This window comes from Veillonellales bacterium (assembly GCA_039680175.1).
Classification (GTDB): Bacteria; Bacillota; Negativicutes; order JAAYSF01; family JAAYSF01; genus JBDKTO01.
Window position 1 is genome coordinate 1 of record JBDKTO010000074.1, and the last position, 57,671, is coordinate 57,671.

The 57,671-nt window shown below is 46.2% G+C and carries 65 protein-coding genes, 2 tRNA genes, 1 rRNA gene and 1 riboswitch (1 of these 69 running past the window's edge); of the genes, 63 read left to right on the plus strand and 5 right to left on the minus strand.

What is annotated here, in order from left to right:
• Nucleotides 1-60: 60 nt before the first annotated feature.
• Nucleotides 61-177, plus strand: a 5S ribosomal RNA gene (rrf, locus tag ABFC84_11990).
• A 3-nt stretch (nt 178-180) separates the two neighbouring features.
• Nucleotides 181-256: transfer RNA gene (locus tag ABFC84_11995), tRNA-Asn, on the plus strand.
• Nucleotides 257-314: 58 nt separating this feature from the next.
• Here the strand turns inward: ABFC84_11995 and ABFC84_12000 are convergent.
• Nucleotides 315-539 (minus strand): hypothetical protein, encoded by a 225-nt coding sequence (locus ABFC84_12000; GenBank protein ID MEN6413456.1) that lies wholly within the window; start codon nt 537-539, stop codon nt 315-317.
• A gap of 162 nt (nt 540-701) precedes the next feature.
• Here ABFC84_12000 and ABFC84_12005 point away from each other — a divergent pair, with 162 nt between their 5' ends.
• The 10 genes from ABFC84_12005 (at nt 702) to ABFC84_12050 (ending at nt 10,350) form a co-directional block, all read left to right on the plus strand.
• Nucleotides 702-1,955, plus strand: a complete 1,254-nt coding sequence (locus tag ABFC84_12005) for an aminotransferase class III-fold pyridoxal phosphate-dependent enzyme (protein MEN6413457.1) — start codon at nt 702-704, stop codon at nt 1,953-1,955.
• Nucleotides 1,956-1,966: 11 nt separating this feature from the next.
• A complete protein-coding gene (locus ABFC84_12010; protein MEN6413458.1) occupies nt 1,967-2,416 on the plus strand; it encodes an SRPBCC family protein in 450 nt (149 codons plus the stop codon).
• Nucleotides 2,417-2,461: 45 nt separating this feature from the next.
• A complete protein-coding gene (gene htpX, locus ABFC84_12015) occupies nt 2,462-3,319 on the plus strand; it encodes a zinc metalloprotease HtpX (protein MEN6413459.1) in 858 nt (285 codons plus the stop codon).
• 121 nt (nt 3,320-3,440) lie between these two features.
• Complete coding sequence (locus ABFC84_12020; protein MEN6413460.1) at nt 3,441-3,968, plus strand: gamma carbonic anhydrase family protein; 528 nt, start codon at nt 3,441-3,443, stop codon at nt 3,966-3,968.
• 56 nt (nt 3,969-4,024) lie between these two features.
• Nucleotides 4,025-4,525 (plus strand): cob(I)yrinic acid a,c-diamide adenosyltransferase, encoded by a 501-nt coding sequence (locus ABFC84_12025; protein ID MEN6413461.1) that lies wholly within the window; start codon nt 4,025-4,027, stop codon nt 4,523-4,525.
• A gap of 314 nt (nt 4,526-4,839) precedes the next feature.
• Entirely contained in the window at nt 4,840-6,924 is a 2,085-nt protein-coding gene (gene fusA / locus ABFC84_12030) for an elongation factor G (GenBank protein MEN6413462.1), read from the plus strand.
• A gap of 180 nt (nt 6,925-7,104) precedes the next feature.
• The gene (locus ABFC84_12035) at nt 7,105-8,367 is read left to right on the plus strand and encodes a PLP-dependent transferase (GenBank protein MEN6413463.1); all 1,263 of its coding nucleotides are present in this window, start codon (nt 7,105-7,107) and stop codon (nt 8,365-8,367) included.
• A 394-nt stretch (nt 8,368-8,761) separates the two neighbouring features.
• Nucleotides 8,762-8,989 (plus strand): hypothetical protein, encoded by a 228-nt coding sequence (locus tag ABFC84_12040; protein MEN6413464.1) that lies wholly within the window; start codon nt 8,762-8,764, stop codon nt 8,987-8,989.
• 99 nt (nt 8,990-9,088) lie between these two features.
• Complete coding sequence (locus ABFC84_12045) at nt 9,089-9,661, plus strand: GDSL-type esterase/lipase family protein (protein MEN6413465.1); 573 nt, start codon at nt 9,089-9,091, stop codon at nt 9,659-9,661.
• 26 nt (nt 9,662-9,687) lie between these two features.
• Nucleotides 9,688-10,350 (plus strand): phospholipase D family protein, encoded by a 663-nt coding sequence (locus tag ABFC84_12050; protein MEN6413466.1) that lies wholly within the window; start codon nt 9,688-9,690, stop codon nt 10,348-10,350.
• Nucleotides 10,351-10,593: 243 nt separating this feature from the next.
• Here ABFC84_12050 and ABFC84_12055 read toward each other — a convergent pair.
• Nucleotides 10,594-10,670, minus strand: a tRNA-Pro gene (locus ABFC84_12055).
• Between the two features lie 164 nt (nt 10,671-10,834).
• Between ABFC84_12055 and ABFC84_12060 the strand changes: the two genes are divergently transcribed.
• Nucleotides 10,835-11,539: an NlpC/P60 family protein gene (locus ABFC84_12060; GenBank protein ID MEN6413467.1), complete on the plus strand. Its 705-nt coding sequence runs from the start codon at nt 10,835-10,837 to the stop codon at nt 11,537-11,539.
• Here the strand turns inward: ABFC84_12060 and ABFC84_12065 are convergent.
• Nucleotides 11,536-13,221: a DUF4127 family protein gene (locus tag ABFC84_12065; protein MEN6413468.1), complete on the minus strand. Its 1,686-nt coding sequence runs from the start codon at nt 13,219-13,221 to the stop codon at nt 11,536-11,538. The two genes, ABFC84_12060 and ABFC84_12065, sit on opposite strands and share 4 nt — an antisense overlap.
• Nucleotides 13,222-13,435: 214 nt before the next feature.
• Here ABFC84_12065 and rsmD point away from each other — a divergent pair, with 214 nt between their 5' ends.
• Genes rsmD through ABFC84_12080 form a run of 3 tightly spaced genes read left to right on the plus strand, consistent with a single transcriptional unit; the run spans nt 13,436 to nt 14,972 of the window.
• A complete protein-coding gene (gene rsmD / locus ABFC84_12070) occupies nt 13,436-13,990 on the plus strand; it encodes a 16S rRNA (guanine(966)-N(2))-methyltransferase RsmD (protein MEN6413469.1) in 555 nt (184 codons plus the stop codon).
• Nucleotides 13,991-14,007: 17 nt separating this feature from the next.
• Entirely contained in the window at nt 14,008-14,484 is a 477-nt protein-coding gene (gene coaD, locus ABFC84_12075; protein ID MEN6413470.1) for a pantetheine-phosphate adenylyltransferase, read from the plus strand.
• A 35-nt stretch (nt 14,485-14,519) separates the two neighbouring features.
• Nucleotides 14,520-14,972, plus strand: a complete 453-nt coding sequence (locus tag ABFC84_12080; GenBank protein ID MEN6413471.1) for an ATPase — start codon at nt 14,520-14,522, stop codon at nt 14,970-14,972.
• A gap of 13 nt (nt 14,973-14,985) precedes the next feature.
• On the opposite strand, the gene ylbJ is transcribed toward ABFC84_12080, so the two are convergent.
• On the minus strand, nt 14,986-16,236 hold the full coding sequence (gene ylbJ, locus ABFC84_12085) for a sporulation integral membrane protein YlbJ (GenBank protein MEN6413472.1): 1,251 nt from the start codon (nt 16,234-16,236) through the stop codon (nt 14,986-14,988).
• Nucleotides 16,237-16,432: 196 nt separating this feature from the next.
• On the opposite strand from ylbJ, the gene ABFC84_12090 reads away from it, so the two are divergent.
• The gene (locus ABFC84_12090; GenBank protein ID MEN6413473.1) at nt 16,433-17,263 is read left to right on the plus strand and encodes a patatin-like phospholipase family protein; all 831 of its coding nucleotides are present in this window, start codon (nt 16,433-16,435) and stop codon (nt 17,261-17,263) included.
• Here the strand turns inward: ABFC84_12090 and ABFC84_12095 are convergent.
• Nucleotides 17,178-18,455, minus strand: a complete 1,278-nt coding sequence (locus ABFC84_12095; protein ID MEN6413474.1) for a nucleotidyltransferase — start codon at nt 18,453-18,455, stop codon at nt 17,178-17,180. The two genes, ABFC84_12090 and ABFC84_12095, sit on opposite strands and share 86 nt — an antisense overlap.
• 221 nt (nt 18,456-18,676) lie before the next feature.
• Here ABFC84_12095 and ABFC84_12100 point away from each other — a divergent pair, with 221 nt between their 5' ends.
• The 46 genes from ABFC84_12100 to ABFC84_12325 form a co-directional block, all read left to right on the plus strand.
• Nucleotides 18,677-19,873, plus strand: a complete 1,197-nt coding sequence (locus ABFC84_12100) for an acetate kinase (protein ID MEN6413475.1) — start codon at nt 18,677-18,679, stop codon at nt 19,871-19,873.
• 103 nt (nt 19,874-19,976) lie between these two features.
• Nucleotides 19,977-20,480 carry a DUF177 domain-containing protein gene (locus ABFC84_12105; protein MEN6413476.1) on the plus strand — a complete coding sequence of 168 codons (504 nt, stop codon included), beginning with the start codon at nt 19,977-19,979 and terminating at the stop codon, nt 20,478-20,480.
• A 43-nt stretch (nt 20,481-20,523) separates the two neighbouring features.
• Nucleotides 20,524-20,700 (plus strand): 50S ribosomal protein L32, encoded by a 177-nt coding sequence (gene rpmF / locus ABFC84_12110; protein ID MEN6413477.1) that lies wholly within the window; start codon nt 20,524-20,526, stop codon nt 20,698-20,700.
• Between the two features lie 140 nt (nt 20,701-20,840).
• Entirely contained in the window at nt 20,841-21,398 is a 558-nt protein-coding gene (gene fapR / locus ABFC84_12115; GenBank protein ID MEN6413478.1) for a transcription factor FapR, read from the plus strand.
• Nucleotides 21,399-21,411: 13 nt separating this feature from the next.
• Nucleotides 21,412-22,428 (plus strand): phosphate acyltransferase PlsX, encoded by a 1,017-nt coding sequence (gene plsX / locus ABFC84_12120; protein MEN6413479.1) that lies wholly within the window; start codon nt 21,412-21,414, stop codon nt 22,426-22,428.
• Nucleotides 22,418-23,434, plus strand: coding sequence for a beta-ketoacyl-ACP synthase III (locus ABFC84_12125; protein MEN6413480.1), 1,017 nt, complete (start codon nt 22,418-22,420; stop codon nt 23,432-23,434). The genes plsX and ABFC84_12125 overlap by 11 nt, the downstream gene beginning before the upstream one ends.
• Nucleotides 23,427-24,374: an enoyl-[acyl-carrier-protein] reductase FabK gene (gene fabK / locus ABFC84_12130; GenBank protein ID MEN6413481.1), complete on the plus strand. Its 948-nt coding sequence runs from the start codon at nt 23,427-23,429 to the stop codon at nt 24,372-24,374. Before ABFC84_12125 ends, fabK begins: the two co-directional genes overlap by 8 nt.
• A gap of 17 nt (nt 24,375-24,391) precedes the next feature.
• Nucleotides 24,392-25,336 carry an ACP S-malonyltransferase gene (gene fabD / locus ABFC84_12135; protein MEN6413482.1) on the plus strand — a complete coding sequence of 315 codons (945 nt, stop codon included), beginning with the start codon at nt 24,392-24,394 and terminating at the stop codon, nt 25,334-25,336.
• A gap of 1 nt (nt 25,337) precedes the next feature.
• Nucleotides 25,338-26,081 carry a 3-oxoacyl-[acyl-carrier-protein] reductase gene (fabG, locus tag ABFC84_12140; protein MEN6413483.1) on the plus strand — a complete coding sequence of 248 codons (744 nt, stop codon included), beginning with the start codon at nt 25,338-25,340 and terminating at the stop codon, nt 26,079-26,081.
• A 38-nt stretch (nt 26,082-26,119) separates the two neighbouring features.
• Nucleotides 26,120-26,356 carry an acyl carrier protein gene (locus ABFC84_12145; GenBank protein MEN6413484.1) on the plus strand — a complete coding sequence of 79 codons (237 nt, stop codon included), beginning with the start codon at nt 26,120-26,122 and terminating at the stop codon, nt 26,354-26,356.
• Nucleotides 26,357-26,449: 93 nt separating this feature from the next.
• Nucleotides 26,450-27,394 (plus strand): nitronate monooxygenase, encoded by a 945-nt coding sequence (locus tag ABFC84_12150; GenBank protein ID MEN6413485.1) that lies wholly within the window; start codon nt 26,450-26,452, stop codon nt 27,392-27,394.
• A 76-nt stretch (nt 27,395-27,470) separates the two neighbouring features.
• Complete coding sequence (fabF, locus tag ABFC84_12155; GenBank protein MEN6413486.1) at nt 27,471-28,712, plus strand: beta-ketoacyl-ACP synthase II; 1,242 nt, start codon at nt 27,471-27,473, stop codon at nt 28,710-28,712.
• Between the two features lie 7 nt (nt 28,713-28,719).
• Nucleotides 28,720-29,448, plus strand: a complete 729-nt coding sequence (gene rnc, locus ABFC84_12160) for a ribonuclease III (GenBank protein ID MEN6413487.1) — start codon at nt 28,720-28,722, stop codon at nt 29,446-29,448.
• A 48-nt stretch (nt 29,449-29,496) separates the two neighbouring features.
• Entirely contained in the window at nt 29,497-30,549 is a 1,053-nt protein-coding gene (locus ABFC84_12165) for a radical SAM protein (GenBank protein ID MEN6413488.1), read from the plus strand.
• 103 nt (nt 30,550-30,652) lie between these two features.
• Nucleotides 30,653-30,913 (plus strand): stage V sporulation protein S, encoded by a 261-nt coding sequence (locus ABFC84_12170; protein ID MEN6413489.1) that lies wholly within the window; start codon nt 30,653-30,655, stop codon nt 30,911-30,913.
• An 89-nt stretch (nt 30,914-31,002) separates the two neighbouring features.
• Nucleotides 31,003-34,587 carry a chromosome segregation protein SMC gene (gene smc / locus ABFC84_12175; GenBank protein ID MEN6413490.1) on the plus strand — a complete coding sequence of 1,195 codons (3,585 nt, stop codon included), beginning with the start codon at nt 31,003-31,005 and terminating at the stop codon, nt 34,585-34,587.
• A gap of 30 nt (nt 34,588-34,617) precedes the next feature.
• Nucleotides 34,618-35,535 (plus strand): signal recognition particle-docking protein FtsY, encoded by a 918-nt coding sequence (ftsY, locus tag ABFC84_12180; GenBank protein ID MEN6413491.1) that lies wholly within the window; start codon nt 34,618-34,620, stop codon nt 35,533-35,535.
• Nucleotides 35,536-35,616: 81 nt separating this feature from the next.
• Nucleotides 35,617-35,976 carry a YlxM family DNA-binding protein gene (gene ylxM, locus ABFC84_12185; protein ID MEN6413492.1) on the plus strand — a complete coding sequence of 120 codons (360 nt, stop codon included), beginning with the start codon at nt 35,617-35,619 and terminating at the stop codon, nt 35,974-35,976.
• A gap of 1 nt (nt 35,977) precedes the next feature.
• Complete coding sequence (ffh, locus tag ABFC84_12190; protein MEN6413493.1) at nt 35,978-37,324, plus strand: signal recognition particle protein; 1,347 nt, start codon at nt 35,978-35,980, stop codon at nt 37,322-37,324.
• A 67-nt stretch (nt 37,325-37,391) separates the two neighbouring features.
• On the plus strand, nt 37,392-37,673 hold the full coding sequence (gene rpsP / locus ABFC84_12195) for a 30S ribosomal protein S16 (GenBank protein ID MEN6413494.1): 282 nt from the start codon (nt 37,392-37,394) through the stop codon (nt 37,671-37,673).
• Between the two features lie 5 nt (nt 37,674-37,678).
• Nucleotides 37,679-37,906 carry a KH domain-containing protein gene (locus tag ABFC84_12200; protein MEN6413495.1) on the plus strand — a complete coding sequence of 76 codons (228 nt, stop codon included), beginning with the start codon at nt 37,679-37,681 and terminating at the stop codon, nt 37,904-37,906.
• Between the two features lie 15 nt (nt 37,907-37,921).
• Nucleotides 37,922-38,329: a YlqD family protein gene (locus ABFC84_12205; protein ID MEN6413496.1), complete on the plus strand. Its 408-nt coding sequence runs from the start codon at nt 37,922-37,924 to the stop codon at nt 38,327-38,329.
• Nucleotides 38,330-38,337: 8 nt separating this feature from the next.
• The gene (rimM, locus tag ABFC84_12210) at nt 38,338-38,838 is read left to right on the plus strand and encodes a ribosome maturation factor RimM (protein ID MEN6413497.1); all 501 of its coding nucleotides are present in this window, start codon (nt 38,338-38,340) and stop codon (nt 38,836-38,838) included.
• Nucleotides 38,839-38,841: 3 nt separating this feature from the next.
• Nucleotides 38,842-39,588 (plus strand): tRNA (guanosine(37)-N1)-methyltransferase TrmD, encoded by a 747-nt coding sequence (gene trmD, locus ABFC84_12215; protein MEN6413498.1) that lies wholly within the window; start codon nt 38,842-38,844, stop codon nt 39,586-39,588.
• A 1-nt stretch (nt 39,589) separates the two neighbouring features.
• Entirely contained in the window at nt 39,590-40,177 is a 588-nt protein-coding gene (locus ABFC84_12220) for an RNA methyltransferase (GenBank protein MEN6413499.1), read from the plus strand.
• Nucleotides 40,178-40,286: 109 nt separating this feature from the next.
• The gene (gene rplS / locus ABFC84_12225) at nt 40,287-40,628 is read left to right on the plus strand and encodes a 50S ribosomal protein L19 (protein ID MEN6413500.1); all 342 of its coding nucleotides are present in this window, start codon (nt 40,287-40,289) and stop codon (nt 40,626-40,628) included.
• Nucleotides 40,629-40,689: 61 nt separating this feature from the next.
• Nucleotides 40,690-41,217, plus strand: coding sequence for a signal peptidase I (gene lepB, locus ABFC84_12230; protein MEN6413501.1), 528 nt, complete (start codon nt 40,690-40,692; stop codon nt 41,215-41,217).
• Nucleotides 41,218-41,270: 53 nt separating this feature from the next.
• Entirely contained in the window at nt 41,271-42,149 is an 879-nt protein-coding gene (ylqF, locus tag ABFC84_12235; GenBank protein MEN6413502.1) for a ribosome biogenesis GTPase YlqF, read from the plus strand.
• A 147-nt stretch (nt 42,150-42,296) separates the two neighbouring features.
• Nucleotides 42,297-43,079: a ribonuclease HII gene (locus ABFC84_12240; GenBank protein MEN6413503.1), complete on the plus strand. Its 783-nt coding sequence runs from the start codon at nt 42,297-42,299 to the stop codon at nt 43,077-43,079.
• Nucleotides 43,076-44,248, plus strand: coding sequence for a hypothetical protein (locus ABFC84_12245; GenBank protein MEN6413504.1), 1,173 nt, complete (start codon nt 43,076-43,078; stop codon nt 44,246-44,248). The genes ABFC84_12240 and ABFC84_12245 overlap by 4 nt, the downstream gene beginning before the upstream one ends.
• A complete protein-coding gene (locus ABFC84_12250; GenBank protein ID MEN6413505.1) occupies nt 44,245-44,532 on the plus strand; it encodes an EscU/YscU/HrcU family type III secretion system export apparatus switch protein in 288 nt (95 codons plus the stop codon). The genes ABFC84_12245 and ABFC84_12250 overlap by 4 nt, the downstream gene beginning before the upstream one ends.
• Before the next feature lie 9 nt (nt 44,533-44,541).
• Nucleotides 44,542-45,606: an HD-GYP domain-containing protein gene (locus ABFC84_12255; GenBank protein MEN6413506.1), complete on the plus strand. Its 1,065-nt coding sequence runs from the start codon at nt 44,542-44,544 to the stop codon at nt 45,604-45,606.
• Nucleotides 45,607-45,677: 71 nt separating this feature from the next.
• Complete coding sequence (locus ABFC84_12260) at nt 45,678-46,040, plus strand: YraN family protein (GenBank protein MEN6413507.1); 363 nt, start codon at nt 45,678-45,680, stop codon at nt 46,038-46,040.
• Nucleotides 46,041-46,055: 15 nt separating this feature from the next.
• On the plus strand, nt 46,056-46,622 hold the full coding sequence (locus ABFC84_12265; protein ID MEN6413508.1) for a UbiX family flavin prenyltransferase: 567 nt from the start codon (nt 46,056-46,058) through the stop codon (nt 46,620-46,622).
• A 17-nt stretch (nt 46,623-46,639) separates the two neighbouring features.
• On the plus strand, nt 46,640-48,160 hold the full coding sequence (locus ABFC84_12270; protein MEN6413509.1) for a YifB family Mg chelatase-like AAA ATPase: 1,521 nt from the start codon (nt 46,640-46,642) through the stop codon (nt 48,158-48,160).
• Nucleotides 48,161-48,192: 32 nt separating this feature from the next.
• Nucleotides 48,193-48,720: a YqeG family HAD IIIA-type phosphatase gene (locus ABFC84_12275; protein MEN6413510.1), complete on the plus strand. Its 528-nt coding sequence runs from the start codon at nt 48,193-48,195 to the stop codon at nt 48,718-48,720.
• Nucleotides 48,721-48,749: 29 nt separating this feature from the next.
• Nucleotides 48,750-49,589, plus strand: coding sequence for a shikimate dehydrogenase (locus tag ABFC84_12280; protein MEN6413511.1), 840 nt, complete (start codon nt 48,750-48,752; stop codon nt 49,587-49,589).
• Nucleotides 49,590-49,722: 133 nt separating this feature from the next.
• Nucleotides 49,723-49,806: riboswitch (cyclic di-GMP riboswitch) on the plus strand.
• A gap of 52 nt (nt 49,807-49,858) precedes the next feature.
• Nucleotides 49,859-51,544, plus strand: coding sequence for an ATPase, T2SS/T4P/T4SS family (locus ABFC84_12285; protein MEN6413512.1), 1,686 nt, complete (start codon nt 49,859-49,861; stop codon nt 51,542-51,544).
• Between the two features lie 60 nt (nt 51,545-51,604).
• Nucleotides 51,605-52,663: a type IV pilus twitching motility protein PilT gene (locus ABFC84_12290; protein ID MEN6413513.1), complete on the plus strand. Its 1,059-nt coding sequence runs from the start codon at nt 51,605-51,607 to the stop codon at nt 52,661-52,663.
• A gap of 26 nt (nt 52,664-52,689) precedes the next feature.
• Complete coding sequence (locus ABFC84_12295; protein ID MEN6413514.1) at nt 52,690-53,907, plus strand: type II secretion system F family protein; 1,218 nt, start codon at nt 52,690-52,692, stop codon at nt 53,905-53,907.
• An 84-nt stretch (nt 53,908-53,991) separates the two neighbouring features.
• The gene (locus ABFC84_12300; protein MEN6413515.1) at nt 53,992-54,435 is read left to right on the plus strand and encodes a prepilin-type N-terminal cleavage/methylation domain-containing protein; all 444 of its coding nucleotides are present in this window, start codon (nt 53,992-53,994) and stop codon (nt 54,433-54,435) included.
• Between the two features lie 168 nt (nt 54,436-54,603).
• Complete coding sequence (locus tag ABFC84_12305; GenBank protein ID MEN6413516.1) at nt 54,604-55,401, plus strand: prepilin peptidase; 798 nt, start codon at nt 54,604-54,606, stop codon at nt 55,399-55,401.
• A gap of 4 nt (nt 55,402-55,405) precedes the next feature.
• Complete coding sequence (locus tag ABFC84_12310) at nt 55,406-55,870, plus strand: prepilin-type N-terminal cleavage/methylation domain-containing protein (protein ID MEN6413517.1); 465 nt, start codon at nt 55,406-55,408, stop codon at nt 55,868-55,870.
• Nucleotides 55,871-55,897: 27 nt separating this feature from the next.
• Nucleotides 55,898-56,311 (plus strand): prepilin-type N-terminal cleavage/methylation domain-containing protein, encoded by a 414-nt coding sequence (locus ABFC84_12315; GenBank protein ID MEN6413518.1) that lies wholly within the window; start codon nt 55,898-55,900, stop codon nt 56,309-56,311.
• A 38-nt stretch (nt 56,312-56,349) separates the two neighbouring features.
• The gene (locus tag ABFC84_12320) at nt 56,350-56,886 is read left to right on the plus strand and encodes a prepilin-type N-terminal cleavage/methylation domain-containing protein (GenBank protein MEN6413519.1); all 537 of its coding nucleotides are present in this window, start codon (nt 56,350-56,352) and stop codon (nt 56,884-56,886) included.
• A gap of 19 nt (nt 56,887-56,905) precedes the next feature.
• A protein-coding gene (locus tag ABFC84_12325; protein ID MEN6413520.1) for a hypothetical protein crosses the window boundary here: on the plus strand, nt 56,906-57,671 show its 5' portion. Its footprint extends 422 nt past the window's final position; the window shows 766 of its 1,188 coding nt (coding positions 1-766); the start codon lies at nt 56,906-56,908; the stop codon falls past the right edge of the window.

Below are 57,671 nucleotides of genomic sequence, written 5' to 3' on the forward strand. Positions count from 1 at the left end.
CACTTTCTTCTGTGAAGTTTTCAGGGAATATACCTTCGGGATGTTCACCTGAACAAAATATCCAGTGGCGATAGCTATGGGGTTCCACCTGTTCCCATACCGAACACAGTAGTTAAGCCCATAAACGTCGAAAGTACTTGGCTGGAAACGGCCTGGGAGGATAGATAGCTGCTGGTTTATTCCTTGATAGCTCAGTTGGTAGAGCAATCGGCTGTTAACCGATCGGTCGTAGGTTCGAGTCCTACTCAAGGAGCCACTTTAAAACAGCTATTCATTTAATGATGAATAGCTGTTTGTTTTACGTACAGCATGACTTATCGGAACCCAAGCTGTGGATGATGTATTGGCCGCAGATTAAGGCGTGATATGCATCGTACTGCTTGTTCAAGCGTAATGTCCTGGGAGCCGGTTGGCGTTTTTAAAATACACAGGGGAACGGTTGCACCGATTTCACCGGCAGGAAGATAAACATATTCTTCTGACGCCGGATCGCCAAAAACAATTCCAGCGGTTAAGTGTTCCACAATAATGGTACTCATAACTATCTCCAATCCCTGCTGTTTTTAACCTATTATAGCACTTATTCTTACAGGAATGATAGTTAGATGTTTTTATTTTACCATAGTGCATAAAAGAGGAATTTCATAGTTATAAATAGAAGAGAATACTTGATAAAGAAAAAGCTACTGGGGGGTGCTTTTGTGGAAACGAAACAGATCATTGGTGAAACAATTGATAAATATGAGCAATATGTGAATCCGTCGGTTGCAAAATTATTCCGGCTTATGGGCTTGTCTACGATAGAATGGGAAGCCGACGGCAATATAATTCGTGACATTGAGGGTAGGGAATATATTGACTGTTTAGGCGGATATGGTGTTTTTGCTTTAGGCCATCGTCATCCTAAAGTTATAGAAGCAGTTAAAAAGCAATTGGATTTTATGCCGTTATCCAGTAAAGTGCTGTTTGATAAACCAATGGCTGATTTATCTGCGTTATTGGCTGAAATTACACCAGGCGATCTGCAATACAGTTTTATTGTGAATAGTGGAACGGAGGCTGTTGAGGGGGCTCTCAAGCTGGCACGGCTGCATACCGGAAAAACCAAAATTATTTCAACCGTAAATTCTTTTCATGGTAAAACCCTGGGCTCCCTCAGCGCTACCGGCCGTGATTTATTTCGTGACCCGTTCAAGCCACTGATTCCCGGCTTTAGCCATGTACCGTTTAACAATGCTGCGGCTATCGAAGCGGCCATAGATGAAGATACGGCAGCCGTAATCGTTGAACCGATACAGGGGGAAGGCGGAATTATTGTGCCGGACGATAACTATTTGCCGGCAGTGAGACAAATTTGCGATGAGCATGGTGTATTGCTGATTTGTGATGAGGTTCAAACTGGTTTGGGACGAACCGGGAAAATGTTTGCTGTGGATCATTACGGGATAACTCCGGATATTTTGACAACCGCTAAAGCTTTGGGCGGCGGTGTTATGCCGATTGGCGCGTTTATTGCCCGGCCTCATATTTGGGATAAGTATATTACCAGTCCGTTTTTGCATACATCAACTTTTGGGGGGAATCCCCTCGCTTGCGCCGCCGGTATTGCGGCGATCGGCGTCTTGCAGCAAGAAAGCTTGATTGAGAATGCGGCAACATTGGGAACGTATTTTCTTGGCGAGCTGCGAAAGTTACAGCAGTCCTTCCCGCTGGTGATCAAGGAAGTACGGGGAAAAGGGCTGATGATTGGTATTGAGCTGACAAAAGAGGGGATCGGCGGATTATTAATGTCGGAATTAATTGCAGACGGGGTTTTAGCAGCCTATACGCTAAACAACCCGAAAGTAATTCGAATGGAACCGCCGCTGATAATTGATAGAAAGTTAATTGATAAAGTGCTTACCTGTTTGGGCAAGGCGATTCGTAAAGCCAATGAAATGATTGAAGATTTATAGGAGGGATTATTTTGCCTTATGTAGAAGTGACTATGCCGGTTTTATGTGAAGGGGATAAGATTTATCCGATTTTAAAGAATATGGAGAAATATCCGGAATTTATGACCGATTTAGTTAGTGTGCAAGTTGTGGAGCGTAAAGCAAATACAACTGTTAGTAAATGGGTATCGAATGTAGACGGTCGAATTATTAAATGGACGGAGTTAGATACTTTTGATGATAGCAATCTGCATATAGCTTATGAGCAGATTGAAGGTGATTTAAAAAAGTTTTCCGGAGAATGGATACTAACGCCTATAGAGGGAGGAACACAAATCAAGTTAACGGTTGATTTTGAATTTGGTGTTCCCATGATTGCCGGTCTGCTGAATCCAATCTTAAAGAAAAAAGTGAAAGATAATAGCATGAATATGTTAAAAGCAGTAAAAAAGCGGATGGAAGAGAACGGTACGGTAGTATAGCGATTACTTTCTACGCTTATGCTGCGAAGGAGGACGTTAGATAAGATGAATACCTTAAAGACAACTGCTTTATTGGCTGCCTTAACAGGCTTGCTTTTGGCGGTAGGAAATTTTTTCGGCGGTACCAAGGGTATGACTGTTATGTTTGTTATATCTATCGTGATGAACTTTGTCAGTTACTGGTATAGCGATAAAATTGTTTTGAATATGTATGGGGCGCGGGAAGTGAATCCCCAGGATGCTCCTGACTTGATTCGTATGATATCCGGGTTGGCACAAAAGGCGAAATTGCCAATGCCGAAAGTATATATTCTTGCGACGGATCTGCCCAATGCTTTTGCCACCGGGCGTGATCCCGAACATGCTGCTGTGGCGGTAACAACCGGCATTATGCGAACATTGAGTTATGAAGAATTAGAAGGCGTAGTTTCCCATGAACTGGCTCATGTAAGAAACCGCGATACCCTGATTAGTACAGTAGTTGCCACTCTTGCCGGGGTAATCACTATGATTGCGAATATTGCTCAATGGGCTGCCATTTTTGGCCGCGGCGATGATGAAGGGGATGGAATCGGCGGAATTGTCGGGTTTGTCTTTTTAGTCGTTCTTGCTCCCTTGGCGGCAACGCTTATTCAATTAGGTATTTCCCGTTCCCGGGAATTTCAAGCTGATGAAACCGGTGGAAGGGTTTCCGGTAATCCGTTGGCTTTGGCCAATGCATTGGAAAAAATTGAATATTTTGCTAAGCATCAATCCATGCCGGAAGCGACCCCAGCTACTTCCCATATGTTTATTGTGAATCCCTTAAGCGGTGCAGGAAGCTGGCTGACGAGTTTATTCAGTACTCATCCGCCGACTGAGCAGCGGGCTGCACGGCTGCGTGAATTGGCCAAACGGATGTAGACAGACAATGTCGCTTTTTGGAAAGAATATCTTCCAGGGAGCGACATTTTTACAGCAGAGGGAACTATAAGGAGTCCGGCTATCTTTAGCGATGCCTAATACAAGGAGGATATTACAGCTAGTGGCGATAAAAGATAATAGTATAGCCTATAAAAACTTAATCCCTAAGATACATGATAGTGTATATATTTCTGAAGGCGCATTTGTAATTGGCGATGTGTTGATTGCGTCTCAGGCCAGTATCTGGTTTAATACGGTAATCCGGGGGGATGTTCACCCGGTTAGCATAGGGGAGTGCACAAATATTCAGGACAACTGCACCGTTCATGTTATGCACGATCATCCGACGATTATCGGGTCGCATGTTACCGTTGGTCATGGAGCTATTATTCACGGATGTGAGGTGGGTGATAACTGTTTAATCGGCATGGGCGCTATCCTGTTAAGCTACTCAAAAATCGGGAAAAACTGTATCATCGCTGCCGGTTCACTCATTCCGGAACGGAAAGAAATTCCACCGAACTCTTTGGTAATGGGATCACCGGGGAAAATTGTGCGACAGTTAACCGACGAGGATATTCATAATATCCGTGCGTTGGCACTGCACTACGTTGAATTTGCTCAGACATATAAGCAGCAGTCGGTTTAAAAGTTGATTCAGACAGCAGGAACTTTAAAAAATTATTTACATAACGAGGTGAATTTATGAAGGTATATACAAAAACCGGAGATAAGGGAACGACCGGATTATTAACCGGTGAAAGGATTGCTAAAGACAGTGTGCGGGTAGATGCTTATGGTACGGTGGATGAAATCAATTCAGCACTAGGCTTAGCTCGGGCATGGTGCAAAAAAGAGGCTGTCGGGGAGACGATTTTTAAACTGCAAAAATTGCTTATGCTGCTAATGGCTGATTTAGCCAGTATTAATAGTGAACCAGCATACATAACCGCCGAACATATTGTTGTTTTGGAGCAGACGATTGATCACTATGCTGCCGGATTGCCAGAGCTACGGGGGTTTGTTACACCGGGTGAGAATGCGGGTTCGGCAGCATTGGATTTAGCCCGTACCGTGACTCGCAGGGCAGAGCGCCGTGTATTGGAGCTGGCCCGTACGGAAAGAATAAATGAAAATTTATTGATTGTGTTAAACCGGTTATCTGATTTGTGCTTTGTACTGGCACGCGCCGAAGACCAATTGTAGCACAAATTTTCCCTGCCTTACATACATTATACCAAGTCTTGTATTGTAACAACGAGGGGGCAGACACGGTGAAATTATTAAGAATTTATTTGATGTCGGTACCAAAGCCATTGCGTAAAATGATACGTGTCTTTAGTAAAAAATGTTAAACTTGGTAATAATAATAACCGCCTGCAGGCGGTTATTATTATTTAAAGAATAAACTGAAAAGAAGGAAAATTTCTATTTAACAGAGAATGAACAATTTATAACAATGCACATTATGTGGTGCGAAGCAACTGTGTGGCAGTAACAATACCAAGGGGGGATATAATTTGAAAGAGTACAAAAGTGACAAGCTAAGAAATGTTGGCATTGTAGCTCATGGGGGAGCTGGAAAAACATCACTCGCTGAAGCGCTATTGTATACTACCGGTGCAGTAAGTCGGTTAGGTCGCGTTGATGATGGTTCAGCGACTACAGATTTTGAACCCGAGGAAATTAAACGAAAGGTTACGATTAGCGCGGCCCTGGCGCCCTGCGAATGGCAGGAACATAAAATTAATTTTGTGGATACGCCCGGCTACGCTGATTTTGTCTCTGAAGTAAAAGGTACCCTGCGCGCTGTAGACAGCGCATTAGTTGTATTATGTGCTGCTTCCGGTGTGGAAGTCGAAACAGAGAAAGTATGGAATTATGCCAATGATTTAGGATTGCCCCGTATTGCATTTATCAATAAAATGGATCGTGAAAATGCGGATTTTTATAATGTGGTTGCCAATATGAAAGAGAGGCTGGCGTCCAATGTTATTCCGCTTCAACTTCCCATTGGTGCCGAAAGCTCATTTGCCGGAATCATTGATCTTATAAAAATGAAGGCTATAGTACCGTCAAAGACTCAAGGTATCCAGTATAATGAAATTGAAATTCCTGCCGATCTTGCTGATAAAGCAGAAGAAGCCAGGCTTGCTTTAATCGAAGCGGTGGCAGAAACAGAGGATGATCTTCTTAATAAGTATCTTGAAGGGGAAGAACTGAGTAATGAGGAAATTATGACGGGGCTCAAAAAAGGGATAGGTTCCGGCCGGATATTTCCAATACTATGCGGCTCTGCCTATAAAAATATTGGAACGAGTCAGATTATGGATGCGATACTCACCTATTTACCCTCGCCGGAACAGAATGATGTCATCGGCCAGCGGCCTGCAACCCAAGAACCGGTTGAAAGAAAAGTATCGGATCCTTTTTCCGCTTTGGTATTTAAAACAACCGCTGATCCCTTTGTCGGGCGTCTTAGCTATCTGCGTATTTTTTCCGGTTCAATGAAACCGGACAGTGTCTTATATAACGCCTCCAAGGGAAAGTCGGAGCGTATTGGCAGTATATTTACTATGCGCGGTAAAAAGCAGGAAGTTCTTAATAATGTTTATGCGGGTGATATTGCTGTTGTTGCCAAATTGCAGGAGACGTCGACGGGAGATTCCCTGTGCGACAAAGATAATCCTGTCGTGTTTGAACCGATTGATTATCCGAAGCCGATGTTTACCATGTGTATTGAAGCCAAAAACAAGGGGGACGAAGATAAAATCGGCAATGCCTTAGCCCGGTTAATGGATGAAGATTCTACATTTAAAGTGAGAAAAGATGTAGAAACAGGACAATTACTGATTAGTGGTATGGGTGAACTGCATACGGATATTATGGCCGAGCGAATGAAACGCAAGTTCGGCGTTGATGTTGTGCTGCATAATCCGAAAGTCCCTTATCGGGAAACCATTCGGACTGCAGTTAAAGTGGAGGGAAAGCACAAGAAGCAAAGTGGCGGGCATGGACAATATGGTCATGTTTGGCTGCAACTTGATCCGTTGTCTCCTGGCGGTAAGTTTGAATTTGTCGATTCCATATTTGGCGGTGCAGTTCCCCGTCAGTATATTCCGGCAGTAGAAAAAGGTGTCCGCGAAGCCTTAAACGCTGGCGTATTAGCCGGATATCCCATGGTGGATATAAAAGTAACACTATATGACGGTTCCTATCATACGGTTGATTCTTCCGAAATGGCTTTTAAAATTGCCAGTATTATGGCTCTCAGGAAAGGCGCTTTGCAAGCCAAACCGGTACTGCTTGAACCCATTTATGATGTTGAAGTCATTGTACCGGAATCTTTCATGGGAGACGTTATCGGCGATATGAACGGCAAGCGGGGGCGCATTCAGGGCATGGAGCCTCTTGGCAAGGGAATGGGCATAGTCAGAGCTCAGGCTCCCGTGTCAGAGTTGTTCCGCTACAGCATTGATTTACGTTCCATTACTCAGGGACGAGGCAGGTTTGATATGAAGTTTTCCCACTATGATGAAGTTCCTCAGCGGATTGCGGAAACGATTATTGCTAATTCCAAGAAAGATAAAACCGACGAGACATAAAGAAGTAAATAGAAAAGTAAGGGTTGTTGCATTAGCGGCACCCCTTACTTTTTGGCAATTTGTCGGATTTACAGCTTGCAAAAACATTGCTTATTCTATATCATGAAATGTAAATGATGAGTAGTAGCTTGGAATAAAAATATTTTGACTGCGAGTTTATGACGATGGGAGATTTGTCTGATGAGAGATGAAACAAAATGTCTGCATTCCGGCTATCAGCCGAAGAATGGGGAACCGAGTGTTATTCCAATTGTCCAGAGTACTACATATCGGTTCGATTCTACGGAACATATCGGAAAGCTCTTTGATATGCCGATGGAGTGCATGTATTCCCGTTTTGCCAATCCGACCGTGAATGCAGTTGAGAAGAAGATTGCGGACCTCGAAGGCGGCGTAGGCGCGATGTGTACGTCGGCAGGACAGGCTGCATCCTTGATTTCCGTACTGAATCTCTGCAGCGCAGGTGACAGCCTTATTTGTTCCGCCGGGGTCTATGGCGGTACGCTGAATCTGTTCGCTGTTACGCTGAAAAAATTTGGCATTGAATGCATTTTTGTCGACAATGATGCAAGTGAAGAAGAAATTGCTGCCAAATTCAAATCGAATACGAAGGCTGTTTTTTCCGAAACACTGGCGAATCCGGCGCTTTGCGTCTGCGATATTGAAAAATTCGCCAAGGCTGCGCATAAAAATGGGGTGCCGCTTATCATTGATAATACATTTGCGACGCCGATTCTTTGCAAGCCGTTTGAATTTGGCGCGGATATCGTCGTTCATTCCACATCGAAGTACATGGATGGTCATGCACTTCAGGTTGGCGGCGTTATTGTCGACAGCGGAAATTTTGATTGGACAAGCGGGAAATTTCCTGATTTCACGGAACCGGATGAATCCTATCATGGTGTCGTTTATACGAAAGATTTCGCCAGGATGGCATATATCATTAAGGCACGTATGCAGCTTATGCGTGATTTTGGCGCATATCCGGCGGCAAATTCAGCATTCTTGTTGAATCTTGGGCTGGAAACATTGGCTGTGCGCATGGAACGCTACTGTCAGAATGCACAGAAAGTCGCCGAGTATTTTGCCGCTTCCGCTAAAATTGAATCAGTTACATATCCTGGGCTTAAGACGGATAAATACTATGAAATGGCAAAAAAATACCTCAAAGGCGCAAGCGGTGTAGTTACGATTGTTATCAAGGGCGGTAAGGCGAATGCGGTGAAATTCATGGACGGGCTTAAACTCGCTTCAAATGAAGTGCATGTAGCGGATATTCGCACCTGCGTGCTGCATCCGGCAAGTGAAACACATCGCCAGCTCACAGATAAACAGCTTTTGGCCGCGGGTATCAATCCAGGCATGATTCGTTTCTCCGTTGGATTGGAAAATGTGGCTGATATCCTCGAAGATATCGAACAAAGTTTGGCGGCTATTGACTGAATTGGGATTTTTTACAAGGTATTTCAATATCGTTTTTAGAGATAATAATTAGCGTAAGGGATTCGTAATGGTTGAGCCAAGATTATTGTTGGGTCTCGCAAGGGGCTTGATAGTAGTCGGTCAAAGATTATTGTCGGCTCTGAAAAGGGTCGGCAGTAGTCGGCGAGAAGATTGTTATATGTCTTGAAAGGCTGTGCGGTAGCCCAACTGTTATCGTATGGTCCCAAGGGATGTATGGCAGTCGAGCTAAGACTATCATGGGTTGTGAATTATATGGGTCGTTTGTAGTCGGGAGATTGCAGGCGGTTTAGTAACTATCTGTGGTAGTCGAGCAAAGGTCAGTGTCAGTTGTGTAATGCTTGTGCGTAGGCGAAAGTTTGCGTATAGGTATGTAATGATTGGTATTGGCTGCAGCGTAAATCATTACGGGTTCCTTTTTAAAGCCAGCGGTTATTCGCTGGCTTTTAACTTTTACCTGATTTTTCACATCCCGGCAGCAGAGGGCATAGGATTTTTTTATGCTGGTCCTTGGTTATACATTCAAGCTGGGTACGCATTGTTTGCACTGGCTGCCAACAGGGAATATTCAATGTATGTAGAAGTAGTAGAACAAGAGAAATAAAGAAACTCCGGTACGTCTTTACGCAGATACTTATGTAATCAGTTTTCTAGCGGATTTATTAGTATATCAGATCAAGCTTCCGGAGATAAGGTGAACAACGTGAAGAACATAAAAATAGCCGCTATTGGCGACTCAATAACCTTCGGTTATCCATATACGCCGGGGCAATCCTGGTTTAATCGTGCTGCCGGGAGGTTAAACATTTCCCATGTGAACAGTGGCGTTAACGGTGATACCACTGAGGGAATGGCTAGCCGTTTTGGCCGCGATGTTTTGCGGCATCAGCCGACGCACGTTATCATCATGGGAGGCACTAATGATGCATATTTGGGGAGTGACGTTGCCAGTGTAATGGATAACATTCGCTATATGTCAGAGCGGGCTTTAGAGGACAGCATCGTGCCGATTATTGGCCTTCCTATTCCCTGCAATGATTTAGCAGAAGAACTGCTGCTTGGGAAATATCGCAAGGAGATACGAAGCTATGCTGCCGGAGGAGGGCTTGATGTCATTGATTTTCATGCTGCAATGACAGACTCAAATGGCACAAAAATTAAAGCAGGGCTTCATTGTGATGGCATACATCCCAACGAAGATGGGTACAGCGTTATGACCGATGCCGCTGTTAAATTTCTCGTTGAGAAATTAATGATGCGCGAGTCGAATATTTAGTGCGTTAGCTTGGAGGAGGGCTTATAATGCGAAAAAAAATGACCAAGTATGCTGCTACAACTTTTGTAATCTTGATTGCTTTGCTGGTCGGCTTCGTTGCCGGATGTACGACTAAAAATCCGCTAATCTCTGCTGAAAATAAGAATACGCCACGGGCTGCGGTTGTTATGCCGGACAACATAAAGGGAGTTCACAACATTCAATTTGCGGGCACAATCGACGTAGCCTTCAGCCCCGGGGGGGGAATCACCGGTATGGTAACCAATGAAATTGCAAATGCGAAAAAAAGCATTCAAGTGCAAGCATATAGTTTTACCTCGACTGAAATAATTCAGGCTCTCATAAGTGCAAAGAAGCGCGGCGTTGATGTCCGGATCATCATTGACAAAAGCAACGTAACCGGTGATGATAAAGACAATCCCAAGGAGCAAAAAGAAAAGAAACTCCTAGCTTCTATTGTTGATAGCGGAATATTAATGAAAGTTGATTCTGACTTTCAAATCGCACATAGCAAAGTTATGATAATTGATGGGCTTGATGTTATAACCGGTTCCTTTAATTTTACCTATTCGGCAGAACATAATAATGCTGAAAACTGTTTGATACTCCATGGGAATAAGCAACTTGCCGATGAATACGTAAAAAATTGGCAGTGGAGATGGGACGCTACGAAACCATATACAAAATAGTACCAGTCAGGCTAACATGCCAAAGCTCAGACTGCCTGAAGGTTATACGAATTATAGGCGGTCCTGCCTGATTATGCGTAGTAATAATAGTATAAAAGAGCTAATCTTCTCTACTAGAAGATTAGCTCTTTTGTGTACGCTATATCATTAGTGGCTGGGGCAACCAGACTCGATCCAACGCCTGCAGGCGTCAAAGGCTTGTAATTTACCGGCTTGGCAATACCCTAAGCAAAATCTCTGTGATGGTCGGGGCGGCGGGATTCGAACCCACGGCCTCTTAGTCCCGAACCAAGCGCGCTACCAAACTGCGCTACGCCCCGAATGTTTTCACAGTTATTAAGTATATACATTCAACCGCTGGTTGTCAATATAAATTATTATAATATGTTTTAATTGCATTATGTGTCTGATTTAAAAGGATTTGCCATTATTTTGGCGAACTATTCCTAAAAATTATTAGAAATTCCTAAAATGGGGGATAAATATGCAGCGCCGATGTTTAGTGATTTGCCTATTCATAAGCTTGCTCTGCTTTTCTACTGCATACGCTGCGTCAATTACGGAAAATACAGTATTACGACAGGGAATGCATGGTGATGAAGTTTATATGGTACAAAATAAGCTGCATGAACTTGGTTATTTTAAAGGAAATCCCGACGGCACCTTCGGAGTGACTACCCGTACTGCTGTGGTTAAGTTTCAGCGGGCTTCCGGCCTTGAGCCTGACGGTATCGCGGGATACCATACGCTGCAAGCGCTTCATGTGATTCAGAGCAATACGGCATTGAGTCGAAACTTCAGCGGTAAACGTTCGTCGGGAGAATTTGTCGTGAGTACCGCAAAACAATATTTAGGAGTGCCTTATGTATGGGGAGGGAACAGCCCGAAGGGATTCGATTGTTCCGGATTTGTAATGTATGTATTTAATCAGGCAGGATTTAATCTTCCCCGTATGGCGGATGCTCAGTTTAAAGTCGGCCTGCCAATCCAGCAAAAAGCTTTGCGGGGCGGCGATCTGGTTTTCTTTAGTACCTATGAACCTGGCCCGTCCCATGTCGGCATCTATACCGGCAACGGAGAGTTTATTCACGCCAGTTCCGGAGCCGGGCATGTTATCATCACATCATTGTATCAGCCTTACTTTATAAAAAGATATCTGGGGGCCCGCCGTTTGACTGGAGAAATTTAATCCGCCGCCTGATCCGCATAGCCTAAGTCAATGGAAGGTTCTACCAAAATTTCAAATGTTCTTTCCCAGGGAAGCAATGTTTTTACTTTTAGGCTGGTAATCACAATGGAATAGCTTCCTTGGCTGGAATTCAGCTGTAAAGGATGATTCGCCAGATGATTTTTTAATAATTGGTCTCCCCGGTTGCTCATCAATTTTTTTATTATAGTATCAACGTATTGATAGTGAGGGCCCAGGTTGTATGGATCAATGCGCAGCCATTTCAACCGTTTGTTAACATAAGGCTGAACGTCTTTTTCAAAGAACCAGTCATCAAGCAGGCGACCGGTTAAAAAGACTAGATTGCTGTGGTAGGTTTGCAGCAATTCCTGGATATCCTGCTCGTTACGGACTGACGCAGTGAATAAGGCTGCCTGGGTAACGGCAGTGCCAACTGAGTTGCTGGTAGTATTCCAACCGGCATAGGCGCTGAGCTTCGTTATATCCGCATTTGCCTGCATTAATTCGGGCAGCAATGTTTCCGAAGCGTAGAAATTTTCCGCCAGATCAACTAAAGCTACGTTATAGCCTTGCTGAATAAAAGATTGTACTTGCTGTACTTCGAAAGGTTTATTTTTTGAATTTTTCTGGGTGCCAATATGTACGTACAATATAAAATCCGCTTCATCCGGCTGTGATACTATTGTGCCGCCAAGTATTTGGATTTTTTCCTGTACTGTGGTACCGACAGAATGCGGCATAAAGGGCATAACGATTCGCGGGGCGTCTTCATCCGAATAGGCGACAAATATGCGGGGCGAGGAAGAAGCATGTTTCATCGCAATCTGTCCTAACAAGGTCAGAGCGACTTCATCAGTGCCCCGCGTAATCTGTACCTTATCGGCGATTGACGGTTTATTTGCCAGATAACGCTGAAGCTTTTGTTTGTTTACATTTGGCAAGCCAAAAGGCTGACCGTCATCCTGCCCAATGACGAGTCCGGATAAGATACCTGTCTCAACCAAATCCGCCAATTTTTCATTGACGGCGTTATTTTGTGCGTACATCGTTCTATAGTGATCAATCATTGCCGGCGGCAGCTGTTTTTCCAATTCGGTGAGCTTTTGTAAATCAGCAGGATTTTCAAATGTACGAAATTGATCTTTTAGAACCGAATATGTAAGCATATTTTTTTTAAACATTTCGTTTTCTTTGCTGTCGGCAAGCAGAAGGCGGGGGATAATATTAAAAGCGTATAATTTAATAGCCGGGTTATGCTGATGAATGACGTTCAACATATCGAGTGCGTTCTGACTGTCGGCGGGGGTTCCCTGAGAAAGGCGGGAGGCCAGTAAGCTTCCATGTGTCAGCATATCAATGGATATTATGGCGGCATCGGCATGTTCACTCTGCTGGTAAAGCCAATTGAGCAATTGCTGCTTGTCCGCCGGAGTTTTATAATGATCAAGCAATTCCGCCGGCGGGCTGATTACCTCTATGCCGGCGATTTCCGCCAGCTGATGGACAAATTGGGTACAGGGCGGCCGGCTGTCTAAGGGTAATAAAACAATTCGATATTGATACTGGGGAGTTTTCAGACTCACAGGTGGATAGGAAATAGTTTTGTAATGACCCAGCAGTATAGCAGCAGCCAGCATAACAAGAAAGGTAAAGATACAATATTTAGCTGAACGATTTAGCATCATGGGCACCTCGGAATAATAGTTAAACAATATACAATTCTATTTGTCTGTTTAAAATCCTGTAAAATTCCGTTTTGCTGCAAGGTTTTTTATTCCCAATGGGGAAGATACACACAGAACAGCAGTAAGCGACAATTTAAAATAACCCGTTTCGTATCACTATATTCGCTGCCTAAAATATGGTACTATATAGCATGTAAGATGTGAGGTTTTTATGAGAATTATTACCGGTAGTGCAAAAGGAACTAAATTAAAAACTCCCCGTGGACTTGATACCAGACCGACTGCGGATCGGGTAAAGGAATCGATTTTTAACATTCTCAGCGAAAAAATAATGGATGCGGTTGTATTGGATCTTTTTTCCGGTACGGGCAATTTGGCACTGGAAGCCCTTAGCCGTGGCGCCAGCCGAGCAGTTTTGGTTGATCAAAGTTTGACAAGCATTGCAGTTATTAAACAGAATGTCCTGCAAACAAAATGTAAGGCCCGAGTTGAAATTTTAAAATGTGAGGCGCTAAAAGCATTGCAGAAGATGATTCAGATCGGCTGGAAGTTTGATTTGATTTTTTGTGATCCGCCTTATAACAAAGGGCTTAATGACTTAGTATTGCAGACGCTCGACCGTTCACAACTGCTTGCTCCTCGCGGCGTAATTGTGATCGAGCATTCACAACATGAATTACTCGTTCCGGGATGGAACAAGTTGGAGATCAGACGGGTTGAAAAATACGGCGAAACCGCAGTCAGTTTTTTACAATATAATAATTAGATGCAGGAGGGTTAAATGTGCGTATTGCAGTATGTCCGGGCAGCTTTGATCCCGTAACCAATGGACACATTGACGTGATTGAACGTACCAGTAAAATGTTTGAGCAGGTGATCGTTGCAGTATTTCACAACCCCAACAAAACCCCGCTGTTTGATATGAATGAACGGGTGAAAATGCTTTCGGATGCTACCCGGCATCTTCCTAATGTTCAGATTGATTCCTTTTCCGGTTTGTTAAATGAATATGTTCGACAGCAAAATGCGAATGTCGTTGTCCGTGGCTTGAGAGCCTTAAGCGATTTTGAATATGAATTTCAGCGGGCACTGCTGCTTAAAAAAATTGACCCGGTGATTGAGACGGTTTTTATGATGACCAGTAGTGAATATTCTTTTTTAAGTTCCAGCGGTGTGAAAGAATTGGCTAAATTTGGGGGATGCATTACCGGCCTTGTTCCCCAGTGTGTCGAAGAAAAAATTATTGAACGCATGAAATAGCAATATGATTTTTATTTGAGGTGGGAGAGGGTAATATGACGATCGAAGAGGTTTTAGAAGAAATAGAAAATTTGGTGCTTGACGCCGCAAGAGTACCTTTTACCAATAAGCGGGTGTTAGAGGAAGATGACATAGCTCGTTTGCTGGATGATTTACGGGACGTGATGCCTACTGAACTGATGGAAGCAAAACGGATACTCAGTGAACGCAGTCATATTATGGAAGAGGCGAATAAAGAAGCCCAGAATATTGTTGATCAGGCTAAAATTTATGTTGCTAAATTGACGGATGAGAATGTTGTTACGAAGCAAGCCCAGGAACAAGCCAATGAAATTGTTGCTACAGCACAGCAAGCGGCACGCAATTTACAAAATGACGCTATCTGCTATGCGGATGACGTATTTAACCATTTAGAAGCAAATGTGCAAAAAGTGCTGGAAGTGGTTCAGTCCGGGCATAAGGAGCTTCGTCAAAACAATCAGGATTGAATTTGCGCTATCCTTAGCGTCTGACGTTAGTATATATTTCTTTTACAATGTGGAACGAAATGGAGAGCAGCAGGAGAAAGCCAATTAGCAGGGTGAACTGAAGGGCTGCTTGTTCAATTCGCGTTAGCCAGGATGCGAATGTGTTTGCTGCTCCCGGATACAGCATCACCGGTACGCTGCCTATCTGGGCGAATTTTTGTGCCGGCCCCAAAAGCAGCATAGTAAGGACTGCGGCAAGGGTGCCGTGCAACAGTCGGGCAATCATATACGGACTCATGCGAATTCCCGATTCGATTACAATGCTGGCAACCTGCCCGTGTACACATAGGCCGCTCCAGGCAATGATTGCACTGGCGATGGCTGCTTTTTCAATCAGCGGCGCATCCGCCTGACTGGCAGCCAGCGCACCTAAGTCGAGTTCGAAGAAACCGCTGACCATTGCTGCTGCCAAATTGCTGTTAAAGCCAATAAAATTTAAAAAAGTAGCAAATACTGTATTTAACGAATCGGTAATGCCGGCTACCGAAAGGATTCGCAGGAATACGGAAAATATGATTATAAAGCCGCCAATAAGCAATATCGTATTGACTGAGTTTTTAACCGACTCTCCTAATAACTGTCCGATAGAACGATTATCTTCTTTTCGTGCAGCATACAGGGAGTGGAAGGCGCGAAATACAATATTGCCGGTTTGTTTTTTTGAATTATCGCTATGGGTATCACGATTACAGCCATGAAAGCGGAAGATAAGTCCGACGAGAAAACTGGAGAGGTAATGAGCTAAGGCAATAACCGCACCTAATTCCGGCATACCGAACATACCAACGGCTACGGCGCCAAACATAAATAAGGGATCCGCCGTATTGGTAAAGGAAAGCAATCGTTCTGCTTCGATTGAACTGCATAGCTTGTTTTTACGAAATTTACAGGTAATTACCGCATCCATCGGATAACCGGAGGCTAATCCCATAGACAGGGCGAAGGCACCGACACCGGGAACGTTGAACAGCGGCCGCATCAGCGGTTCCAATAACACGCCAATAAAATGAACTACTCCCAGTCCCATAAGAATTTCCGATAAGATAAAAAAAGGCAGCAGGGCAGGAAAAACCACCGTCCACCATAAATTAAGTCCCATTATAGCCGAGTCAAATGCTTCTTTGGGATATTGAACCATTGCTATTGTTATCAATACGGTACTAAATGCTAGAAAATAAGTAATCATTTGTGAGCGATACTGCTTGCCTCTGCCCCAAATCCTCATAGAATACCTCCTCCTCTATCGGCGGTTAAAAAGTGTGCTGATGGCATAGTAACGTTAATTGGGGACGATCAGAGAATCATGTTACGTATGACTCATAAACAGGTTCATTTTATGCCGCAAGCATTATATATATATGAAAGGAGAAAGGTATTATAACTAAAAACATATCGGTCATATTGAACAAGGGAGTGGTGGTGTGCGTCTCCAAATAGGTTTAGCGCTTGGTTCCGGTGGATTGAGAGGGCTAGCCCATGTTGGTGTGCTTAAGGTCCTGGAAAGAGAAAAAATCAATATCGACTGTATTGCCGGCTGCAGCATTGGCAGTATGATTGGAGCGTTGTATTGCTCCGGACAGAAGCCGGAAACAATTATAAAATTGGCAAAGCATTTAAAACCACGGTATTGGCTGGATTTTGTCATTCCTAAAATGGGAGTTGTTTCCGGGGAAAAAGTATTGAACACGGTTCGATTGTTAACGCAGAAAAAGAATTTTGCCGATCTGGACATTCCTCTGGCAGTTGTTGCTACGGAAATCAACCATGGCCGGGAAATCGTATTTACCGAAGGCGATCTTGCCCAGGCGGTACGAGCCAGTATTTCTGTACCCGGTATATTTGTACCCTGCCAGATTGATGACATGCTGCTGGTTGACGGGGCAGTGCTTGATCCCACGCCGATTGATGTGGCGCGCCGTATGGGAGCGGATATCGTGATTGCCGTTGATTTGGCCCACGCCGGTACTGTGTGCAGTATAACAAATATGTTTGATGTAATGATTCAATCCATTGATATTATGGAGCGTGAATTGTTTAAACATCATCAGTATCCGTGCGATGTATTGATTCGGCCGGAGGTGGCGCATATATCGCCAAGTTCTTTTCAATCCATTGATGAGTGCGTTGCTTTGGGGGAAAAAGCAGCGGAGGCAATGCTGCCGGAAATCAAACGTTTGATTGCGCTGGAAGCGACGGAATGTAGCGGGGCGAATGACGGAAATCCCACCCGCCTGCGGCCCAACGAGCCGTAGGCAGTCCCAAAGCATAAACGTCACTGGCGAATATGTCTGCAGCCAGCATGCGCTGCAGCGGCGGCAGACTTTCACGGCAGCCGCGGAGCTGCTTACTGGTTAAGAAGGCTGCTGTTTTATTTATGATGGGAATGCTGGCCGTATCGTTTAGTGCTTTCAGTATGTGTCGGCCTTGTTGATTGAACGCCAATACGCGGGCATATAACGGGCCATTTTTATCGGCCAGACCGGCGTCCGTTTTCGTTAATCCCAGTAAAACGTGAATTACGCTGCGCTGCAGGCGAGTCATGGTGTAGCGCCTGCTTTTTAATAAGTAATAAAATTCCTGAATATTGCCGGCTTGCAGGGCACAATCGCGGATCCTATTTTCGAGACCTTCGCTGACATCAGGCAGCCGCCGTAAATCTTCCGGGGATAAGCTGCGCAATTTGTATAAAGCCATTTGCGAAAATAAATCGATAGTAACCGGGCCCCGCTGCTCTTTCAGTCGGGAGAGGATAAGTTCAAAACTGGTTTTAGGCAGTGCTGCCTGAAGCTTTTTATTCCCCGCAGGGCCGTTGGCGAGAAGCGCCTGCCGGATAGCGGCAGCACTGGCAAAAGGACTCGTAATTTCCTGATCGTGATAGCCTGACTGATGGCGGTCAATCATAATCGGCAGCAGATTCGGCGCATATTTTCGTATGGCCAGAAGATATTCAAAGGCCAAAATATTATTGGGAGAGCTTACTACAGCGGAGTCGACACCACATGATTTCTCAATGGTCCTTCCCAATGCTGCCGCATAGGGAGAGCCTGCTCGAAGCTGCCGGCGCAGTGCTGTATTGAATTGTGGGTGTTCTCTTGCCATGGTAATCTTTTCAAATTGTGCCTGATTTGCATTTTCGGCCCCAAAGCAGATCTTTTCTACAACTCCTAAAGAATTTAACAAGCGAACGGCTCCGGCCGCAAAAAACTGGGCACTGCGGACAGCAAACATTACCGGCAGTTCCAAGACTAAATCCACGCCGCCTTGTATGGCCATTTCGGCTCTGGTCCATTTGTCGAGGATGGCCGGTTCGCCGCGTTGGACAAAGTTTCCGCTCATTACGCCGACGGCTGCCGAACAACCGGAGCGCTTTTTTGCTTGCTGTACATGCCATTGATGCCCGTTGTGAAAAGGATTATATTCTACGATTAATCCCACAGCCTGCATGCTTGATCTCCTTTGCTAATAAATTTTTGTAAACTCTGGCAGTAATTTCGGGGAAAATATTGTTTATCCTGCATAATTACCGCCGAACAGTATTTTTTAAATAATAGTTCTGCTGAATTGCAGGGAATACAGTATTGGTGTTGAATAATAAACAAAATGTATGGTCCAAGGACTGTAAAATATAAATACATAATAACAGGTTAGGTTAAGGAGGATTTAGGGTGAAGGTTTTAGTGGTAAATTGTGGCAGCTCGTCTCTTAAGTATCAACTGTTTGACATGACAGATGAATCTGTGTTAGCGAAAGGACTCGTGGAACGAATTGGCATTGAGGGTTCAGTTTTAACCCATCAGCCCAGTGGCAAAGAAAAAACCGTAGTTAAAGCGGATATCAAAAATCATAGTATCGCTATTAAACTCGTGGTAGACGCCTTAATGGACGCCAAGCACGGTGTGATTAGCAGCATGAAAGAAATTGCCGCCGTTGGTCACCGTGTAGTTCACGGAGCCGAAGAATTTGCTGATTCTGTTCTTATTACGCCGGCAGTTATGGCCGCTTTGGAAAAATGCATTGAGATGGCTCCATTACATAATCCGCCTAATATTCTTGGCGTGAATGCTTGTGCAGAACTTATGCCCGGAGTTCCTCAGGTTGGAGTTTTTGATACTGCTTTCCATCAAACTATGCCGCCAAAAGCGTATATTTATGGCTTGCCTTACGAAGTTTATGAAAAATATGGGATAAGACGCTACGGATTCCATGGCACATCCCATCGCTTTGTCTCTCAGTCTGTGGCGAAAATGATGGGGCGGGATATTTCTAATTTGAAGATCATTACCTGTCATCTTGGTAACGGCTCCAGTATTGCGGCTGTCAAAAATGGTAAGTGCATTGATACCAGCATGGGACTTACTCCGCTGGAAGGCTTGGTAATGGGTACTCGCTGCGGTGATTTAGATCCGGCCATTCTGCCGCTGTTGATGAAAAAAGAAAATATGACGGCCGCTCAAATTGATTCCTATATAAATAAAAAGTCCGGTGTTCTGGGGGTATCCGGAGTATCCAGTGATTTCCGCGATATCGAAGCTGCCGCTGATAAAGGTAATAAAAGGGCGCAGCTGGCGTTAGACGTGTTTGCTTATAGAGTATTAAAATATATAGGAAGCTATGCTGCCGCGATGAATGGTGTGGATGCTATTGTATTTACTGCCGGGCTGGGTGAAAATTCAATCAGTATGCGGGCAAAAATTTGTGAAGGGCTGGACTACCTCGGTACCAAAATAGATGACCAAAAGAATAATATCCGGGGAAAAGCTCAGGAAATTAGTGTTGACGGGGCAAAAGTTAAATTGTTTGTCATTCCAACGAATGAAGAACTGATGATTGCCCGCGACACGAAAATGATTTGTCATCTGTAAGCCTGCCGCTTACAACCATAGTAAAGAGTATGCTTCTATCACCGGATTTCTTGACAAAGCTTAATAGTGCCGCTATAATAGATGAAGGCTGAGGTGGAAAATGATGATAATTAATGTTTTTGAGGCTCAAAATGCTGCGGGTACCTTGAGAACCTTTCATTTCATTACTTCTACTAAAGAATTGGCTTTAGATGACGACCAACCGGGAGTCAATACCCCTGTTTCCGTTTCGGGAACAGTTATGGCTAACGGTAGTGGATTAGAGATTTCCGGTGTTATTGAAACCATCGGCGCATATCAGTGTGACCGCTGTCTGGAGAATTATACTGTGCCGCTGAAGATTCCTTTTGCGGAAACGTATCGGGAAGGCGATAAAGCCGAGGCGGATACTTCGGATAGTAGTTATTTTCAGGGGGACGAAATTGATATTAGCGAACTTGTACGTGAAAGTATATTGTTGGCCCAACCGTTAAAAAAACTTTGCAGCGAAAACTGTAAGGGGTTGTGTCCCCAGTGCGGTACGAATTTGAACCTTGCGAAATGCACGTGCGAGCGGAGTGTTATTGATCCGCGACTTGCGGCATTACAGCAGCTTTTGCCTAAATAGGTATATGTATTTTTGTATTTGTTTTTAAGGAGGTGTGTACTATATGGCAGTACCAAAGCGTAAAATGTCTAAGGCTCGTCGTGACAAGCGTCGGGCAAATTGGAAATTAACGGTACCCGGTTTTATTGTCTGTCCTCAATGTCACGAGTTAAAAATGCCGCACCGCGTATGTCCGGAATGTGGTTATTATAACGGCAAGGAAGTTGTAAAAGCAGAATAATATACAAAAGTGTGAGCAAGATAAGAGTCGATAAACTTTTATTTTGCTCCTTTTGTTTTTTCTTGTGTTTTTAGTTGCGACTGGTTATAATAAATACTATCAACTGATATTAGTACTAGCTGATAAAACTAGGTGATGGTATGGTACGCGTTCACAAAAAAATAAGACAGGATATTTTAAAGGAGAAACTGCGCAGCAGTCCGTTCCTGCGGGATGAGGAACTTGCTGTACAGCTCCATGTCAGCGTTCAAACCATCCGCCTGGATCGTTTAGAGCTTGGAATACCCGAATTGCGGGAACGGACTAAGCAAATGGCGGAGAATGCGCAAACAAAGTTGAAAGCCATTGCCGGTGGCGATGTAATTGGTGAATTAATTGATTTGGAATTAGGTAAAACAGGGATTTCAATTATGACGATTACACCCGATATGGTCTTTGAAAAGACGCAGGTAGCACGCGGGCATTATGTTTTTTCCCAAGCCAATTCTTTGGCCGTTGCGGTGATCGATGCTCCGATAGCCGTAACCGGTGTGGCTAATATTAAATATAAAATTCCGGTGTGTATTGGCGATAAACTCGTTGCGAAAGCGGAAATAGTGAAAAAAAGAGGCAATAAATATTTTATTTGGGTTAAAACTAGAAATGATCGGCAAGAGGTTTTTCGTGCTAAATTTATAATGGTTTCGTTGGAACAATGAGGGGAGATATTTGATGAAGGTTGCCGTTGATGCCATGGGTGGGGACTATGCACCGCTGGAAGTGGTTTTGGGAGCAATCGAAGCTGCTGCAAAGTATCAATGTGAAATCGTTTTAGTAGGTGACCAGGAGAAAATTGCACAGGTTCTTATGCGATATGGAGAAGCTAAGAATTCTAAAATCAGTATTCACCATGCCAGTGAAGTCATTGAAATGCATGAGCATCCCGGTGCGGCAGTTCGTAAAAAGAAAGACGCATCCGTTGTTGTGGCCACTAAATTAGTAAAAGAAGGCAGCTGTGATGCCGTTGTTTCAGCCGGCAGTACAGGAGCAGCTGCAGCTGCGGCTTTGTTCGGTTTAGGACGCATTAAAGGAATTGAAAGGCCGACAATTGCTACGCCGATTCCCAATCTTACCGGCACGACGGTAGTGCTGGATTCCGGCGCAAATGTGGATAGCAAGCCGAAACATTTGGTGCAGAGTGCGATCATGGGTTCAATATATGCGGAATATGTGCTGGGTATACATAATCCCCGGATGGGATTATTAAATATTGGCGAAGAAGAAACAAAAGGCAATGAACAAGCATTAAATACTTTTCCTTTGCTACAGCAATTAAAAACTGTTCACTTTATTGGGAACGTAGAAGGACGGGATATTCCTAAGGGATCTGTCGATGTCGTTGTTTGCGACGGTTTTGTTGGCAATGTGGTATTGAAATTCGGTGAAGGCCTTGCCAGTGCAATTATGCAGTTAGTAAAAACCGAGATCAAAAGCAGCGGTTTCTTTACCAAGCTGGCTTCGATGATGGTTCTGCCTGCATTGCGGCGACTGAAAAAGAAGCTGGATCCGGCGGAATATGGCGGCGCTCCTTTGCTGGGAGTTGATGGCGGATTTATTATTTGCCACGGCAGTTCCAAGGCAAAAGCAATTAAAAATGCTATACGGGTTGCAAATGAGTTTACTGAAAAAAGAGTTGTTGCACATATTCGGGAAAATATAGCAAAGGAGGATGTCCTCAATAATGAATGAGAATAAAGCAGTCGGTATTATCGGGCTAGGATATTGCGTACCGGAAAAGGTAGTGACAAATCAGGATTTAGAAAAAATGGTGGATACATCCGACCAATGGATTGTTGATCGTACAGGAATTAAAGAACGCCGTATTGCCGGACCGGAAACAGCAACTTCCGACCTGGCAGTATGCGCTGCGCAAAAAGCGCTGGAAGATGCGGGAGTTACAGCCGATGAACTTGATCTTATCATTGTAGGCACTGCTACGCCGGATATGGCTTTCCCCTCGGTCGCCTGTATTATTCAAGATAAAATAAAGGCTTCCCATGCGGCGGCTTTTGACTTAACGGCCGGCTGTTCCGGATTTGTTTATAGTCTGGTGGTCGGCGGCCAATTTGTTCAAACAGGACTTTATCAGAAGGTATTAGTAATCGGGGCTGAAACTATTTCTAAAATTATCGACTGGACCGACCGTAATACCTGCGTACTGTTTGGTGATGGCGCGGGGGCGGCAGTGATAGGCATTGTCGAATCCGGTTATGGTATTTTAGGGATAGAATTGGGGGCCGAAGGTGCCGGTGGTGAGTTTTTAAAACTTCCGGCCGGCGGCTCCAGACTGCCTGCTTCTGATCAAACGGTTTCCCAAAAGAAGCATTTTGTCCATATGGCAGGGAACGAAGTGTTTAAATTTGCCATTAGGGTCATGGGCGAGGCTGCTTTAAAAGCATTGAAAAATGCCGGTTTAAGCCACAAAGACATTGATTGCTTAATTCCCCATCAGGCCAATATTCGAATTATCCAATCGGCGGCTAAACGATTAAAGCTTTCTATGGAAAAAGTATTTGTTAACGTAGAAAAATACGGAAATACTTCCGCTGCATCCATTCCTATTGCATTAAAAGAAGCAGTTGATGCCGGAAAAATTAAAAAAGGAGATATTGTAGAACTTGTGGGATTTGGCGCAGGCTTAACTTGGGCCGCCTGCGTTATAAAATGGAGCAGGGAGGATAAAACTATTGTTTAACAGTAAACTATGCCAGATTTTTAATATTAAATATCCGATTCTTCAAGGTGGCATGGCGTGGGTGGCTACTGCAGAATTGGCGGCTGCTGTTTCCAATGCCGGCGGCTTGGGCGTGATTGGTGCAGGCCATATGCCCCCGGACGCGTTACGCCAGGAAATTCAAAAAACAAAAACTTTGACAACTCATACTTTTGGCGTTAATATCATGCTGATGTCGCCTTTTGTCAAAGAGGTTATGCAGGTTGTTATTGATGAACATGTTCCTGTTATTACTACCGGAGCCGGTAATCCCGGAGAATATATTCCGGCGCTGAAAGAAATCGGCAGCAAAGTGATTCCGGTAGTAGCATCAGTCGCTTTAGCGAAACGGCTGGAACGCGTTGGGGTTGATGCGGTTATTGCCGAAGGTATGGAAAGCGGCGGTCATGTCGGTGAGGTTACGACCATGGCTTTGGTGCCCCAAGTTGTGGATGCGGTGAATATACCGGTTATTGCCGCCGGCGGTATAGCTGACGGCCGCGGAATTATGGCCTCATTTGCGTTAGGGGCCCAGGGCGTGCAAATAGGAACCCGCTTCGTCGCTTCCCAGGAGTGTATGGTTCACCCGAATTACAAACAGGCCGTTATACATTCAAAAGAACGTTCTACGGTGCTTAGCGGGGTTTCGACAGGACATCCGGTACGCGTGATTGCCAATAAATTAACCAGAGAGTACGCGGAATTGGAAAAGCAGGGAGTATCGCCGGAAAAATTAGAAAAGCTGGGAGCAGGAAAACTTCGCGCCGCAGCCCAAGACGGCGATATGGAATATGGTTCTGTCATGATCGGACAAATTGCCGGTATGGTGAATGAAGTAAAATCGGTGAATGCGATCATTCAGGACATGATTCGAGAAATTCCTCAGGTAATGGCTAGTTTGAATTCAATTGTCAAATTATAATAGGGGAGAGTTAACATATGACTAAATTAGCCTTTGTTTTTCCCGGGCAGGGTTCTCAAACTGTGGGAATGGGAAAGGATCTTTACGATAGTTTTGCCGTGGCGAAAGCTGTATTTGAAGCTGCTGATCAGGCTTTAGGATTTTCTATTACCGCTTTATGTTTTGACGGTCCGGAAGAAGAACTGCGCAAGACCTTTAACACACAGCCGGCGATTTTAACCGTGAGTATCGCCTGTTATGAAATATTAAAACAACATGGCCTATTGCCGGATATTGTTGCCGGCCATAGTCTGGGGGAATATTCTGCACTCGTTGCCGCCGGTTCATTATCCTTCCGTGATGCCGTTCAACTGGTCCGTAAACGGGGGCAATTCATGCAGGAGGCAGTTCCCCTGGGACAGGGAAGCATGGCCGCTATTCTGGGAATGGACCGTGCAGCCGTCGTTGCTGTATGTAAAGCCACACAGGAGCAATACGGGCCGGTTCAAGCCGTTAATTTCAATTGCCCCGGTCAGGTTGTCATAGCCGGTAAAACAGCTGCCGTTTCCCGGGCGGTTGAAGCTTTAAAAGCGGCAGGCGCCAAACGGGCTATTCTGCTGCCGGTTAGTGCTCCTTTTCATAGCACGTTAATGCAGCCGGCGGCAGAAAAATTGGCAGCTGAATTAAATAAAGTACAAATTCGGGATGCAGTCATTCCTGTCGTAGCGAATGTAACCGGTAAGGTTCTTGTACAGGAAAGTTTGATTAAAGAATCACTGGTTTCGCAGGCCGCCAATCCGGTGCATTGGGAGGACTGTATTGACGAAATTATGCGTTTCGGCGCCACAACCATGGTTGAGGTTGGTCCAGGCAAAGTATTAACAGGATTTAATAAAAAGATTAGTAAAGAAATTCGGACGCTGAACGTTGAAAATGTAGACTCTTTGGAAAAAAGCCTTGATTATTTCAAGGAGGTTCGTTAAAATGCTTTTAGACGGTAAAGTGGCAATTGTTACTGGCGCATCCCGGGGAATTGGCCGCGGGATTGCACTGGAATTAGCAAAAGCGGGAGCTAAAGTAGTCATTAATTATGCCGGTAATGTGGTTGCGGCACAAGAAGTACAAAGTGTAATTACGGCAAAAGGTGGTCAAGCATTACTGATACAGGCAGATGTTGCCAACTCAGAAGCCGTGGAGGGTATGATCAAACAAGCGATGGAAGAGTTTGGCCGGATTGATATTTTAGTCAATAATGCTGGGATTACCCGTGATAATCTTCTAATGCGGCTGAAAAAAGAAGATTGGGAAGCCGTGCTGAATACTAATTTAACCGGCGTTTTTCATTGTACTAAGGCAGTATCCCGCATTATGATGAAACAAAGAAGCGGCAAAATCGTTAACATGGCATCGGTCGTTGGCATTATGGGCAATGCCGGGCAGTCTAATTATGCGGCAGCCAAAGCCGGTGTTATCGGCTTTACCAAGGCTGCGGCCAAAGAACTGGCTCCCCGGGGAATTACTGTTAATGCTGTTGCGCCCGGATTTATTGCCACAGATATGACAGCAGTTCTATCTGAACAGGTTAAAACGGAGCTGGCGGCCAAGATTCCTTTGGCTAGGTTAGGTACTCCCGAAGATGTTGCTGCTGCCGTCATGTTTTTTGTATCTGACGGTGCCGGTTATATCACTGGTCAGATTTTGAATGTTGATGGTGGTATGGTAATGTAAGTAAAGTAAAGTAAAAACCTTGGAAGGAGGTGAATTTCATGACAACTTTTGATAAAGTAAAAGAAATCGTTGTAGAACAACTCGGTGTTGAAGCAGCCGATGTTGCCATCGATTCCACTTTTATTGATGATCTGGGCGCCGATTCGCTTGATATTGTTGAGTTAATTATGGCATTTGAAGAGGAATTTAATATTGAGATTCCTGACGAAGTGGCAGAAAAAATCAAAACTGTTAAAGACGCTGTGACCTACATAGATCAGGAAAAGCAAGGGTAAGGTAGTACCTGTAAAAAGAAGGTCCCCGTGAAATATGTTTTGTTTCGCGGGGCTTTCTTAAAGGTGATGTCTACTGAATGGAGGAGTTATTGCTTGAAACTTCCAGAACTGAGAATAGGCCATCTTGTGGCCAAAGTACCTATTGTACAAGGAGGCATGGCCATTCGTTTATCTACTGCCCGTTTGGCGGCGGCGGTTGCCGAGCAAGGCGGGATTGGCTTAATCGCTGCTTCCGGCATGAGCTTTGATGAATTGCGGTATGAAATTCGTCTGGCACGTTCACTTACTACAGGAATTATTGGTATCAACGCTATGGTAGCCGCGCGAGAATTCGCCGGTCTCCTGAGAACAGCGATTGAAGAGGGTATAGATCTCATTGTAGCGGGCGCCGGGTTCTCCCGGGATATGTTTGGGATGGGAAAAGCGTCCGGTACGCCAATTGTCCCGATTGTTTCGTCAGTTAAGCTTGCTAAAATTTCACAGACACTGGGTGCTTCAGCCGTTGTTGTGGAAGGAAAAGAAGCCGGCGGTCATTTAGGCACCGATCAATCTATGCGCGTATTAATCCCCGATATTAGAAAGGCTGTTGCAATTCCGATTATCGCCGCCGGCGGGGTTATGGCGGGAAGGGATATTGTTGAAACGTTGAAATTAGGCGCCGATGGCGTTCAAATGGGCACAAGGTTTGCCGCCAGTGAAGAATCAAATGCTGCTCCAGCCTTAAAGGAATTTTATTTGAAAGCCAAGCCGGAGGATGTAGTATTGATTAAAAGTCCGGTAGGACTTCCCGGGAGGGCGATTAAAAATCCGTTTGTTGCGAAAATTCTTGAAGATGCTGCGCCAATTCCCACCGATTGTGATGCCTGTCTCAAACATTGTGCCCGAAACTTCTGTATTATTAAAGCATTGATTCGGGCGCAGCAGGGAGACTTGGAAACAGGATTGGTATTTACTGGCGAGTACATTCATAAAATAGATGAAATATTATCGGTTCGAGAAATATTTGCACGTATCATAGCCGAGGTTGAACAACTTTAGTGCCTGACAAGCATTTTATAAGGAGTTGCTGTTTCGACTCTGCAATTGGTATACAATTTAGTGTGAGGTGAAAGGTTTGAAAAAACGCGTTGTAATTACAGGTTTGGGCGCTATCACTCCTGTGGGAATCGGCAGGAATGAATTCTGGCAATCGCTTATTGCCGGGAAATCGGGCATAGGTCGTACTACCCGGTTTGATCCCAGCGATTATTCGACCCAAATCGCCGGTGAAGTCAAAGACTTTGAACCGGCAAACTATATAGATAAAAAAGAAGCGAAGCGGATGGATCGCTTTACGCAATTTGCCGTTGCCGCTACGAAGATGGCTTTTGAAGACGCAAACATCGACTTAGAAAAGGAAGATCGTAAACGGATCGGCACGGTAATCGGAACCGGCATTGGCGGGATCGAAACCTTAAATGACCAGTTTAAGGTGCTGTTTGACAAGGGACCTGGCCGGATTAGTCCTTTCTTTGTACCGATGATGATTGCCAATATGGCAGCAGGCCAGACTTCCATTACGTTTGGCCTGCAGGGCCCCAGCAGCTGTGTCATTACGGCTTGTGCCACAGGAACCAATTCGATTGGCGATGCTTTTAAAATCATTCAGCGGGGTGATGCGGATGTAATGGTAGCCGGCGGAACGGAAGCTTCTATTTCTCCGGCGGCTGTAGCTGGTTTTTGTTCGATGAAGGCCTTGTCTACCCGCAACGAAGAGCCGGAAAAAGCCTCGCGTCCTTTTGATAAAGACCGTAACGGCTTTGTTATGGGCGAAGGTGCCGGTATAGTTGTGTTAGAATCTTTGGAACATGCTTTAGCCAGAGATGCTCATATTTATGCGGAAATGGCAGGCTATGGATTTAATGCGGACGCATTTCACATTACTGCGCCGGCACCTGAAGGAGCCCAGGCGGCGCAATGTATGGCGCTGGCAATTCGTGATGCCGGGATGGAAGTTACCGACATAGATTATATTAACGCCCACGGTACGTCTACCCCGCTCAACGATAAAAATGAAACCCTGGCGATTAAGTCTCTGTTTGGTGATCATGCTTACAAATTGGCAGTCAGCTCGATCAAATCCATGACGGGACATCTTTTAGGTGCAGCCGGCGGTATTGAATGTATTGCCAGTGTGCTTACTATAGCAGAAGGAATCATACCGCCAACTATTAATTATCAGACTCCGGATGTAGATCTGGATTTAGATTATGTGCCGAATCAGGCACGCCGACAGGCAGTCAATGTGGCTATATCCAATTCTTTTGGCTTTGGTGGGCATAATGCAACGATAGTAGTAAAAAAATATCCATCTTAGCTTCAATATGAAGAATAGTCAGCGGAATCGCCAGCGTGTTCAGGCATTGGATGCATTATGCAAAACCTTGGATATTACCTTTACAGATTCTAAAATTCTGCATCAGGCGCTTACTCATACTTCGTATGCAAATGAATCAAAGAATTCCGGAGTTGTGCATAACGAACGTTTAGAGTTTTTAGGGGATGCAGTATTGGATTTAATTATTAGTGACTACCTGTTTCGTCGCTTTCCTGATCTTCCCGAAGGAGAACTAACCAAATCCAGAGCTATTATCGTCTGCGAACATACTTTGTCTTGCCGGGCGGCAGCCCTTGGGCTGGGTGAATATTTGTTGTTAGGCAAGGGTGAGATGGCTTCCGGCGGTCGTGAGCGGATTTCTATTCTGGCAGATTCTTTTGAAGCGATCATTGGCGCTATTTATGTGGATCAAGGTCTTCAACATGCCAGTCAGTTTGTCTTAAAACAACTTCATGATGATATTTTGTTAGCAGAGCGCGGTGAATCGGTTCAGGATTATAAAACTTTGCTGCAGGAAGTGGTACAGAAGAACAGTGACAGCAGAATTGTTTATGAAATCACCCGTGAAAGCGGTCCTGATCATGACAAAACTTTTGAAGTTGCAGTCATTATAAACTCCAGCCGCCTTGGCTGCGGCATTGGCAGAAGCAAGAAGGAAGCTGAGCAGCAGGCGGCTAAACAAGCTTTGATTCAGTTAAAAGTACGTGAAAGATAAAAATGGGCGGCCAATCAGGCTGCCCATTCGGTATATGGGGGATCGTATGTGAAACATTTTATTATTCCTATCTTTATTCCTCATTACGGCTGCAGCCATCAGTGCGTATTTTGCAATCAACAAAAAATTACCGGGGCAGCTACTCCGGTTACAGCCGGTGAAGTTACAGGCATTATTGAAAAATATTTGGCCAGACTGACTGAAAAGCGCCATGTAGAAGTAGCTTATTATGGAGGAAGCTTTACCGCATTACCCCTGGATATACAGCGTAATTTGCTGCTACCGGCCTTCAAGCTGCTGCAAGCCGGCACGATTCACGCCATTCGCCTTTCCACCCGTCCCGACTGTATTTCTGTAGAAATTGTGAATCACTTGCTGGCGTTGGGCGTTTCCGTTATCGAAATAGGGGCTCAATCGCTGGATGATCAAGTGCTGCAGGCTGTTTGCCGGGGCCATACTTATAACGATATCGTAAATGCGGTAGCCATTTTGCAATCATTTGACATTCAATATGGCCTTCAGTTCATGGTAGGGCTGCCAAAGGAGGACAAGACCGTTTTGGCGATTACCACCCAAAAAGCGATTGAGCTTAAACCGCATTTTGTGCGAATCTATCCGACCGTAGTAATTGCCGATACTCCTTTAGCCCAACTCTATCAGCAGCGGAAATATCAGCCATTGTCGCTGCAAACGGCAGTTGTCCGCTCAGCCTTTATGAAATTTTCTTTTGAACGTGCGGGCATACCGGTTATTCGCACCGGACTTCAGGCGACTCAAGCGCTGGCCGATCCCCAGGTTGTTCTTGGCGGACCGTTTCATCCCGCTTTCGGTGAACTGGTAGATGCTTATCTTTTTAATCAAATGCTTGCCGGATTTCTGGAACAGTTTCCGGTGATTTATGGCAGTGTGGTTGTTCATCATCATTCTAAGGACACCTCCAAATTACGCGGCCTTGCTAATGGAAATGTACGGCAATGGAGAGAAAGGTATCCGCGAATGGTTTTGCGTCTGACTGCTGACAGTGACAGCAGCGGGCAATTAGCGATTGAGTATCAAAATACTACTTATCTTATCGACCCTAATATGCTTACTCAGTGCTAAATGGTGCAGGATTTAAGGATAAATATCCGAATACAGGAATTTTTAGGAAATGTGTAGAATACTTTTATTAGTAGGACCCCGCATACTAAAAGGAGGTTACGTAATGGAAGTTCTTAAAGTATCTGCACAATCGAACCCCAAATCTGTAGCAGGTGCCCTCGCCGCCGTGCTTAGGGAACACGGCTCTGCCGAATTACAGGCAGTTGGTGCCGGAGCCGTAAATCAGTCGATTAAAGCAATTGCTATTGCCCGGGGATTTATCGCCCCTAACGGAATTGATCTAATTACCATACCTGCCTTTGCCGAAATATCGATTGACGGGGAAGAGCGTACCGCTATACGCTTTATCGTAGAGCCTCGCTAAATTGATAAAAAACCTGTTTTGCTGCCGCAAACAGGTTTTTTTCGCAATTCTTGTGTAAATAGCGGCCACGTGGTAAAATTTATGAATAGATGCTGAAAATGTGTGGTGATGGATACTTGCTGTTGCGAAAGCTGGAAGCTTACGGATTCAAATCGTTCGCGGACAAAACAGAAGTAGAATTTGGTCGTGGGGTAACCGCTATTGTAGGTCCTAACGGCAGTGGCAAAAGCAATATTTCAGATGCCATTCGCTGGGCATTAGGCGAGCAAAGCATCCGGAATTTGCGGGGCGCTAAAATGGAAGACGTAATCTTTGCCGGCAGCTCCGGGCGCCGGCCGATGGGAGTTGCGGAAGTAACTCTGACTTTTGATAATAGCGACGGGTCTCTGCCTTTGGATTTTAATGAAGTGACTATCACCCGTCGAGTATTCCGTTCCGGTGACAGTGAATATTTTATTAATAAAGCCCATTGTCGGTTAAAAGATATTCATGATTTATTGTCCAATACGGGATTAGGCCGGGATTCCATGACGATCATCGGTCAAAATAAAATTGATGAAATATTAAATAGTAAGGCAGAAGACCGCCGTCTCTTATTTGAGGATGCTGCCGGCATAACAAAATATAAGCAGCGCAAGAAAGAGGCCTTGCGCAAACTTGAGGATACCCGCCAAAATCTCGTCAGGGTTGGCGACATTACCACTGAAATTGAAACTCAGCTTGTTCCTTTATCCCAAAGTGCGGCGCGAACTCAAAAATATAATAAACTTCATAATGAACTGATTACCTGCCAAGTGACGGTGTTACTAGAAAAATTAAGTAAAGCGGAAAAAATGCTGGAAAGTGCTTCGTTGCAAAAGCAGACACTTGCTGATTCTGCAATCACGACGAGTACCCGATTAACCTTAAAGGAAACGGATAAAGAACGTTTATCGACCGAATTAGAGCAAACGGATGAAGCGATTGCACAAGTAGCGACTGCAATTAGTCAGACTGCGGCGGAATTAGAACGAATGGATGGACAGATCGGTATTTCGAATGAACGTGTTAACCAAAGTAAGCAGATACAAAAACGGCTAACCGAGGATGAGTTCCGCAATCAAAAACAACAGCAAGAGCTGCAAAGGCAGAGCAGCTGCCTGAAAGACAAAATAACGCAAAAACAGCTGCAGGAACAGCAGCTGACAGAGAATTTAACTGTAAAAACAACACAACGGGAACAAATTATCCAGAGTATGAATAAGCATGAACAGCAAATGGAAGCCGGCAAAGAACAGGCCTTGGGCTATTTACAAGCGCTGATGAACGAACGGAACGCGATTGCTACCGCGGAACGCGATTTAATCAGGATTCAACAGCGTCATGTCAATTACGCACATGAGCGTAACGAACACAATACACAGCTTACTGCAGCCCGGCAGCTGGAAACAAAGATTTGTCAAGACCAGCAGGCGGCGGCGATATTGCAGCAGCAGCTTAAGGCTCAGCAGGAACAACTTGCCAGCCGGAAAGCAGACTTGCAGTGTTCGTTACAACAATCAGCCGGGCAGGAAACCAGCTTGCAGAGCCAATTGAATGAATTCATTTCCCGCCGGCGGATCCTGGTCGGCATGCAGGAAGAATATGAAGGATTCGGCCGGGGAATTAAAAGTGTGTTGAACAGCAACGAAGACTGGCGTGTCGGGATTTGTGGCGCAGTCGGTCAAATTTTAACTGTTCCGGATCCTTATGTCACCGCAATTGAAATTGCCCTTGGCGGTGCTGTACAGCATATCGTTACAGAAAATGATGAAATTGCGAAACAGGCGATAACTTTTTTAAAAAACCATAAATTGGGACGAGCCACCTTTCTGCCCCTTACTACTGTTCACCCCCAATTGCCGCAGGAAATGGAAATCAGCGCTTCCCATGCAGTCGGGGCGATTGGCTTGGCGGCCGATCTTGTTACGTATGACAGACGTTACCAAAAAATCGCTGCCTATCTCCTGGGACGCATTATCATTGTGGATCACATTGATATTGCCTTGCGCATTGCCAAACAAAGCTCTTTTCGCTTGAAAGTAGTAACGCTGGAAGGCGAATTGCTGAATCCCGGCGGATCAATGACCGGGGGCAGTATCCGTCGGCGGGAAACCAGCTTTCTCAGCCGCAGCAATGAAATTGAAAAATGTAAAGAAAAAATTAATGATACAAAAACAAAGTTAGCTGCTGCGGAGCGGAACAGAAAAAGCGATCAAAGAACATTATCTGAACTTGAGGCACAACTGCAGTCTGTCACTGACGAATATCAGAAAGGCGAGCTGCGTCAGGCTGAATTGGAAATTCGCCGGGAAAAAGTCCATGATGACAGTACCCGGATTAGTTTGGCGATTTCCGCCATAACGGCTGAAATTGAAGACTGTCGGCAAGAACACCAGCAACTGGATTTGAATCTGGTGCAAAGTAAAGCCCGGGTAAAAAAACTGGAAAGCGACGATGTAAAACAGCAGCAGTCAGTGCAGCAATGGCAGACAACGCTGAAGGAAATGCAGTTATCCCGTGAGCAGCTAAATGCCGGGATTACGGACGACAAAGTCATGCTTTCAGCCTTGCAGCAAGAATTATCTTCGTTAATCAATACCTTAAACCAGTATCGCGAGGATAACGCTGTGATTCAGGCTCAACTCCAGAGTCTGATGGAAGAAAAATCAGCTCTGGAGAAGCAGATAGCCGAATTGGGACAGGAAATGTCAATTATTACGGCCAAACGGACGGAACTTGCCAACCAAAAAATACAACGGGAGCAGGAATATCAGCAGCTGTATGCAAAAAAAGCAGCCACTCTTGGCGCCATGCAGCGGTCGGAACAAGAATTGAAGGAGCTGCGCCGCGCCGCTAGCGATCTGCAAAACAGATTGCATGAAGTAGAGCTGCTTGATACAAAATATAATTATGCGGTTACACATTGCATCAGTGAATTAAGCGAGCAATATTCACTGACAGTGGCAGAGGCTCATTCTTTACGCCGTTCTGAGACAAATATTCAATTGACAGCTATGATCCGGGATTTAGAAGGGGAAATAACCGAACTGGGACCGGTTAATCCGGCTGCGATTGAAGAGTATCAGCGCTTGCGGGAACGTTACCAATTTTTGCAAAAGCAATGTCAGGATCTTGTAGCTGCCCAAGATTATTTGTCATCCCTGCTTCACGACATTGATTCAACCATGGCGAAACAATTTTCTGCGGCCTTACGCAAGATTAATGAGTACTTTGGCGACATATTTGTGAAATTATTTGGCGGCGGCAAAGCGCATTTGGTATTAACAGACCCCAAGAACATGCTGGAAACAGGAATTGAAATCTTTGTTCAGCCCCCCGGGAAAAAGCAGCAAAATCTGGTTTCCCTATCGGGCGGCGAACGTGCCTTAACGGTAATTGCGCTGTTATTTGCCTTTTTAACGTACCGTCCGGCCCCCTTTAGCGTAGTTGACGAAATTGATGCTCCTTTGGATGAGGCTAATTTACAGCGATTCAGTAATTTTTTGCGAGAGTACTCGCAGCATACTCAGTTTATTGTAGTAACCCATCGTAAGGGAACCATGGAGGCAGCGGATGTTATGCATGGCGTTACTATTGAAGAAGCAGGCGTTTCTCGGCTTGTATCCGTCAAATTTACCGAAAAAGCCGGGTAATTCGCTATCGAACAACGGAGGTTTTTTATAATGGGTTTCTTTGATAAATTAAAATCGGGTTTAGAAAAAACCAGGAAAGGTTTTACGGAAAAAATCGAGCAGCTGGTTATTGGCTATGCCCAAATTGATGATGAATTTCTTGATGATTTAGAAGCAGTACTGCTCTGTGCTGACGTGGGGGTGCAAACTACCGCTAAATTGATGGCTGCTGTGAGAGCGGGCATAAAGGCCAAAGAGATTCAATCGCCGGAGCAGTTAAAACCTTTCTTAGAAGAAAAGATCAGCGCTATCTTAGCCCAAGCTTCACCTGCTACCCAATTGGCGGTAAATCCGCCCACCGTGATAGTGGTAGTCGGGGTAAACGGGGTAGGAAAAACCACCACGATTGGCAAGCTGGGGAATTTTTATCATCAGCAAGGCTGCAAGGTCATGCTGGCCGCCGGCGACACATTTCGGGCGGCCGCTATTGACCAATTGGAAATCTGGGGCAAACGGATCAAAGCCGACGTAATCAAGCAGACGGAAGGCTCGGATCCGGCGGCGGTCGCTTTTGATGCCGTACAATCGGCAAAAGCCAAAAAAGCCGATATTTTGCTTATCGATACGGCAGGACGCCTTCATACGAAAGCCAATTTAATGGAAGAACTGAAAAAAATCAACCGGGTTATTGCCCGCGAGCTGCCGGGAGCGCCGCACGAAACCTTGCTGGTGCTTGACGCTACTACCGGTCAAAATGCGGTGAATCAGGCTAAAATTTTTGCTGAAACAGCCGACGTGTCCGGTGTGGTACTGACCAAATTGGACGGTACGGCTAAAGGCGGCGTGGTCGTAGCCATTAACGCTGAACTGCATATACCGGTAAAATGGATTGGCGTTGGTGAAGGTGTTAACGATTTGCGGCCATTTGTGCCCGGGGATTTTGCCAAGGCATTATTCGGTGACAAGTAAAAATACTTGACAGCAGCTGCGGTATTCTTTATAATTAATTTTTGTAAAGTGTTTCCTTGTTAGTAAATAGGTGATGTTACCGTGTTGGATAAAATTTTACGTATGGGCCTGTTGTTTGATTTTTACAGTGCTTTACTTACGGATAAGCAGCAGCAGTGTATCAAAATGCATTATTTGAATGACTATTCCCTTGCGGAAATCGCCGATGACTTCCATGTTTCCCGTCAGGCCGTTTATGATATACTGCGGCGGGCGGAACAAACATTGGAAGAATATGAGCAGAAGCTGCGGCTGGTGGAACGTTACCAGCGGGAGCAGCTGATCATCCGAAAAATTTACGATTTGTTAGCCGGTGTACCGGAAGACAGCCGGCAGCATTCGGCAATCAATCAGGCGTTAGAACAATTAGTCAAATTGCTGGATTCCCCCAGGGAGGTGTAACATGGTATTTGAAGGATTAGCCGACAAACTGCAGCAAACTTTTAAAAAATTGCGCGGGCGCGGTAAATTATCCGAAGCAGATGTTAATGAGGCCATGCGGGAAGTGCGAATGGCACTTTTGGAAGCCGATGTCAACTTCAAAGTAGTGAAAGACTTTATTGCCAAAATAAAAGCGCGGGCTGTGGGACAAGATGTTATGCAGAGCCTGACCCCGGCCCAGCATGTGATAAAAATTGTTAATGATGAACTGACAGAATTGATGGGCGGCGCACAAAGCCGGATTACGATTGCCTCACGTCCGCCGACGATTGTGATGCTGGTTGGCTTGCAGGGAGCCGGTAAGACAACTACTGCCGGTAAGCTGGCACATTTATTGAAAAAGCAAAGCAAACAGCCCCTGCTGGTGGCAGCCGATATTTACCGGCCGGCTGCAATTAAACAGCTGCAGGTATTGGGCGAACAGGTAGATTGTCCGGTATTTTCCCTGCCGGATAGCCGCAATGCTGTCGATATCGCTCAAAAGGCAATTGAATATGCCTTGTCCCATGCCCGGGATATGGTAATTATTGATACTGCCGGCCGACTGCATATCAATGAAGAGCTGATGCAGGAATTAAAGTCGATTAAGCAGGCTGTTCAGCCCCACGAGATACTGCTGGTTGTCGATGCCATGACAGGTCAGGATGCCGTCACTGTTGCCGAAAGTTTTAATAATGATTTAGGCGTGGACGGCGTAATTCTGACAAAACTGGACGGCGATGCCCGGGGCGGCGCAGCTTTGTCGGTTAAAGCAGTAACCGGCCGGCCAATTAAATTTGCCGGTATGGGTGAGAAATTAGATGCATTAGAACCGTTTCATCCGGATCGCATGGCTTCGCGAATCCTGGGAATGGGCGACGTGCTTAGCTTGATTGAGAAGGCTGAGTCAGCCATTGATCTTGAGCAAGCCAAGGCGATGGAAAAGAAGTTTCGTAAAGAAAGCTTTACCCTGGAAGATTTCTTAGATCAAATGCAGCAAGTGCGTAAATTAGGACCCCTTGATCAAATACTGGGCATGCTGCCGGGAATGGGTAATCTGAAAAAGCTGCAGGATGTCAAGATTGATGAAAAAGAACTCAGCCAGATTGAAGCCATTATTCGTTCCATGACCATCAAAGAACGCCGGGATCCGGCTATTATTAACGGCAGCCGGCGCAAGCGCATTGCCTTGGGCAGCGGTACCCGCGTTCAAGCCGTTAATAAGCTGCTGAAACAGTTTGCGGAGGCTAAAAAGATGATGAAGCGGCTTCAGGGAATGCAAAAAGGGAAAAAGGGGCTGGGAGGATTTAACTTGCCATTCATGCGCTGATGCATTATCAGCGGGCAGCTTGGATAATAGTATTTTCACTGGATATTCTATGAAGGAGGTGATTTTTGTGGCAGTTAAAATTCGTTTAAACCGTATGGGAGCTAAGAAGAACCCTTTTTATCGCGTAGTTGTGGCTGATTCCCGTTTCCCTCGCGATGGCCGATTTATTGAAATTCTGGGACACTACGATTCCACGCAAGACCCGGCAATCATCAAAATCGATGAAGATAAAGTAATTGATTGGCTGAAAAAAGGCGCTCAGCCCACGGATACTGTAAAGGCATTGTTAAGCCAGATCGGTATTATGAAAAAATGGGATGAACTGAAGCGTACGAAGAAAGAGGCGTAATAACAATGAAAGAGCTTATTGAAATTATCGCCAAAGCATTAGTTAAAAATCCGGAGCAAGTCAATGTTACGGAAGCGCTGGATTCCCATGCTGACGTATATGAATTGCGGGTAGCCCCGGATGATATGGGAAAGATTATCGGCAAACAAGGCCGTATTGCCAAAGCATTGCGAACGGTAGTAAAAGCTGCCGCCACTCGTGAAAACAAGAAGGTTATGATCGAAATTATCTAAAAAGGCGGTTAGGACATGGATAAGATATCGTTAAAATGTCCGGTGACCATTAAAGCAAAAGTTACCGAAGACCTGAAAAAACAATTAGCTGTTGAGATTCAGGATGCCATAAAGAAAGTGGATATTGAATTGCAGCAAATTGATTTTCACGCCAAAAGAATGATGACCGAACAAGCGAAGCAGGACGCTCAGGGCCTTATTGCCATTAGACAGCAAATTGATCTGGAAAAGCAAAAACGGCTGGAATTTAAAAATAATATGTTGGAAAAGCTAAAGGAAACAGCCCAATTGGAGCAGGGAGCGGAAATTGTTCAAGGTACGCTGGAGCGGATAGTGGAAGTCAGCATAGGCGATAATTTGCCTAAAATTATGAACACTGAGATTTTGCTGGAAGACGGTAAAATCATTGCCTTTCGCAGTTAGTCGATCTTATGGCCGAACAGTTAATTGCAGTGGGAAAAATTGTTGCCCCGCACGGTGTGCGGGGTGACGTTCGTGTTATTCCGCTTACCGACTTTCCGCAGCGATTTCAAAAATCAAAAAATATCTTATTAGAAGATAGAACCTGCTTGACCATTGAGCAAGTAAAATATCACAATCGGTTTGTTTTGTTAAAATTCCGCACCTTTAATACGATAAATGAGGTAGAAAGCCTAAAGGGCAAAATACTTTATGTAGAGGAAAAAGATGTTGTTCCCCTGCCGGTAGGACAGTATTATCATTTCCAAATTGTTGGGTTACAGGTTTATACTGATCAGGGCAAATATATCGGGACTATCACCGATATCCTGGAAACCGGCAGCAATGATGTTTACGTAGTTGAGCAAGAAGGAAGCAAACCTGTATTAATACCGGCTTTAAAAAAAGTGGTGCAGAAAGTCGATGTGGCCAATGGACAGATGATGGTAAAACTCCAGGAAGAATGGGAATAGATTATGCGGATTGATATTGTTTCATTATTTCCCGAAATGTTCGAGGGCCCCTTGGGGCACAGCATCCTTAAGCGAGCCCAGGATGCTGATTTATTGCAGATTCATGTTACTAATCCCAGAAAATTCACCGATGATAAGCATCACATAACGGATGACTGTCCTTTTGGCGGCGGTGCGGGAATGGTCATGAAACCGGAGCCGATTTATCGGGCGGTACAAGACATTGTTGCCGCTGCTAATATTGCCAACCGGCGGATTATTTTGCTGTGCCCCGGCGGCTATCCCTTAGATCAGCGGAAAACACAGCAATTATCCCAGTATGAGCAGCTTATCTTTGTGTGCGGCCATTATGAAGGAATTGACGACCGGATTCGGCAGCATGTCGCTGATGAAGCTGTTTCTATTGGCGACTATGTTTTGACAGGCGGCGAATTACCGGCTATGGTGGTAATTGATGCAGTGGCACGGTTAGTGCCGGGGGTGCTTGGCTCCAGTGAGTCCGCCCCAGCGGATTCTTTTTACAACGGACTATTAGAATATCCCCAGTATACCCGGCCCCAGGAATTTAATGGCTGGTCGGTGCCGGAAATTTTATTGTCCGGTAATCATGCAAAAATTGAACGCTGGCGAAGGAAGCAATCCATTCTTAACACCCTGGAACGGCGGCCGGACTTATTGAAGCAGTTTCAACTGAGTCAGGAAGATGTTAAACTGTTGTCGGAAATTCTTGCGGAGCGAGAGGAAGGCTAATATGAGAGCGCCGATTTATCTTGGCCTGGTGCATTATCCTATTTATAATAGAAATGGTCAGGTGATTACCACCGCCATTACTAATTTTGATATCCATGACATTGCCCGTACCTCGCGGACTTATAATATAAAAAAATATTTCATCATTCATCCCTTAGAAAGCCAGGCGGCGCTTGCCAAAGATATTATCCATTATTGGCAGGACGGTTTTGGCAGCCGCTATAATCCGGATCGGCGGGAAGCGTTCAGCATAGTGGATATTATCCCCGATATTGAGAAGGCTGTCGCGCGGATAGAAGATGCGGAAGGGGTAAAGCCAATTCTGGTTGCTACGGATGCCCGGACATTTTCCCATGCTGTTTCTTACAGGGAGCTGCGAACCAAGCTGGAAACGGGCAGCAGTCCCGTCTTACTGTTATTTGGCACAGGGTGGGGCATGGAGAAACAGATTATGGCCCGGTTTGATTATATTTTGGATCCAATTTATGGCCCGGGAGATTATAATCATTTACCGGTGCGAGCGGCAGCGGCTATTATTTTAGACAGACTTTTAGGCGAACCCTGGTGGCAGGGTCCAAAAATTTCTTGAGTTTCCGCTGCGTATATGATACAATTTTAAACGTGTAAACGGATGGTCCTCTGCTTTTATGCTGTTGTGCTAAGGGTACGAACGTCTAGTATTAAGGAGGAATTTAGTAATGAATATGATTCAGGCACTTGAACAGGAACAACTTCGAAAGGATATTCCTTCATTTAAACCAGGCGATACCGTCCGTGTCCATGTAAAAGTCGTCGAAGGCAATCGTGAACGGATTCAGGTATTCGAAGGCGTGGTCATTAATCGCAAAAGCGGCGGCGTACGTGAAACCTTCACCGTTCGGCGGATATCCTACGGCGTAGGGGTTGAACGTACTTTCCCAGTGCATTCACCGCGAGTTGATAAAATTGAAGTGATGCGCCGCGGCATTGTCCGTCGGGCGAAGCTGTACTATTTGCGCAATCTTACCGGTAAAGCGGCGCGTATTAAAGAAAGACGCTAGGATGGTAGTGATAGGGACTGTATCTTCAGTCCCTTTCTTCATTTTGCAAGGAGGAATGATGGTGAGCAATACAAATTTAGGGGAAGAGATTAAGGACTGGATTATTTCGATTCTGATTGCGGTGGTATTAGCGTTTTTTATTCGTTATTTTATTGTGGAATTATATATGGTAGAAGGTCCCTCCATGCGTCCTACCCTGCAAAATAGTGAGCGGCTGGTAGTCAATAAATTTATTTACCGCTTTAAGGCGCCGGAGCGTGGCGATGTCCTGGTATTTCGTTATCCTCGGGATCCCAGTCGAGATTTTATTAAACGGGTTATCGCCGTGGCCGGTGATTCTATAGAAGTTAAGGACGGGCGAGTATTTGTAAACAGCCAGCTCATGAATGAGCCTTACATATTGGAAAAAACCCGGGGTTCCTATTCTTTGACGACAGTACCGGAAGGCCGTATTTTTGTCATGGGAGATAATCGCAATAACTCCGAAGACAGCCGGTTCCGTGATGTGGGGTTTGTCCCGCTGGAGTTAGTAAAAGGGAAAGCAGTCATGGTTTTTTGGCCCTTGGATCACATAAAAGCGCTGCCTTAATATCAAACTACTAGCAAGACTTAGATTATGGCTTGACAGAGAGTGAGATCATCATGGAAGACATACAGATTAACTGGTTCCCCGGACATATGGCGAAAGCCCAGCGGATGATCCGGGAAAACTTGAAGTTAGTGGATGTTGTCATTGAACTGCTGGACGCTCGTATTCCCGTGAGCAGTGGGAATCCGGTAATGAATGAAATCATTGGCAATAAACCGCGGGTGGTAGCGTTGAATAAAGCGGATCTGGCGGAAGAATTCTGGACGAAGTGCTGGACTGCCCATTTTAGGAGCAAGGGTCTGCAAGTCGTTGCCCTGGATGCAGTCAGCGGCAAAGGAACAAAGCTTTTAGTCAACAAGGTGGAACAGGCAGCCGGGGCAAAGATAGCAGCGCTGGCAGCTAAGGGAATTAAAAACCGCGCTGTGCGAGCCATGATTTTAGGTATTCCCAACGTGGGCAAATCTTCGCTGATTAATCGCCTATTAGGCAGCGCTGCCTTGCGCACTGCCGATAAACCGGGGGTTACAAGGGGAAAACAGTGGATTAAAATTGGTAAGAATATGGAATTACTGGATACTCCCGGCGTATTATGGCCCAAACTCCAGGATATGGATGTTGCATTTAAGCTTGCCGTTACCGGAGCGATTAATGACGAAGTCTATGATTTGGAGAAAGTCATGTTTAAATTTCTCGCTCTGTTGCGTAATGACTATCCGGAACGGCTCATCGACCGCTTTAAGCTAAACTCCCCCTTGCCGGAAGACCCCCTTGAGCTGCTGACGGTAATTGGTGCCAAACGCGGCTGTCTGAAAAGCGGCGGCAGAGTTGATGCCGATAAAGCCCGGCGAATCATTTTGAACGAATTTCGCGGCGGGAAATTAGGGCCGATTACCCTCGACTATCTGGATAGTCCGGATATGGCAAGAAAATGAGAGAGCTTCACTATCGTCCCTAATGACAAAGAGAATAAAAAATAGGAATAGCTGTCAGCTATTCCTATTTTTTATTTTCATAACAGGGATTTGCCGGGTGTATCCAGAATACTATGTTAATCGTATCATGGCTGTGAGGGGATATTGTTGGAAATAAACAAAATGACAGTGTCACAAATCGCCCGGCTGTTAGAGGAAAAATCAATTGAGAAAGCGGTTTTGGCGCAGCTGCAGTTGGATTCACGCATCTCTGTGACGCGGTTAGTACAGAAATGGATTCGGCAGCAGGCAGCGGAGAGTTTGGAAAAGCAGCGGGTGCATAATTTATATCAGCAGGAACGAAGCTTGACTCAGCAAGGCTATTCCCTTATCACCGGTGTTGATGAAGCCGGCAGGGGTCCTTTGGCTGGTCCTGTTGTGATTGCTGCCGTCATACTGCCGCTCAATCATTATCTGCCTTGCTTAAATGATTCTAAAAAGCTTTCCCCTAAACAACGGGAGAAACTTTATATCGCCATTAAGCAGGCTGCTGTGGCGGTAAATCATATTGTTGTTGATATTGATAAAATTGATTCGCTGAATATATATCAAGCTACTATCGGCGGCATGTATCAGGCAATTGCCGGGCTAAAGCCTTTTCCCCAGGTTGCCTTAATCGATGCGGTTCCCTTGCCGGAACTTGCTATTCCATCCGCATCATTAATTGGCGGCGACGCAATTAGCGCCTCGATTGCCGCAGCATCCATTATTGCCAAAGTGGAAAGAGATCATCTGATGGACAAAATGGACCAAAAGTATCCCCAATATGGTTTTGCCAAGCATAAAGGCTACGGAACAGCTGAGCATCTTCGTGCCCTGCGGGAATATGGGCCCTGTCCGATTCACCGGCGAAGTTTCGAACCGGTAAAATCGTGGGGGGATCTATTGTGAAAATCGGTAATATGCCAGTCGGAATGCCTGCCCAAAATGGGAATGTTCAGGCTGAACCGCAGCTGGAAGTCGAACAGACCGGGCAAAAGGTGACGGATTCCGCTAAATTGGTACTAAATAATCTAGTTAAAACTCTGATGTCCGAAGCGGCGGGACTATTGCAGCAGCGGGATACGATTCTTTTGTCGCTGCCGACGGAAATTCAACCGACAGTAGAAAATATTATCCAAAAGAACATGCCCGGGCTGGAAGATTTATCCCAAGGGGCCGCTTCGCTGGCTGCATTGCAAAAAAAGACGACAGATCAATTGCAGCAGTTACTGACGCTGCTGGCTGATTTTACCGGCATGACCGACCAGCTTAAACCGCAGCTGACGGATTCGTTGCAGCAAGCACTCCGTACCTATACTCCACTGAAGGAGATGAGTACAGAGCTGCTTACTGTCGATGATCTTATCTCAATGGCAAAACAGCTGCTGGCGAATCCGTCGTCTGACATTGGAATTGTCGTCGCGGAGCGCAGCCGCCAGCTGTGGCAGCAGTCGCCGCTGGCGGCCGCCGCTGCACTGCCGGAAGCCAGCCAAAAAGCGTTAAGCCAATTTATCGCTTTACTATCGCAGCATGTACCGGAACCATTAAAGACAGCTGCCGCACAATACAAATTGAAAGAGCTGCCTGATTTATGGGCGTTGCTGCAAGCGAAGGATGTTTTAAAATGGTGGGATATGACTCCGGATAAATTGAGCGCGTCGCTGCAATCCTTGCGAAAATTGGTCATGTTATTGCAAAAACCGGAGACCGTGCAGGGGGAAACGATTGCCAATACTACTATTTTAAGTATGAATACGCCGCTTTATCTGGGCGATGGCACACAGCCCTACCCGGCATATATTCATATTTTTCATGAATCGCCGTCCCCAAGCGGCTCTTCCGAAAGCAGACAGTATGAAACCTGGATTCATATTTGCCTGCAAACCGAATATGCCGGCACAGTGGATGTTGTTTTCCGCCTGTATCAGCAAGATCAATTGGATGTGCGGGTTTCATTTTCGGCTCCCCAGGCAGCTCGGCTGTTTAACGAGTGCCTGCCTGACATTAAAGCCGGTTTTCGCGATTTTGCTCTGCATCTGAGTCAGATTAGTGTAAAGACTGAGGCGGATGAACCATGAGCAATGAACAGGAAAAAACCAAGCGGGCGATTGCCCTGCGTTATAAACAAGCCCAGGACATGGCTCCCAAAGTTGTAGCTAAAGGCTCGGGGTTTATTGCCGAACAGATTCTAAAGGCTGCAAAAAAAAATGGTGTGCCGGTTTATCAAAATAAAACGCTAACTACATTGTTAATGGCAGTCGATTTAGACCGTGAAATCCCTCCCGAATTGTATCAAGCCGTTGCCGAAGTGTTAGCTTACATTTATCGTGTTGATCAAGGTATAGGCAGAGGGAAAAGGTAGGAGGTCTCCATGCGTCGCATATTGTTAGAAAATGTTTCCGCCGGCATGAAACTGGCTAAACCGCTGTATAACGCGGACGGTATGGTTCTTTTAAATGCCGGTATTGAGCTGAAAAACCGCTTTATTGGCCGTTTAAAAGACTTGGATGTAACTTACGTATATGTTGAGGATGCCTTAACCCAGGATATTGATGTTCCGGATGTAATAAGCGAAAAAACACGGCTGGAATCTATTGCCAGTATTAAGAACATTACCGAACAAGTAAAACTAGGCAAAGGAGTGGAAGCCGAAAAAGCCAAAAAAGTGGCCAATAACCTGGTCGATGAATTATGTTTGAATCATGATGTACTGTTGAATTTTATCGACATGCGCACCCGTAGCGATTATTTGTTTGGTCATGCGGTCAATGTTTGTGTATTATCGATTATGACCGGCATCGGGCTGGGATACGATGAATTACGGCTGCGGGATTTAGGTGTTGGCGCTCTGCTGCACGATGTGGGTAAGACACGGATTGCACCTGAAATTTTGGCTAAGACGGATCGCTTAACCCGGAGTGAGGTTGAAGAAATAAAAAAACACCCTTTGCTTGGCTTTGAAATTTTACGGAAAAATCCGGACATCAGTCTGGTTTCGGCTCATTGCGCCTTTCAGCATCACGAGCGGAATGATGGCAGCGGCTATCCCCGGGGTCTGAAAAACTCGGAGATCCATCAATTTGCCCAAATCGTTTCCATTGCGGATGTCTATGACGCTCTGACAGCGGACGTTACTTATCGCCGGGCGGTGCCCGTATATGAAGCTCTGGCTATTATCACCAAAGCGGGCGGTACTTATTTTGACTTGGATTTAGTGAATCAGTTCGCCGACAATATTGCAATCTATCCCATTGGGACGGTGGTACGGCTCAACGACAACCGGATTGGTGTGGTAGTTGATATTTCCCGCGATTACAAAAGTCAGCCGGTGGTTAGAGTTATTCAGGATAAAAATCGGAAGCCGGTTCGTACCTTGGTCGAATTGGATTTATCGAAAAAAACACGTTTATATATTGCCGATGTCGTAGAACGATAACTTGTGATACAACAGCGGGTAAACCGGCAGAATGCGGTTGTATCAGGTGAATATACTAAAGAGGTGTTGGCGTGAATCATATACAAGTAGGAGAACTGGGCGAGGCCGCCGCTGCCGACTATTTACAAGCAAAGGGATACCGTCTGCTTGACCGGCGATACCGCAGCCGGACCGGCGAAATCGACATCGTTGCTGTCAGTGAGGCCGGAGTCCTGGTTTTTGTGGAAGTAAAAACCAGGCGCAGTACTGCTTATGGTTTTCCGGCAGAAGCAGTAACATATCAAAAACAGCAAAAAATCATTAAAACGGCTTTGTGTTTTTTGCAGCAGCATAACCAAGGCAATGTTCCCTGCCGCTTTGATGTCATTGAAGTCCAGATCGATGCCGGCAACACACTAAAATATAATCATATCATAAATGCGTTTGGCCGGTAACCGGTCAGAAAAGTGGTGTATATTTTGCGAATTATAGTGGGAATTACCGGAGCCAGCGGAGCAATCTACGGGCTGCGTTTCATTGAAGTATTAAAAGAAGCCGGCTGTGAAATCCATGCCGTCATATCCGAGCATGGCAGGCAAGTATTAGAATATGAATGCGGCTCTGCGGCGAAAGCGGTTATTAACACAGTCGATTTTCTGCATGATGTAAACAATGTTTCGGCTTGCATTGCCAGCGGTTCGTTTAAAAGCGATGCCATGGTAGTTGTACCTTGTTCCATGCGGACGGTGGCCGGCATTGCAAATGGCATTGCCGACAATCTGCTGCTGCGGGCGGCTGACGTCACGCTTAAAGAAGGACGCACGCTGGTACTGGTGCCGCGGGAAACACCCTTCAGCGCAATTCATCTGGGGAATATGCTGAAATTAGCCCAGCTGGGAGTGAGAATATTGCCGGCATCTCCGGGATTTTATCACCGGCCCAAGGATTTACAGGCGTTGGTTGATATGATGGTGGGAAAAATTTGTGATTCGATCGGCATGGAGCACAATCTGTTTGAACGCTGGACCGGTCAGTAAATCCGGGAGGTTATCACTTGTTTGCCAAAACGTTAGGTTCTACCACGCTCGGGCTGAACGGCGTACTCATTACAGTGGAAGTCGATATCACTAATGGCTTACCGGGGTGGGAGATCGTCGGCTTACCGGATACTGCCGTGCGGGAATCACGAGAACGGGTGAGGGCTGCCATCAAAAATGCCGGCTTTGAGTTCCCTGCCCGCCGCATTACCGTCAATCTTGCACCGGCAGACTTAAAAAAGGACAGTTCCGGCTTGGATCTGCCGATTGCTGTGGGAATGTTAGCAGCTCTCGGACACATTACCGTGGACAGCTGTCAGCAGTATTTGTTTGTCAGCGAACTTTCGCTGGATGGGAAGCTGCGGGGAATTTCCGGTATATTGCCCATGGCGATTCACAGTCTGGAACAGGGAATCAGCGAAATATTCGTCGCCGCGGAAAATGTGCAGGAAGCGCTGTTAGTGAGCGGCCTGACAGTGTATTCTCCCCGCACATTGGCACAGCTGGCGGCGCATTTGCGCGGCGACTGTCTTTTATTGCCGGAAAGCAAACAAGCAGTTGGTTCACAAGTACAATCAGCGGAAGATTTTGCTGATGTGCAGGGACAGGTAGTAGCGAAACGGGCGCTGGAGATTGCCGCAGCCGGTGGTCATAATGTTTTAATGGCCGGGCCTCCCGGGTCCGGTAAAACCATGCTGGCCCAGCGGATTCCCTCCATATTGCCGGTTATGTCGGACCAGGAAGCTTTGGAAGTCACTAAAATTTACAGCGTCGCCGGGTTATTGACAAATACCAGCGGCTTAATCCGCACCCGTCCCTTTCGCAATCCCCATCATACCATCTCCGCGGCGGGCATGATCGGGGGAGGCCGGATTCCCCGTCCGGGAGAAGTGACATTAAGCCATAACGGCGTGCTGTTTTTAGATGAACTTCCCGAGTTTCCCCGTCAGGTTATGGAAGTACTGCGTCAGCCGCTGGAGGACGGTCATGTTACTATATCGCGGGTAAACGCTTCCTTATCCTATCCGGCTAAATCTATGCTGATTGCGGCGATGAATCCTTGTCCGTGCGGCTTTTTAACAGATCCATCTCACCCGTGCAGCTGCAGTCCGGGAGACATACACCGATATACGAAAAAAATTTCCGGCCCGCTGCTGGATCGAATTGATATCCATATTCATGTACCACGGCTGGAATATAATGAAATGACCGGGACGAATCCGTCTGAATCGTCAGTGCAGATTCGCCGGCGGGTGGAAGCGGCGCGGCAGCTTCAGCAGCAGCGTCTGGAGAAGTTCGGCTTGCACTGCAATGCCCAAATGAGCCATAAGCATTTGAAAAATTTATGTCCGCTGACCGCCGGGGCGCAAAGCTTGTTAAAGCAGGCTTTTGCCAAAATGAGTCTAAGCGCCAGAGGCTATGACCGCATCATCAAAGTAGGCCGCACCATTGCCGATTTAGCCAATTCTTCAGCTATCTCCGATGTTCACATTGCCGAGGCAATTCACTTGCGGGACAGTCTGAAAGAGATTCTCTGAATCACTTAGGCTCGGTATTGGGAGGTGAATTTTTGTATAAACTGTTATGTCCGCAGCTGGTTTTGAATGCTTTATCCGACATTAATTTGGAAGAATTAGAAAAATTAGGGATAAAAGGAATTATTTTTGATTTGGACAATACGATCATTCCCTGGGATCAGCCGGCCATGCAGCCTGATATTATTCAATGGCTGAAGGGTTTAGCGGCACGGGGCTTCAAAATAGGATTGGTGTCCAATAACCGGCGGCAGAGGGTAAAAGAAATTGCCGCTCAGTTTGCTATTCCCTTTGCGGCTCGCGCGTATAAACCGGCCAAAACCGGGTTTCGCCAGGTAGCGTCACAAATGCGGTTAACGTCCGATCAGGTAGCCGTGGTCGGCGATCAGCTGTTTACCGATATATTGGGGGGCAACCGTTTGGGCTTATACACTATTTGGGTGGCACCGTTAAGTTCAAAAGAATTTATCGGCACAAAAATCACCCGGCAGCTGGAAAAACTGACGGTTCGCATTTTGCGCTCAAAAGGGATGTTGAAAACTCACCAGCCACGCTGCCGGTGAGAATTAAAATATTGAATGAGGGAGTATCAATGAGGATAAACGGCAAGACAAAAATAATCGGGGTAATGGGATGGCCCATTGAGCATTCACTGTCGCCACGTATGCATAATGCGGCTTTTGCTGCCGCCGGATTGGATTACGTCTATCTGCCGCTGCCGGTGCAGCCGGATCAATCGGCAGCGGCGATCACCGGGCTGAAAGCGTTAGGCTTTGTCGGTGCGAATGTAACCATCCCCCATAAAGTGGCAGTTATGCAGTATTTGGACGATATTGATCGCAGTGCGCAAATGGTAGGAGCTGTGAATACCATCGTCATTCAACAGGGAAGAGCGATCGGCTATAATACAGACGCGGCAGGCTTTATTCGTTCCCTGCAGAATCGGCAGATTACTTTCGCCGGGGGAAAAGCAGTTATTCTGGGGGCAGGCGGGGCAGCCCGGGCCCTGGTCTGCGGTCTGATTGACCATGCTGTCGATACAGTTATTATCGGTGCCCGGGATAGGGTAAAAGCGGCTGGCTTGGCTCATTTATTCCGCGATTATTGTAATATTTATGCCTATGACTGGCAGCAGGAAGCCTTCAATCGTGAAATGGAGAATTGCGACTTATTGATTCATTGCACCCCACTGGGGATGTTTCCCAATATAGCGGCTGAACCGCCGGTTAACTGGCCCCACGTCAATCCCAGTGCAGCGGTGTGCGATATCATCTACAATCCGTCTCGGACGCGGTTTTTAGAGCAGGCAGCGGCAAGGGGACATGTCGTTATCAATGGGCAGGGGATGCTGGTTGAACAAGGGGCTGCTGCCTTTGAACTTTGGACCGGTCAGCCTGCACCCCGGGAAATTATGTACAGCGTTTTTACTTGAACGCTGTATTTTTTGTCTGTTATCAGTACTTTAGTTTATTGCTTTGCAGCATTTGTAAATTTTTTATTGTTTTTCAATTTTTTTGGCAGGAAAAAAAAGGGGTATTGCGAATATGTATGGTACATAACAAAGTAATAAACATGGATGCGAAGAATTTAAGGCCACAGGTGGGCACTTTAGCCTTAAAGGAGCAGCTAGTGCAACCGGCCATTTTGTATAGAATTTTGTACAAATGCCGGTTGCTTTTATTTTTATTAGGTGGTGCAGAAATGTCCAGCAAACATAAACGGTTAGGCGACATATTAATGGAAACCGGCTTGTTAAGCGAAGACCAGTTGAAAAAGGCCCTGGTCGTACAAAAAAAGACCGGAGAACGATTGGGAAAAGTACTTATTAATTTAGATTATATTACGGAAGAAAGCATGATTGAAGTACTGGAATTCCAGCTGGGTATTCCTCACGTCAATTTGTCCGATACGGTAGTAAAAGAAGAAGTCGCCGCCCTTATTCCTGTCTCCTTGGCGGAACGGTATCAGATTATCCCCATTAAGCAGGCAGGGAAAAAGCTTACCCTCGCCATGGTCGATCCCACTAATTTTTTTGCTATTGACGATGTGCGCATGATCACCGGCTGCGACGTGGAAGCCGTTATTGCTGCCGAGGGGGAAGTGAAGCGGGCCATTAATCAGTCTTACGGCGTAAGTCAGCTGGTAGAAAAGGCTGTTCATAAGCTGCAGTCCGAGGAATCTGCCGGAACGGTGGAAATTCAGGCGAAGGATGATGCTCCGATTGTCAGCATCGTGAATTCATTGATCCATCAGGCAATCAAAGAACGAGCCAGCGATATTCATATTGAACCGCAGGATAAATCGGTGCGGGTTCGGTTTCGCGTTGACGGCATGCTGCGGGAAGTGGCTGCCTTTCCCCGGCATACCCTTGCGGCATTAATTTCCCGCATTAAGATTATGAGTCAGATGGACATTGCCGAAAGACGGCTGCCTCAGGACGGCCGGATCAAGTTTACCGAGGCCGGCCGCGAAATTGACATCAGGACGTCCACTCTGCCGACGATTTTAGGTGAAAAGGTGGTAATGCGGATTCTGGATAAAAAATCTGTTATTCTGGATATTAAAGCTCTCGGCATGTCGGCGGCTAATTTAAATAAATATCACCATTTATATACTCGTTCCCACGGCATGATTCTGGTCACAGGCCCTACCGGCTCCGGTAAAACGACGACTTTGTATTCCACATTAACCGACATCAATTCGCCCAGCAAAAATATTATTACGGTGGAGGACCCGGTAGAATACCGGCTGGAAGGGGTAAACCAGGTACAAGTCAACTATAAAGCCGGACTGAATTTTGCCGATGGGTTGAAATCCATTTTACGTCAGGACCCCAATATTATTATGGTAGGTGAAATCCGGGACGGTGAGACTGCCGATATTGCCATTCGGGCGGCACTGACCGGTCATCTGGTGCTGAGCACTCTGCATACCAATGATGCTCCCGGTGCCATTGCCCGGCTGATTGATATGGGAATTGAACCGTTTCTTGTCGCTTCCTCCGTATTGGGGGTCATGGCCCAGCGGCTGGTACGGGTGATTTGCCCGGATTGCAAGCAGAAATATATACCGTCGCCTGATTCGCCGGAACGGCTGTTTTTACAGCTGACGCCGGCAGCGGATATTACCCTTTACCGGGGAGCAGGCTGTCCCCGCTGCAATAATACCGGCTATCGCGGTCGGATGGCGATCCATGAACTGATGCCGGTCAGTCTGGCAATCCGGGATTTGATCAACTGCCGGGCAGGCGGCGACCAGCTGGCGGCGGCTGCGGTGAAGGAAGGGATGCTGACCATGGGACAGGATGGTATCCGTAAAGCGCTGGATGGGTTGACGACAATCGAAGAAGTGATGCGGGTCGCCTATTCGGACATAGCAGCAATCTAACTATTGTTGATAAAAGCAAAATAATAATCAACCAAACGCAACGACGGGGGTTTAACGGCTATGATGAAACAATTATTGCGGGAAGCAGTTGAAAGAAAAGCATCGGATTTGCATATTACCGTCGGCGTACCGCCGGTTTTGCGGCTTAACGGAAATTTGATTCACTTAGATTACCCTAAGCTGCTGGTAGATGACACGGAAGCATTACTGGAGGAAATTACCACGGAAGAACAGCGTCATCGTTTTCAAGCACAGGGCGAGCTGGATTTTTCTTTTGCCATTACCGGGTTAAGCCGGTTCCGGGTCAACGCCTTCAAGCAGCGGGGCTCGGTCGCCATTGTTACCCGGGTGGTAAGTGAAACAGTGCCGACATTGGATCAACTGGGACACCCGGAAGTTTTGAAAACACTGGCCCGCAAGTCCCGGGGGCTGGTATTGGTAACCGGACCTACCGGCAGCGGTAAATCAACGACGCTGGCGGCGATGATCCATCTGATCAATCAGGAACGGGACTGCCACATCATCACGCTGGAAGACCCGATTGAATATTTGCACCGGCACAATCGCAGCATCGTAAATCAGCGGGAGATACATGCTGATACGCAGTCTTTTGCCAACGCCCTGCGGGCCGCGCTGCGAGAGGACCCGGATGTCATCCTGGTGGGCGAAATGCGGGACGCCGAAACGATCGGCACCGCTATTACCGCAGCCGAAACCGGCCATCTGGTGCTGACCACACTCCATACCGGCGATGCCGCTCAGACAATCGACCGGATCATCGATGTATTCCCGCCTTATCAGCAGCAGCAGATCCGGCTCCAGCTCTCTATGACGCTGCAGGGCATTGTCGCCCAGCAGCTTTTGCCCCGCTTGGATGGGACAGGCCGGGTCGCGTCCATGGAAATTCTGGTGGCCACACCGGCTATCCGTAATCTTATCCGGGAAGGCAAAAGCCATCAAATACCATCAGTGATTCAAACCGGCGCCAAATTCGGCATGCAGGCCATGGACAATTCCCTGCGGGATTTATACCGTCGCGGGCTGGTATCGCAGGAAGAAGCACTGGTTCGGGCTCTGGATCCGGAAAACTTTTTGCGGCTTACTAATGGATTGGCCTAAAGTTTAGCATACAGGAGGAAATGATCTTGGCAAAAACCTTTGCCTACCGGGCTAAAGACGCCACCGGACAGCTGCTGACAGGGACGATAGTGGCCGACAGCCATTCGGCGGTAGCCGCCTTTATCCGGGGAAAGGGCTATTACGTTACCAATATCCGGGAGCACAAAGAAAATATTTCCCTGAAAGCTTATTGCGACCGTTTCCGCCGGGTCAGTCAGAAAGAGCTGGCCATTTTTTGCCGGCAGTTTGCGACGATGGCCGAAGCCGGACTGTCTTTTGTAACCTGTATCCATGTTCTTTATCAGCAGACTACCAATGCCAAACTGAAAATGGCGCTGCAGGATGTGGACCGGAAGATCCAGGAAGGGGAAAGTCTGGCGCAATCCATGGCAGTCCATCCTGACGTATTTCCCGAGATTATGGTGGGGATGATCGAAGCCGGGGAATTAGGCGGCGTTCTCGACACCGTACTGGACCGGTTGGCCCTGCATTTTGAAAAAGAATATAAAATGAATGAAAAAGTCAAGTCCGCCATGGCCTATCCGGCAGTCGTCATGACGATGGCCGGGCTGGTAGTTGTCTTTGTTTTGACCTTTGTCCTGCCCACCTTTATGAAGATGTTTGACAATATGAAGGTTCAGCTGCCGCTGCCGACCCGGATACTGTTATCCGTAAGCGGTTTCATTCAGGACTTTTGGCCGTTTATTCTGCTGTTTTTAGGCGCAGCCGCCGCCGGCTTTATGGTGTTGTATAAAAAGCCATCGGTGAAAATGCAGCTGGACCGGTTCGTATTGCAGCTACCGGTTTTCGGCCTGCTGACTCGCAAGGTGATCATTGCCCGCTTTTCCCGGACCATGGGGACGCTGCTCCGGGGCGGCATGCCTATCCTTAAAGCTCTGGAGGTGGTAAAGAAAACTACCGGCAATACCGGTATGACGAAAGCCCTGATGTCCGCTCAAAACAGCGTGCGGGAAGGGCAGGGGCTGTCCACACCCTTAAGCTCCAGCAGTCTGTTTACCCCCATGGTAGTGCAAATGGTGGCTATCGGCGAAGAATCCGGGGAATTGGACAAGATGCTGGACAAAATCGCCGACTTCTATGAAAGTGATGTGGACGATATGGTCTCCCGGCTGAGCAGTCTCATCGAGCCGGTGTTGATCGGCGTGCTGGGGGTGATCGTCGGCGGAATTATTATCTCAATTGCTTTGCCGATGTTTGATGCGATTACCAGTGTTGGACAATAGTTTCGAAAAAAATCGTGGCTTAACTGACCGCGTTAATATAAATTCTAAATTTAAAACGTTAGAACAAAGAAAGGGGATGTTGATATGATTATTAATTTAAGAGAGAAAATGAAAAACCAAAAAGGATTTACGCTGGTTGAATTAATGGTGGTTATTGCTATTATCGGAATATTGGCGGCTATTGCGATTCCAAAGTTTACTAGTGCAAATGAGACTGCCAGAGGGGCAAAAATGCAGGCAGACTTGAGAACAATCGACAGTGCTGCGATGTTGGCTATTGCTCAAGCTAATCATCCAGTAGCTGCCACCGCTAACATTAATGATGGTGCAAATTTCTCCAACGATGTAATTGCTAACTTAAACAGTCCCGCTAACCTTGCCCCCCCTGTGGGCACATGGAGAACGACGATCCACCCAGCCTCACAACCAACACCAAGTGTTGCTACTTATGGACTTAACGCCAATGGAAGAGGGATACTGAATGCTGGTGGTGATGCAGCTTCAACATATACTGCTGAAACATTGTAATTGTTTGACGATTAGTATTACAATAAATCAAGTTTATAGCTAGAAATTATCTGAATTTCGGTCAAATAAAGGGAATGGTAGGGTACAAATATAATTGTTTTTATCAATTACCCTACCAATTCCTTTTGATCTTATTCTATGTATCATGTAGAGAAAGGCTAGATCTGATTGATTAATTTTATATTCTTTTTATTCGGTTCAATTATTGGCAGCTTTCTCAATGTCTGCATCTACCGCCTCCCACAAGGCGAATCCATTGTTACCCCGCCGTCTCACTGTACTGTCTGCGGCAAGCAGCTAAAGCCCTGGGATATGATTCCCATTTTAAGCTGGCTGTTGCTGAAAGGCCGCTGCCGCTATTGCGGTACGGCGATTTCTGTTCGCTATGGGGTGATTGAACTTTTAACCGGAATTTTATTTGTCTGGTGCCTGGAGATCCTGGGCTTAGGCCCGGCACTGTTCAAGGCTTTGTTGTTGTTTTCCTTTTTGCTGGTTATCACTTTCATTGACTATGATCATCAACTGATTCTGGACAAGGTTCTGCTCTGGTTCGCTCCGGTTGGTGTGGCGATAAATTTGTTGATTAATCATATTAATTTTTTTGCCAAGGCAGCGGGTTACCCGGAAGGATTCGTTGCTTTACAAACCGGTTTGCCGGACATGCTGATCGGAGCCCTGCTGGGCGGCGGAGCTTTTCTGCTCATTGCCGTCGTCAGCCGGGGCGGCATGGGTGGGGGCGACATTAAATTTGCCGCCGCACTCGGCCTGTGGCTGGGCGGGAGATTCACCTTGCTGGCTGTTTTTTTATCTTTTCTCTTCGGCGGCCTTGCCGGTATTCTTTTGCTATTGCTGAAACGAAAGGGACGCCGGGATATGATCCCTTTCGGCCCGTTTATTGCTCTTGGCGCGGTTGTGACTATACTGTACGGGGTGGATATCCTGAAATGGTATTTGCAAAGGATGTGACCGGATGTTGTCGCTGAATCAGCGGGGCTTTACCCTGATCGAATTGCTGATGGTGATTGGGATTCTGGGGATCGTGGCGGCGATTGCTTTGCCCAGAATGGGAACAGCATCAGATGAGCGGAATGTCGATCTTGCCGCCAGAGAACTAGCCGCCGATTTGCGCTGGATGCAGCAGCTGTCCGTCAATTCAGTCGCCGGTTCCGGCGAGCCATTTGTTCCAGCCGGTTCGCGGCCATTTTTATATTTTAACAATGCTGCTCCTTTAGGCTACACGATTACGCTTGCTGCGCAAACCATCAAAACAGTTACCTTTCCGGCAGGTGTACGGGTGAATACGCCGCCTTCCTCGGTTGACTTCAGCATTAACGGCATGCCTAGCAGCAATCAGACGATTTCCTTGCAAAGCGGTACGGTTTTTCGCAATGTTTATATTGATTCGCCGGGCAGAGTGCGGGTAAACACTCAGTAACGAATCGAGCCGGAAGAGGATGGATTTATGCAAAAAGGACAGCAAGGTTTCCTTATGCTGGAGGTAGTAATTGCCACTGTAATCATCAGCCTGGCTCTGGTCGCGGCTGCCGGGATGTTCATCCAATCCACCAAAGCCAACAGCAGCGCCGCCGACTATACGGTGGCCGCCAATCTGGCGCAGAAACAGCTGGAACTGCTGAAAAACAAGGATGTTTCTTACTGGACGATTCATGCCAGCGAGCCGAATATTCCCTGGCAGGATACCGGGGAAACGCTGCCGCTTACAATCAATCAAATCCGCTATAATATAACAACTCAGTCCACGGTTTCGCCGGAAAATAGTTATTTAGTCCAGGTTGTCGTTACCGTATCCTGGACAGACCCGGGGAAAAATTCGCAGCGGACTGTCCAAATGACTGCCTTTTACCCGCTGATTTAATAAACAGATATTCTTTCCGCCGGGAGGAATAAAATGATATGAAAAAATTTTTGCCAAGACAGCAGGGATTTACCTTAGTGGAGCTTTTAATCGGTATGGCTCTTACTGTGCTGCTGCTGGCAGTAATTTTCGGCTTGCTGTTTACGTCTGTAAGAACCTGGCAGACCGGCAGCAGCCGGGCCGATATTCAGCAGACCGCCCGCTATGGTGTGGATATTATGGTTCGTGATTTGCAGTATGCCACCAAAATTACCATCAGTAATCCTCCTGCCAGTATTGATTTATGGACAAGCAAATATGGTGCAGCTCAGCAGATTACCTATAAGCGAGTACTAGTCGCCGGTCCGGCGATCAGCCGTTATGTACTGACCCGGGATTTGCATAATGGGGCCGGAGCGCAGCCGGTAACCGGCGGAGGTGAGTTGGCAGTCAGTATCGCTGCGCTGACGTTTACCGATTTGACACCGGCCGGACATTCCGGCACCAAAACAGTGGGAATTCTTCTGACGGTACAGGATGATGCTGGCCGCAGCTATACACTGGAAACAGCGGCTGCCGCCATGATGATTCCGTAAAACTATCCGGGAGGCTGTTATGGTATACAGGGAGAGACGCTATGAGCAACAAGGCTCAGCCGGAATTATGGCGTTGGTTGTACTGCCGCTGCTGCTGGCTTTAGGAGCGGCCTTAGTCATGCTGACTTCCAGCGAAAGCAATATCTCCGCCAACTTTCGCGACGGAATTGCCGCTCAGTATTTGGCGGAAGCAGGAGTTCAGCATGCTGTTGTCAAATTGAAAACAGACACCGGCTTTGTAGCTGCCACGCAAGTTCCTGCCGCTGCGACAGCTAACACCCTGAATTCAGCTGCCGCGAAAAACAGCGGGGCGACTGCCGGAACGTATACAGTCACAGTGACCGGGTCCGGCAATAGCCGGAAGATCATTTCCACCGGGACGGTCAACAAGGCCAAGCGTCAGGTCGTCGTTAATATCACCTTGCCTTCGGGCGGCGGCAATGAGATTTACAGTTACGCTATTTATTCCGGTGATTTATTTACGATTGACAGCGGGGCAACGGTGAATGGCCCGGTTGGCACCCAACTTAGCCAGTATAGTAAAAATGGGGGCACCATTAATAATAGTAATATAAATCCTGTGGATGTCAGCAAAACAGAAACGCTGCCGGCCATACCGGTTTCTTTTGACAGCAATAAGTACAGGGACTGGTCAACGGCTTTATCCAGCAGTCTCAACAGCGGCAATAATGCGGTGTCGGGCAATTATTTCGTCAACGGGGACTTGAATTTAAACAGCGGAGTCAACTTAGCGGGTCCCGGCGGTACCAGCGATCCGGCGGTAA

Excerpts from the sequence above, each read along its gene's own strand:
- ABFC84_12000 (MEN6413456.1), bottom strand. The coding sequence starts at position 539 with ATGAGTACCATTATTGTGGAACACTTAACCGCTGGAATTGTTTTTGGC.
- htpX (MEN6413459.1), top strand. The coding sequence starts at position 2,462 with ATGAATACCTTAAAGACAACTGCTTTATTGGCTGCCTTAACAGGCTTG.
- ABFC84_12025 (MEN6413461.1), top strand. The coding sequence starts at position 4,025 with ATGAAGGTATATACAAAAACCGGAGATAAGGGAACGACCGGATTATTA.
- ABFC84_12035 (MEN6413463.1), top strand. The coding sequence starts at position 7,105 with ATGAGAGATGAAACAAAATGTCTGCATTCCGGCTATCAGCCGAAGAAT.
- ABFC84_12040 (MEN6413464.1), top strand. The coding sequence starts at position 8,762 with ATGATTGGTATTGGCTGCAGCGTAAATCATTACGGGTTCCTTTTTAAA.
- ABFC84_12050 (MEN6413466.1), top strand. The coding sequence starts at position 9,688 with ATGCGAAAAAAAATGACCAAGTATGCTGCTACAACTTTTGTAATCTTG.
- ABFC84_12060 (MEN6413467.1), top strand. The coding sequence starts at position 10,835 with ATGCAGCGCCGATGTTTAGTGATTTGCCTATTCATAAGCTTGCTCTGC.
- ABFC84_12065 (MEN6413468.1), bottom strand. The coding sequence starts at position 13,221 with ATGCTAAATCGTTCAGCTAAATATTGTATCTTTACCTTTCTTGTTATG.
- rsmD (MEN6413469.1), top strand. The coding sequence starts at position 13,436 with ATGAGAATTATTACCGGTAGTGCAAAAGGAACTAAATTAAAAACTCCC.
- ABFC84_12080 (MEN6413471.1), top strand. The coding sequence starts at position 14,520 with ATGACGATCGAAGAGGTTTTAGAAGAAATAGAAAATTTGGTGCTTGAC.
- ylbJ (MEN6413472.1), bottom strand. The coding sequence starts at position 16,236 with ATGAGGATTTGGGGCAGAGGCAAGCAGTATCGCTCACAAATGATTACT.
- ABFC84_12095 (MEN6413474.1), bottom strand. The coding sequence starts at position 18,455 with ATGCAGGCTGTGGGATTAATCGTAGAATATAATCCTTTTCACAACGGG.
- ABFC84_12105 (MEN6413476.1), top strand. The coding sequence starts at position 19,977 with ATGATAATTAATGTTTTTGAGGCTCAAAATGCTGCGGGTACCTTGAGA.
- rpmF (MEN6413477.1), top strand. The coding sequence starts at position 20,524 with ATGGCAGTACCAAAGCGTAAAATGTCTAAGGCTCGTCGTGACAAGCGT.
- fapR (MEN6413478.1), top strand. The coding sequence starts at position 20,841 with ATGGTACGCGTTCACAAAAAAATAAGACAGGATATTTTAAAGGAGAAA.
- plsX (MEN6413479.1), top strand. The coding sequence starts at position 21,412 with ATGAAGGTTGCCGTTGATGCCATGGGTGGGGACTATGCACCGCTGGAA.
- fabD (MEN6413482.1), top strand. The coding sequence starts at position 24,392 with ATGACTAAATTAGCCTTTGTTTTTCCCGGGCAGGGTTCTCAAACTGTG.
- fabG (MEN6413483.1), top strand. The coding sequence starts at position 25,338 with ATGCTTTTAGACGGTAAAGTGGCAATTGTTACTGGCGCATCCCGGGGA.
- ABFC84_12145 (MEN6413484.1), top strand. The coding sequence starts at position 26,120 with ATGACAACTTTTGATAAAGTAAAAGAAATCGTTGTAGAACAACTCGGT.
- rnc (MEN6413487.1), top strand. The coding sequence starts at position 28,720 with ATGAAGAATAGTCAGCGGAATCGCCAGCGTGTTCAGGCATTGGATGCA.
- ABFC84_12170 (MEN6413489.1), top strand. The coding sequence starts at position 30,653 with ATGGAAGTTCTTAAAGTATCTGCACAATCGAACCCCAAATCTGTAGCA.
- smc (MEN6413490.1), top strand. The coding sequence starts at position 31,003 with ATGCTGAAAATGTGTGGTGATGGATACTTGCTGTTGCGAAAGCTGGAA.
- ftsY (MEN6413491.1), top strand. The coding sequence starts at position 34,618 with ATGGGTTTCTTTGATAAATTAAAATCGGGTTTAGAAAAAACCAGGAAA.
- ffh (MEN6413493.1), top strand. The coding sequence starts at position 35,978 with ATGGTATTTGAAGGATTAGCCGACAAACTGCAGCAAACTTTTAAAAAA.
- ABFC84_12200 (MEN6413495.1), top strand. The coding sequence starts at position 37,679 with ATGAAAGAGCTTATTGAAATTATCGCCAAAGCATTAGTTAAAAATCCG.
- ABFC84_12205 (MEN6413496.1), top strand. The coding sequence starts at position 37,922 with ATGGATAAGATATCGTTAAAATGTCCGGTGACCATTAAAGCAAAAGTT.
- rimM (MEN6413497.1), top strand. The coding sequence starts at position 38,338 with ATGGCCGAACAGTTAATTGCAGTGGGAAAAATTGTTGCCCCGCACGGT.
- trmD (MEN6413498.1), top strand. The coding sequence starts at position 38,842 with ATGCGGATTGATATTGTTTCATTATTTCCCGAAATGTTCGAGGGCCCC.
- ABFC84_12220 (MEN6413499.1), top strand. The coding sequence starts at position 39,590 with ATGAGAGCGCCGATTTATCTTGGCCTGGTGCATTATCCTATTTATAAT.
- rplS (MEN6413500.1), top strand. The coding sequence starts at position 40,287 with ATGAATATGATTCAGGCACTTGAACAGGAACAACTTCGAAAGGATATT.
- ylqF (MEN6413502.1), top strand. The coding sequence starts at position 41,271 with ATGGAAGACATACAGATTAACTGGTTCCCCGGACATATGGCGAAAGCC.
- ABFC84_12250 (MEN6413505.1), top strand. The coding sequence starts at position 44,245 with ATGAGCAATGAACAGGAAAAAACCAAGCGGGCGATTGCCCTGCGTTAT.
- ABFC84_12255 (MEN6413506.1), top strand. The coding sequence starts at position 44,542 with ATGCGTCGCATATTGTTAGAAAATGTTTCCGCCGGCATGAAACTGGCT.
- ABFC84_12280 (MEN6413511.1), top strand. The coding sequence starts at position 48,750 with ATGAGGATAAACGGCAAGACAAAAATAATCGGGGTAATGGGATGGCCC.
- ABFC84_12285 (MEN6413512.1), top strand. The coding sequence starts at position 49,859 with ATGTCCAGCAAACATAAACGGTTAGGCGACATATTAATGGAAACCGGC.
- ABFC84_12290 (MEN6413513.1), top strand. The coding sequence starts at position 51,605 with ATGATGAAACAATTATTGCGGGAAGCAGTTGAAAGAAAAGCATCGGAT.
- ABFC84_12300 (MEN6413515.1), top strand. The coding sequence starts at position 53,992 with ATGATTATTAATTTAAGAGAGAAAATGAAAAACCAAAAAGGATTTACG.
- ABFC84_12310 (MEN6413517.1), top strand. The coding sequence starts at position 55,406 with ATGTTGTCGCTGAATCAGCGGGGCTTTACCCTGATCGAATTGCTGATG.
- ABFC84_12315 (MEN6413518.1), top strand. The coding sequence starts at position 55,898 with ATGCAAAAAGGACAGCAAGGTTTCCTTATGCTGGAGGTAGTAATTGCC.
- ABFC84_12320 (MEN6413519.1), top strand. The coding sequence starts at position 56,350 with ATGAAAAAATTTTTGCCAAGACAGCAGGGATTTACCTTAGTGGAGCTT.